At 34.9% G+C, this 57,671-nt stretch carries 58 protein-coding genes and 1 tRNA gene (2 of these 59 only partly in view); 40 read left to right on the forward strand and 19 right to left on the reverse strand.

Features of this window, described 5'->3' with window-relative positions; genetic code table 11:
• The 9 genes from OPU68_RS14395 to OPU68_RS14435 all read right to left on the reverse strand — a co-directional run.
• Positions 1 to 500 carry the 5' portion of a transporter gene (locus OPU68_RS14395; protein WP_498474659.1) on the reverse strand. Its footprint begins 451 nt before the window's first position, so only the first 500 of its 951 coding nucleotides appear in the window; it begins with the start codon at positions 498 to 500; its stop codon lies off the left edge, out of view.
• Complete coding sequence (locus OPU68_RS14400; protein ID WP_498474660.1) at positions 500 to 1,576, reverse strand: cytochrome-c peroxidase; 1,077 nt, start codon at positions 1,574 to 1,576, stop codon at positions 500 to 502. Before OPU68_RS14400 ends, OPU68_RS14395 begins: the two co-directional genes overlap by 1 nt.
• A complete protein-coding gene (locus OPU68_RS14405) occupies positions 1,569 to 2,396 on the reverse strand; it encodes an MbnP family protein (RefSeq protein WP_498474661.1) in 828 nt (275 codons plus the stop codon). The genes OPU68_RS14400 and OPU68_RS14405 overlap by 8 nt, the downstream gene beginning before the upstream one ends.
• A 438-nt stretch (positions 2,397 to 2,834) precedes the next feature.
• Positions 2,835 to 3,203, reverse strand: coding sequence for a hypothetical protein (locus OPU68_RS14410; RefSeq protein WP_498474662.1), 369 nt, complete (start codon positions 3,201 to 3,203; stop codon positions 2,835 to 2,837).
• A gap of 7 nt (positions 3,204 to 3,210) precedes the next feature.
• The gene (locus tag OPU68_RS14415; RefSeq protein ID WP_498474663.1) at positions 3,211 to 3,879 is read right to left on the reverse strand and encodes a superoxide dismutase; all 669 of its coding nucleotides are present in this window, start codon (positions 3,877 to 3,879) and stop codon (positions 3,211 to 3,213) included.
• Positions 3,880 to 3,903: 24 nt separating this feature from the next.
• A complete protein-coding gene (locus OPU68_RS14420) occupies positions 3,904 to 4,590 on the reverse strand; it encodes an SCO family protein (RefSeq protein ID WP_498474664.1) in 687 nt (228 codons plus the stop codon).
• Positions 4,580 to 4,855: a YHS domain-containing protein gene (locus tag OPU68_RS14425; RefSeq protein ID WP_498474665.1), complete on the reverse strand. Its 276-nt coding sequence runs from the start codon at positions 4,853 to 4,855 to the stop codon at positions 4,580 to 4,582. The genes OPU68_RS14420 and OPU68_RS14425 overlap by 11 nt, the downstream gene beginning before the upstream one ends.
• Positions 4,856 to 4,922: 67 nt before the next feature.
• Entirely contained in the window at positions 4,923 to 5,291 is a 369-nt protein-coding gene (locus OPU68_RS14430) for a hypothetical protein (RefSeq protein WP_498474666.1), read from the reverse strand.
• Positions 5,292 to 5,449: 158 nt separating this feature from the next.
• Complete coding sequence (locus OPU68_RS14435) at positions 5,450 to 5,620, reverse strand: lmo0937 family membrane protein (RefSeq protein ID WP_498474667.1); 171 nt, start codon at positions 5,618 to 5,620, stop codon at positions 5,450 to 5,452.
• Between the two features lie 171 nt (positions 5,621 to 5,791).
• On the opposite strand from OPU68_RS14435, the gene OPU68_RS14440 reads away from it, so the two are divergent.
• Positions 5,792 to 6,784, forward strand: coding sequence for an SDR family oxidoreductase (locus OPU68_RS14440; RefSeq protein ID WP_498474668.1), 993 nt, complete (start codon positions 5,792 to 5,794; stop codon positions 6,782 to 6,784).
• Positions 6,785 to 6,797: 13 nt separating this feature from the next.
• Here the strand turns inward: OPU68_RS14440 and OPU68_RS14445 are convergent, their stop codons facing one another.
• From OPU68_RS14445 to OPU68_RS14455, 3 genes are all read right to left on the reverse strand, one after another.
• A complete protein-coding gene (locus OPU68_RS14445; protein ID WP_034969772.1) occupies positions 6,798 to 7,508 on the reverse strand; it encodes a cell division ATP-binding protein FtsE in 711 nt (236 codons plus the stop codon).
• A gap of 136 nt (positions 7,509 to 7,644) precedes the next feature.
• Entirely contained in the window at positions 7,645 to 7,803 is a 159-nt protein-coding gene (gene rpmH / locus OPU68_RS14450) for a 50S ribosomal protein L34 (protein ID WP_007843334.1), read from the reverse strand.
• A gap of 158 nt (positions 7,804 to 7,961) precedes the next feature.
• Positions 7,962 to 8,087 (reverse strand): hypothetical protein, encoded by a 126-nt coding sequence (locus tag OPU68_RS14455; protein ID WP_498474669.1) that lies wholly within the window; start codon positions 8,085 to 8,087, stop codon positions 7,962 to 7,964.
• A gap of 101 nt (positions 8,088 to 8,188) precedes the next feature.
• Between OPU68_RS14455 and OPU68_RS14460 the strand changes: the two genes are divergently transcribed.
• Both OPU68_RS14460 and OPU68_RS14465 read left to right on the forward strand, forming a co-directional pair.
• Positions 8,189 to 8,530, forward strand: a complete 342-nt coding sequence (locus tag OPU68_RS14460) for a cupin domain-containing protein (RefSeq protein ID WP_498474670.1) — start codon at positions 8,189 to 8,191, stop codon at positions 8,528 to 8,530.
• 3 nt (positions 8,531 to 8,533) lie between these two features.
• On the forward strand, positions 8,534 to 9,793 hold the full coding sequence (locus OPU68_RS14465) for a 3-deoxy-D-manno-octulosonic acid transferase (RefSeq protein WP_498474671.1): 1,260 nt from the start codon (positions 8,534 to 8,536) through the stop codon (positions 9,791 to 9,793).
• A 101-nt stretch (positions 9,794 to 9,894) separates the two neighbouring features.
• Here the strand turns inward: OPU68_RS14465 and OPU68_RS14470 are convergent, their stop codons facing one another.
• Entirely contained in the window at positions 9,895 to 10,521 is a 627-nt protein-coding gene (locus tag OPU68_RS14470; RefSeq protein ID WP_498474672.1) for a deoxyuridine 5'-triphosphate nucleotidohydrolase, read from the reverse strand.
• Positions 10,521 to 11,273 carry a glycosyltransferase family 2 protein gene (locus tag OPU68_RS14475; protein ID WP_498474792.1) on the reverse strand — a complete coding sequence of 251 codons (753 nt, stop codon included), beginning with the start codon at positions 11,271 to 11,273 and terminating at the stop codon, positions 10,521 to 10,523. Before OPU68_RS14475 ends, OPU68_RS14470 begins: the two co-directional genes overlap by 1 nt.
• Before the next feature lie 614 nt (positions 11,274 to 11,887).
• On the opposite strand from OPU68_RS14475, the gene OPU68_RS14480 reads away from it, so the two are divergent.
• From OPU68_RS14480 to OPU68_RS14525, 10 genes are all read left to right on the forward strand, one after another.
• Complete coding sequence (locus tag OPU68_RS14480; protein WP_498474673.1) at positions 11,888 to 14,872, forward strand: leucine--tRNA ligase; 2,985 nt, start codon at positions 11,888 to 11,890, stop codon at positions 14,870 to 14,872.
• 294 nt (positions 14,873 to 15,166) lie between these two features.
• Entirely contained in the window at positions 15,167 to 16,030 is an 864-nt protein-coding gene (locus OPU68_RS14485) for a MotA/TolQ/ExbB proton channel family protein (protein ID WP_498474674.1), read from the forward strand.
• Positions 16,031 to 16,117: 87 nt separating this feature from the next.
• Positions 16,118 to 16,723 carry an ExbD/TolR family protein gene (locus tag OPU68_RS14490; RefSeq protein WP_498474675.1) on the forward strand — a complete coding sequence of 202 codons (606 nt, stop codon included), beginning with the start codon at positions 16,118 to 16,120 and terminating at the stop codon, positions 16,721 to 16,723.
• Positions 16,724 to 16,735: 12 nt separating this feature from the next.
• Positions 16,736 to 17,275 carry an ExbD/TolR family protein gene (locus tag OPU68_RS14495; RefSeq protein WP_498474676.1) on the forward strand — a complete coding sequence of 180 codons (540 nt, stop codon included), beginning with the start codon at positions 16,736 to 16,738 and terminating at the stop codon, positions 17,273 to 17,275.
• 33 nt (positions 17,276 to 17,308) lie between these two features.
• Complete coding sequence (locus OPU68_RS14500; protein ID WP_498474677.1) at positions 17,309 to 18,130, forward strand: energy transducer TonB; 822 nt, start codon at positions 17,309 to 17,311, stop codon at positions 18,128 to 18,130.
• 72 nt (positions 18,131 to 18,202) lie between these two features.
• Complete coding sequence (locus OPU68_RS14505; RefSeq protein WP_498474678.1) at positions 18,203 to 18,388, forward strand: C4-dicarboxylate ABC transporter; 186 nt, start codon at positions 18,203 to 18,205, stop codon at positions 18,386 to 18,388.
• Position 18,389: 1 nt separating this feature from the next.
• On the forward strand, positions 18,390 to 19,262 hold the full coding sequence (locus tag OPU68_RS14510; protein ID WP_498474679.1) for a PstS family phosphate ABC transporter substrate-binding protein: 873 nt from the start codon (positions 18,390 to 18,392) through the stop codon (positions 19,260 to 19,262).
• A 114-nt stretch (positions 19,263 to 19,376) separates the two neighbouring features.
• Positions 19,377 to 21,020 carry a tetratricopeptide repeat protein gene (locus OPU68_RS14515; protein WP_498474680.1) on the forward strand — a complete coding sequence of 548 codons (1,644 nt, stop codon included), beginning with the start codon at positions 19,377 to 19,379 and terminating at the stop codon, positions 21,018 to 21,020.
• 83 nt (positions 21,021 to 21,103) lie between these two features.
• Positions 21,104 to 21,826: a bacillithiol biosynthesis deacetylase BshB1 gene (bshB1, locus tag OPU68_RS14520; protein WP_498474681.1), complete on the forward strand. Its 723-nt coding sequence runs from the start codon at positions 21,104 to 21,106 to the stop codon at positions 21,824 to 21,826.
• A gap of 33 nt (positions 21,827 to 21,859) precedes the next feature.
• Positions 21,860 to 21,935, forward strand: a tRNA-His gene (locus OPU68_RS14525).
• A 230-nt stretch (positions 21,936 to 22,165) separates the two neighbouring features.
• Here the strand turns inward: OPU68_RS14525 and OPU68_RS14530 are convergent.
• The 3 genes from OPU68_RS14530 to OPU68_RS14540 form a co-directional block, all read right to left on the reverse strand.
• Entirely contained in the window at positions 22,166 to 23,614 is a 1,449-nt protein-coding gene (locus OPU68_RS14530) for a serine hydrolase (RefSeq protein ID WP_498474682.1), read from the reverse strand.
• Positions 23,615 to 23,904: 290 nt separating this feature from the next.
• A complete protein-coding gene (locus OPU68_RS14535; protein WP_498474683.1) occupies positions 23,905 to 24,294 on the reverse strand; it encodes a hypothetical protein in 390 nt (129 codons plus the stop codon).
• An 11-nt stretch (positions 24,295 to 24,305) separates the two neighbouring features.
• Positions 24,306 to 25,541, reverse strand: coding sequence for a dicarboxylate/amino acid:cation symporter (locus tag OPU68_RS14540; protein ID WP_498474684.1), 1,236 nt, complete (start codon positions 25,539 to 25,541; stop codon positions 24,306 to 24,308).
• Between the two features lie 341 nt (positions 25,542 to 25,882).
• Between OPU68_RS14540 and OPU68_RS14545 the strand changes: the two genes are divergently transcribed.
• Both OPU68_RS14545 and OPU68_RS14550 read left to right on the forward strand, forming a co-directional pair.
• A complete protein-coding gene (locus OPU68_RS14545; RefSeq protein ID WP_498474685.1) occupies positions 25,883 to 26,707 on the forward strand; it encodes a UDP-2,3-diacylglucosamine diphosphatase in 825 nt (274 codons plus the stop codon).
• 14 nt (positions 26,708 to 26,721) lie between these two features.
• On the forward strand, positions 26,722 to 27,690 hold the full coding sequence (locus OPU68_RS14550; RefSeq protein WP_498474686.1) for a glycosyltransferase family protein: 969 nt from the start codon (positions 26,722 to 26,724) through the stop codon (positions 27,688 to 27,690).
• Here OPU68_RS14550 and OPU68_RS14555 read toward each other — a convergent pair.
• The gene (locus tag OPU68_RS14555) at positions 27,687 to 30,398 is read right to left on the reverse strand and encodes an outer membrane beta-barrel protein (RefSeq protein WP_498474687.1); all 2,712 of its coding nucleotides are present in this window, start codon (positions 30,396 to 30,398) and stop codon (positions 27,687 to 27,689) included. The genes OPU68_RS14550 and OPU68_RS14555 overlap by 4 nt on opposite strands.
• A gap of 279 nt (positions 30,399 to 30,677) precedes the next feature.
• On the opposite strand from OPU68_RS14555, the gene OPU68_RS14560 reads away from it, so the two are divergent.
• On the forward strand, positions 30,678 to 31,565 hold the full coding sequence (locus tag OPU68_RS14560; RefSeq protein ID WP_498474688.1) for a DUF72 domain-containing protein: 888 nt from the start codon (positions 30,678 to 30,680) through the stop codon (positions 31,563 to 31,565).
• 93 nt (positions 31,566 to 31,658) lie between these two features.
• Complete coding sequence (locus OPU68_RS14565; protein WP_498474689.1) at positions 31,659 to 32,363, forward strand: T9SS type A sorting domain-containing protein; 705 nt, start codon at positions 31,659 to 31,661, stop codon at positions 32,361 to 32,363.
• 63 nt (positions 32,364 to 32,426) lie between these two features.
• Here the strand turns inward: OPU68_RS14565 and OPU68_RS14570 are convergent, their stop codons facing one another.
• On the reverse strand, positions 32,427 to 32,723 hold the full coding sequence (locus tag OPU68_RS14570; RefSeq protein WP_498474690.1) for a hypothetical protein: 297 nt from the start codon (positions 32,721 to 32,723) through the stop codon (positions 32,427 to 32,429).
• Between the two features lie 160 nt (positions 32,724 to 32,883).
• Here OPU68_RS14570 and glyA point away from each other — a divergent pair, with 160 nt between their 5' ends.
• From glyA to OPU68_RS14685, 23 genes are all read left to right on the forward strand, one after another.
• Positions 32,884 to 34,152 carry a serine hydroxymethyltransferase gene (gene glyA / locus OPU68_RS14575; protein ID WP_498474691.1) on the forward strand — a complete coding sequence of 423 codons (1,269 nt, stop codon included), beginning with the start codon at positions 32,884 to 32,886 and terminating at the stop codon, positions 34,150 to 34,152.
• A 63-nt stretch (positions 34,153 to 34,215) separates the two neighbouring features.
• Positions 34,216 to 34,698 carry a regulatory protein RecX gene (locus OPU68_RS14580; RefSeq protein ID WP_498474793.1) on the forward strand — a complete coding sequence of 161 codons (483 nt, stop codon included), beginning with the start codon at positions 34,216 to 34,218 and terminating at the stop codon, positions 34,696 to 34,698.
• Positions 34,699 to 34,792: 94 nt separating this feature from the next.
• Positions 34,793 to 35,410 (forward strand): outer membrane beta-barrel protein, encoded by a 618-nt coding sequence (locus tag OPU68_RS14585; RefSeq protein WP_498474692.1) that lies wholly within the window; start codon positions 34,793 to 34,795, stop codon positions 35,408 to 35,410.
• 46 nt (positions 35,411 to 35,456) lie between these two features.
• Complete coding sequence (locus tag OPU68_RS14590) at positions 35,457 to 36,239, forward strand: polysaccharide biosynthesis/export family protein (RefSeq protein WP_498474693.1); 783 nt, start codon at positions 35,457 to 35,459, stop codon at positions 36,237 to 36,239.
• A gap of 2 nt (positions 36,240 to 36,241) precedes the next feature.
• Positions 36,242 to 38,554 (forward strand): GumC family protein, encoded by a 2,313-nt coding sequence (locus tag OPU68_RS14595; protein ID WP_498474694.1) that lies wholly within the window; start codon positions 36,242 to 36,244, stop codon positions 38,552 to 38,554.
• 34 nt (positions 38,555 to 38,588) lie between these two features.
• Positions 38,589 to 39,776, forward strand: coding sequence for a UDP-N-acetylglucosamine 4,6-dehydratase (locus OPU68_RS14600; protein WP_498474695.1), 1,188 nt, complete (start codon positions 38,589 to 38,591; stop codon positions 39,774 to 39,776).
• Positions 39,777 to 39,778: 2 nt separating this feature from the next.
• Complete coding sequence (locus OPU68_RS14605; RefSeq protein WP_498474696.1) at positions 39,779 to 40,921, forward strand: LegC family aminotransferase; 1,143 nt, start codon at positions 39,779 to 39,781, stop codon at positions 40,919 to 40,921.
• A complete protein-coding gene (locus OPU68_RS14610) occupies positions 40,911 to 41,537 on the forward strand; it encodes an acetyltransferase (RefSeq protein ID WP_498474697.1) in 627 nt (208 codons plus the stop codon). Before OPU68_RS14605 ends, OPU68_RS14610 begins: the two co-directional genes overlap by 11 nt.
• 10 nt (positions 41,538 to 41,547) lie before the next feature.
• The gene (neuB, locus tag OPU68_RS14615) at positions 41,548 to 42,558 is read left to right on the forward strand and encodes an N-acetylneuraminate synthase (RefSeq protein WP_498474698.1); all 1,011 of its coding nucleotides are present in this window, start codon (positions 41,548 to 41,550) and stop codon (positions 42,556 to 42,558) included.
• Between the two features lies 1 nt (position 42,559).
• Positions 42,560 to 43,717, forward strand: a complete 1,158-nt coding sequence (gene neuC, locus OPU68_RS14620) for a UDP-N-acetylglucosamine 2-epimerase (RefSeq protein WP_498474699.1) — start codon at positions 42,560 to 42,562, stop codon at positions 43,715 to 43,717.
• Positions 43,718 to 43,719: 2 nt separating this feature from the next.
• Positions 43,720 to 44,769, forward strand: coding sequence for a nucleotidyltransferase family protein (locus OPU68_RS14625; RefSeq protein ID WP_498474700.1), 1,050 nt, complete (start codon positions 43,720 to 43,722; stop codon positions 44,767 to 44,769).
• Positions 44,770 to 44,771: 2 nt separating this feature from the next.
• Positions 44,772 to 45,503, forward strand: a complete 732-nt coding sequence (locus OPU68_RS14630) for an acylneuraminate cytidylyltransferase family protein (RefSeq protein WP_498474701.1) — start codon at positions 44,772 to 44,774, stop codon at positions 45,501 to 45,503.
• 6 nt (positions 45,504 to 45,509) lie between these two features.
• Entirely contained in the window at positions 45,510 to 46,427 is a 918-nt protein-coding gene (locus tag OPU68_RS14635) for a Gfo/Idh/MocA family protein (RefSeq protein ID WP_498474702.1), read from the forward strand.
• Positions 46,412 to 47,161 carry an SDR family oxidoreductase gene (locus OPU68_RS14640; protein ID WP_498474703.1) on the forward strand — a complete coding sequence of 250 codons (750 nt, stop codon included), beginning with the start codon at positions 46,412 to 46,414 and terminating at the stop codon, positions 47,159 to 47,161. The genes OPU68_RS14635 and OPU68_RS14640 overlap by 16 nt, the downstream gene beginning before the upstream one ends.
• 22 nt (positions 47,162 to 47,183) lie before the next feature.
• Positions 47,184 to 48,200 (forward strand): NAD-dependent epimerase/dehydratase family protein, encoded by a 1,017-nt coding sequence (locus tag OPU68_RS14645; protein ID WP_498474704.1) that lies wholly within the window; start codon positions 47,184 to 47,186, stop codon positions 48,198 to 48,200.
• A 44-nt stretch (positions 48,201 to 48,244) separates the two neighbouring features.
• Complete coding sequence (locus OPU68_RS14650; RefSeq protein WP_498474705.1) at positions 48,245 to 49,699, forward strand: MBOAT family O-acyltransferase; 1,455 nt, start codon at positions 48,245 to 48,247, stop codon at positions 49,697 to 49,699.
• Between the two features lie 10 nt (positions 49,700 to 49,709).
• Entirely contained in the window at positions 49,710 to 50,828 is a 1,119-nt protein-coding gene (locus OPU68_RS14655) for a hypothetical protein (RefSeq protein WP_498474706.1), read from the forward strand.
• Positions 50,828 to 52,273 (forward strand): lipopolysaccharide biosynthesis protein, encoded by a 1,446-nt coding sequence (locus tag OPU68_RS14660; RefSeq protein ID WP_498474707.1) that lies wholly within the window; start codon positions 50,828 to 50,830, stop codon positions 52,271 to 52,273. The genes OPU68_RS14655 and OPU68_RS14660 overlap by 1 nt, the downstream gene beginning before the upstream one ends.
• Positions 52,274 to 52,276: 3 nt before the next feature.
• Positions 52,277 to 53,638: a surface carbohydrate biosynthesis protein gene (locus tag OPU68_RS14665; RefSeq protein ID WP_498474708.1), complete on the forward strand. Its 1,362-nt coding sequence runs from the start codon at positions 52,277 to 52,279 to the stop codon at positions 53,636 to 53,638.
• Positions 53,635 to 54,549, forward strand: coding sequence for a glycosyltransferase family 2 protein (locus OPU68_RS14670; RefSeq protein ID WP_498474709.1), 915 nt, complete (start codon positions 53,635 to 53,637; stop codon positions 54,547 to 54,549). Before OPU68_RS14665 ends, OPU68_RS14670 begins: the two co-directional genes overlap by 4 nt.
• A 191-nt stretch (positions 54,550 to 54,740) precedes the next feature.
• Positions 54,741 to 55,823, forward strand: a complete 1,083-nt coding sequence (locus OPU68_RS14675; protein WP_498474710.1) for a glycosyltransferase — start codon at positions 54,741 to 54,743, stop codon at positions 55,821 to 55,823.
• A complete protein-coding gene (locus OPU68_RS14680) occupies positions 55,820 to 56,869 on the forward strand; it encodes a glycosyltransferase family 4 protein (protein WP_498474711.1) in 1,050 nt (349 codons plus the stop codon). Before OPU68_RS14675 ends, OPU68_RS14680 begins: the two co-directional genes overlap by 4 nt.
• A gap of 2 nt (positions 56,870 to 56,871) precedes the next feature.
• A protein-coding gene (locus OPU68_RS14685) for a hypothetical protein (protein ID WP_498474712.1) crosses the window boundary here: on the forward strand, positions 56,872 to 57,671 show its 5' portion. The gene runs 382 nt beyond the window's last position; 800 of the gene's 1,182 nt are visible here — the first part of the coding sequence; it begins with the start codon at positions 56,872 to 56,874; its stop codon lies off the right edge, out of view.

Here is a 57,671-nt window from a genome sequence, read left to right on the forward strand (position 1 = left end):
CCATCAAATTTCCCAATCGGAATTTTCACGCCGATACCACCATTCAGTTGATGAAACGTATTTTTAGAATTAAGGATTTGATAAATGCCCATCAAATTAGCATCACCAATTCCATTGATTCTAATGTCACCCTGCAAAGTCTTTTTCTCGTGAAACTGAAACGGAAGACTTCCATAAACACTCAGTTTCTCGGTAATCGGAATCTTTCCCCATATTTGAATGGTATTGAAATATTGGTCTTGAGTCAACTCATTCGTGAAGAGATTTTCTTTCGCTTTATAATGTTGCGAAAAATATTTAATGCCGATGAATTGCGGATTCAATAGAGATTCGAAGCCGGAAGAACCATTTCCTGCTGAGCAACCACAAGCATCACAAAAGAATTCCTGAGTCTTCAAAAGATTCTGAGTGTCATATTTTGGAATGTAAAGGCTATCTTTTTTCGTTGCTAAAATTGAAATATTTAGGATTGAAAATAGAATTAAAATAAACTTCTTCATTATTCTGCAAATTTTTTGTTTTTGATGAAATTCTGGTCTGTCAAAGTTTTCAGAAAAGCGATGATGTATTGTTTTTCCAAGTTTGTCATTGCAATTCCGATGTGACCGTTTTGTTTTAAAATTGGGTCGAGGTTTGGTTGGTTTTCAACATTGTCCGAATAGAAATTGAGAACGGCTTCCAAAGAATAAAATCGGCCGTCGTGCATATAAGGTGCCGTCAATTCTACATTTCTCAAGCTCGGAACCCGGAATTTCATATTGTCATTCCAATCCAAAGTCACACGATATCTTCCGCGGTCATCGTACTGTGAATTGTAATAAATTCCTGTGTTCCGGTAACTTTCATCCGTGAATAATTCACCTGAATGACAGCTTGAACATTTGTTTTGAAATAAAGTTTTTCCCTGAGATTCTTCAATCGTGAAACTCGCTTTTCCATTTTTGACCTGGTCGTATTTGGAATTTGCAGAAATCATTGTGACCATAAATTGCGATAAAGCTTTCAGGATTCTTTCGCCATTAATATTCTCATCGCCAAAAGCCGATTTGAACATTTTTTTATAATTCACATCTGCACTCAATTTCGAAATCACTTCCGGAATCGAGCTGTCCATTTCAAAATCTGTCGTGATTGGAACTAATGAACGCTCATCCAGATTATGACTCACGCCGTCCCAAGTATAATTTTTAAGCCAGGCCATATTTTGAATCGCGGGCGCATTTCGCATTCCCAATTTATCATCGATGCCGTGACTTACCGGATGTCCGTGATGCGTGAAAGCATATTCCTGAATGTGACAGAATCCACAGGAAATCGTATTGTTTCGTGATAATTTTCCTTCATAAAATAATTTCTTTCCCAACGCAACGCCGTTAACTGTAACCGGATTTTTATCTGTATCAAAAGCCAAAGCCGGAAAATATGTTGGGATTTCCAGATTGTAAGCTTTGTCTTCCTCGAAAACTTCACCTTCAATTTCGCTGGAACAAGACGTTAAAAGTCCTGAAGTGAAAACAAGAAAAATCCAGAGAGAACGCAATCGTCCCCTCTGGAATTGTTGAAATGGATTAATCATTATGAACGTGATCAACTTTGAACATTTGGATTAAGTTGTTGCTCACGCTCAAAAGATGCGGACTGCTTCCCATTGCCATATTATTTTCGGAATTCAAAGTTAAAGCTGTTTTTCCGCTTAAATATTGATTGAAGTCTGCCAAAATATGAATCGATGGTGTGATTTCTTTGCTGACTCTCGCCATTGTTGGCAAGTCTAAAACAACTTCTCTGTAAAGATTTGCCGTTCCGTTAGCTGTCGTGTCGCTCATATTTCCGGTGTGATTCATAAATTCTGTGTCGGCTGAAGTTGTACCGTATTTTCCTTCGAGCTTTGCGAAAATGTAGCCGGCTGACCACGACCAAGCCATTCCTTCTTGTTTTGCTTTTTCCCAGAAAATGCCTTGTCCATCTTGCCCAATCAAATAAGCCGTTGGACTGATTCCCAATCCGAGTTTGATTTTCTTGTAGTTTCCTTTTGGGATTTCTGTGAGGTTGGCGTAGACAATTCCACCTTTTGCTTCGGCTTGGCTGATGATGAAGGCGCCTTTGTCGGGATTGTTGTAATTGTATTTGAACTCGTTGCCGTTTTCATCGATGAGTGAAATATTGCTGATGACATATTTCAACGTGGAGAATTGGTGTTTTTGTCCGTTCGACGAGGTTTGCGTTGTTTGATTTAAAACAATATCGCCTAAATTATTAAATCCGTTTTCGAATTTGATTTGGATATTTCCTGGTTCTGTGTTTTGAACATCATCATTGTCGTTGTTGGAACAAGATGAAATGGTTATTAGTGTGAAGGCAATAAGGAGTAATGATAAAAATTTATAGATTTTCATATGATTTTTTTATGGTTGTCCGATAAAAAATATAAACAAATTGAAGAACTCAATGTTTATAAGATAAATTAACAGTTCGCTCCTATGGAGCTTTGTTTTGGGGACTTCTTTTTTTCTACTAACAGTACGTCCCGATTGGACTTTGCAAAGCTTCGTTAGAAGCGAACTGTTAATAGTAAATAGATATCGATAGAATTAAAGCTCTAGAAGAGTGATCTGATAATTGTATTTTAAGTTTATCTGACAATAATGATTTTTTTAGTTGAAACGTTGATTTATGATGTATCCCGCGATAGGGATGGTAGCGGATATCCTTTTTGTCTTTTGAGCAAACATTGTTTTATAGACTCAATGTGATAAGACAAAAAGATAGTAGTGGACAGCCCGACCCGAGGTGCTGGATTAGCGTCGGAGAGGGAATCGCCCAAATTAATATGTTCAACTAAAAATTGGAGGTCTGAAAATGTGTTTCAGAAAGAGGAATGTGTAACCTGTTTTATACGTGAAAGCCAGGTTTGGGAGGGAGAAATTGTTCTCTATTGAGGCTTTGAAAATCTCAGTCGGAATGTAAAAGTCCAATACTTTTTGGACTTGATTTTTACCTTTGGAAAGTGGCGAAGAATCGGATTCGCTGGATTTTGCCAGTTCTTTTCCGAGGTAGCATTTTCCGTTGCAATGGAGTTCCGGTCGCGCTTTGTTGACGCAGAGAACCTGGATTTGATTATAATTTACAACATATTCCGCCAGTGGAAATGCAGGTTTGCACACCAAATAAAGGATGAGGAATATGTTGCAAATTAATTTCATTAATGAATTATTTTGTAGCTTCTTCGAAACGTTTGCTCACTTCTTTCCAGTTGGCAACGTTCCAGAATGCGGTCAAATAATCGGCTCTTTTGTTTTGATATTTCAGGTAATACGCGTGTTCCCAAACATCGATTCCTAAGATTGGCGTTCCTTTGACTTCGGCAATATCCATCAATGGATTGTCCTGATTTCCGCTGGAAGTTACGGCTAATTTTTTGTCAACCGTCACGACCAACCAAGCCCAACCAGAACCGAAACGGTCTGCACCGGCTTTGCTCATTTTTTCTTTCAAAGCTTCTAAACTCCCGAAAGAATCGTTGATAGCTTTTGCCAATTTTGCAGAAGGCTGTGTGTTTTTCTCAGGCGTCAAAACAGTCCAGAACAATTCGTGGTTGTAATGTCCGCCAGCATTGTTTCTAACTGCTGGACTTTCTTTGGAAATGTGGGAAAGAATTTTGGTAATGCTTTCTTTTTCCAAAGGTGTTCCGGCGATGGCTTTGTTCAGGTTGGAAACGTAAGCTGCTGCGTGTTTTGTGTAATGAATTTCCATTGTCTGCGCATCAACATAAGGTTCTAATGCGTTATAAGCATACGGAAGCGGCGTTTGTTTGAATTGTGCCATTGCAAAAGTGGCTGCAGAAAGCGCACTTGCCAGGAATATTTTCTTGATTTTCATAATAATTTTGATTTAGATTAATATTTATTGTTTTAATAATTTCTGAATGTCTTCTATCAATTTTTCACGGTCGGGATGATATTTTCCGACAAGTGAAGTTGTTTTACCTTCTTTATCTTCATAATTCAAGCCAGAGTAGTATAAAATCGGACTGTTATTCTCATCAAATCTGGAACGGAGATTTCCTTTCTGGTCTACGAGTGCAATCATTCCGCTGTGATTAAGGCTTTCCGCTTTGTCTTCCTTATCGCCGACATATATGTTGAACTGGTCTGCTAAGTTATCAATGAAATCTCGGTTTCCTGTTAGGAAATGCCAGTTAGGCGATTTGGTTCCAAGCATTCTGGCGTGGTTTTTCAAAACTTCCGGCGTATCATTTGTCGGGTCGATGCTGATTGAGATGATTCCAAAATTTTTATCATTGATGGTTTCCTCGATATATTTCATATTGGAATTCATCACGGGACAAATCGTCGGACATTTGCTGTAAAAAAACTCCACCAGATAGACTTTTCCAAGCATATCTTTGTTGCTGATTTTTTTGCTGTTTTGGTCTGTAAGTTCAAAATCTGGAACTTTCATTACCGTGAAAAGACTCTTTTTAAAATAACTCATTCCGGCACCAATCGTTACAAAAATCAAAGCCAAAACAATAATCGGAATGATGATTTTGCTTTTGGGATTTTGCTTTGTTTTTTTGTTATTTGGCATTTTGCGCATATTTCTCAGGATTCTTTTTGAATTCAGTTTTACAGTGGTCACTGCAAAAACCGTACTTTTTTCCTTTGTAGTCTGCTGTATCTTTCAGAAAGTCTGCAGTTTTCATTTTGCAAACGGGATCTTCTGAGTTGACGACTTTGATATTTTTGAGGTCAGCAGCAGGTTTCATCTTGGAAACGTGTTTTACCTTTGGTGTTTCCTGAGCGCAGGAAAATGCAGATACAGAAAGGAGTATCATTAAAATGAATATTTTCATTAGTGTTGATTTTAATTTTAATAAAATTTAAAAATTACTCTTCTAGCAGAGAATTATCGTATTAAAATCAAACCAACGGCGGATGAAAAATATTTGAGAATAAATTGAATTTATAAGAAAAATTAAGTTCAGAATTAAAATTTGAACTTTGAGAATAATCATTAATTATTTTAATGAATGCGAAGTTTTCATTAATGATAAAAGTATCGGTAAAACCGGAAATGCTGATTCGGGAATCATTCTTGGACTGGTCTGTTGAGGTCTTTGCAATTTCTTTTTTAAGATAACATTTTCCGTTACACAAAAGCTGAGGTTTGCTTCTGTTCTCGCAAAGATTCTTGGTGATGAAATCATAATTTACCGCATAATCCACCAACGGCATCAGCGGACGTAATGCGAATGTTAAAATAATTATAAGGGTAAATATGCTTTTCAAGGATTAATATTAATACAAATATAAAGCTTTATATTTTGTCTGGTCAATGATTAAAATCAGAACTTATATTAAGATTAAGGCAATAAAAAACCCACAAAAAGTGGGTTTTAAGTTTTTTCATTTACAGAAGAGAATTCTGTAATGTAATTGGTATTGATTTAATCAAGCGGTCTTCTGCCTGAAATTAGATTGTAAAGAACTACAATAATTGCGATTACTAATAAAACGTGTACCAAATATCCTGTACTCATTCCTGGCACAACGCCTAACATTCCTAATAGCCAGATCACGATACAAATCACTGCTACTAACCATAATAGATTTCTCATAATTTTAAATTTTGTTTATTTTCATTTCACTATACACATACTGTGCCTTTTTTGAATTTATTATATTTCTAATAATAATTATTTATAGCAAATCCAATCATAATTATATTGGTATTAGAATTGAATGGTAAGATGTTAAGTACTAATTTTAAAAATCATTAAATCTCAAATATGGACTCTAATCATAATTTAACAAGAAGTTTAGCCGGCAAAACAGTAGTCATAACAGGGGGAAGTAGTGGAGTTGGTAGAGCGACAGCTGAGGCTTTTGCTTTGGAAGGGTGTAATGTCGTAATTGCTGCGAGAGGAAAAGAGGCACTGGATGAAACTGTAAGTCTTTGTCGGGATTTGGGTGCAATAGCCCTTGGAATTCCCACTGATGTTTCAGTTGCAGAAGACGTTCAAAAATTAGCTGAAGAAGCTTTGCAATTCAATGGACGAATTGATATTTGGGTGAATAACGCCGGTGTGATGTCGAGCGGAAAATTCGAGGAAATCCCAATGGAAATCAATGAGCAGGTTATCAAAACTAATCTTTTCGGTTATATGCACGGTGCTTACAGTGTTATTCCGATTTTCAAAAAACAAGAGGAAGGAATCCTTATCAATAATGTTTCAATTGGCGGCTTTATGCCTGCACCATATAGCGCAGTTTATTCCTCAACAAAATTCGGAATCCGTGGAATGATGGAAGGTTTGCAAGGGGAAATTTCAGATTTCGCCAATGTTCATATTTGTAATTTATTTCCTCAAATTCAAAGATCGACAGGAAATGCACATTCAGCAAAATTCTCGGGCTTGGATTTCAAAGTACCGCCATTTGCAGCAGATCCAAGAGATACAGCCTCAAAAATAGTAGATCTGGCAAAAAATCCAAGGAAAGGTTTGTTCCCCGATGTCCAGTCTTTGATCATCAAAAATCTGTATGGTATATTTCCAAAGACAATTATGAACACCGCATCAGCAGGAATGCGAATGATGATGAAAATAAAAAAAGCAGATCCTACACCTGGTAATATTATGTGGCCATCACCAAAACCACATAGAATATATGGAGAAACGAGTTTGCCAGTTCCTACACGCAAAACTAAATTGGCTTTGCTAGCCGGAATCGGATTGGGATTGTCTTATATGATAATAAAATCGAGGTCTAATAAAAATTAGACCTCGATTTTTTTTATTCAAAAAGTTCCGCCGTATCCAAAACAGAAACCTGTCCGTTCTCGCAACGAATCGCTTCACCAGGATAATTCTGAATCATATGATAATCGTGCGTCGCCATCACAACAGCGCAATGGTTTTCCTCCGCAAGGTTCTTCAGAAGCGTCATAATATCGTTTGAAGTCTCTGGGTCAAGATTCCCAGTCGGCTCATCCGCAAGGATTAATTCTGGATGATTCAGAAGCGCTCTGGCAATCGCAGCACGCTGTTGTTCACCTCCGGAAAGTTGATGTGGCATTTTGTGCTTTTTGGTTTTCATTCCAACACTGGACAGAACTTCATCAATTCTTGCTTCCATTTTCAATTTGTCTTTCCAGCCAGTAGCTTGTAAAACAAAAAGAAGATTTTTCTCAATATTTCTGTCCGGCAAAAGCTGAAAATCCTGGAAAACGATTCCCAATTTTCTTCTCAGGTTTGGAACTTCAGATTGCTTCAATTTCTTCAAATCGAAACCGGCAACCTGTCCGCTTCCACCTTGTAGAGGCAATTGTCCGTAAAGCACTTTCAAAAGAGAGCTCTTTCCAGAGCCAGTTTTTCCGATAAGGTAGCAGAATTTTCCTTTCTTGATATGAAGGTCAACATCATTCAGGACTGTGAAGTTTTTCTGAACAATCTTTGCGTTGCTCAAATCTATAATATCTACTCCCGGGTCGTTTCTGTGCGGCATAATTTCAAGTTGAAGGTTGTGAAAATCAAAAATAGCAAAAACTTATTTTTTGGCTATACTTTTGGGAAATTTTAACAACAAAAAATGTCTGAAACAACGTTCAGACACTTTTTGTATATGATAATTTTTGAAGAAATTATCTCTTAGCGCGAGATGCACTAACAGTTAAGCTCTTTCTGCCTTTCGCTCTTCTAGCTGCCAACACTCTTCTTCCGTTTGGTGTAGACATTCTTTCACGGAAACCGTGTTTGTTTCTTCTTTTTCTCTCAGATGGTTGGAATGTTCTTTTACTCATCACTAATATATTTAGTTCGTAATTACTATTAAATTTTCAGATTGCAAATATACAGCTTTTATTTTGCTCCACAAGTATTTGAAAACTTTTTTACAATAATTTTCAACAAGTTAGAATTTGGCAGATTTCAATTAATGAGAATGACGATTTGGGCAGCTTTATCCGCCTTCCGTTCCCGCTTTTTTGCCAAGCCTTTCCCAATCCAAAAAAGAGATCCACTCAAGTCGGGCTGCGGGTTTCAACTTCGAATCAACATTCGACATAGAAACACAATATTTTGTCATTCTGAAAGAATCTATACTGTTGAGATTCTTTCAGAATGACAAAAATACGTATTAGTAATTTCTAATTTTTAAATTTGTCTAAATCAAAAAACAAACACTGGATGAATTCAAAAGAAAATTCCGAGCATTACATTTGGGGAAACAATTGTGACAGCTGGGTTTTATTGAACTCAGAAAACCTTTCTGTAAAACAGGAAATGATGCCTCCAAAAACAAAAGAACAATTACATTTTCATAAAAACGCACAACAATTCTTCTTTATTCTCAAAGGAAAAGCAAAATTTCACAAAGACGGAAATATTTTTGAAGTGTCTGAAAATTCGGGGTTTCACATTTTGCCAAATCAAATTCATCTGATAGAAAATGATACAGAAAATGATTTGGAATTCTTGGTCATATCCAATCCTTCCACAAATAATGATAGATTTGCAGTAGAAAAATAAAAGATGAAATCTCTATACAATCTTTTCGTCCGCCTGATGATTTTCGGGATGAAGGTCTTTTCAATCGTCAATTCCAAAACCAAAAAAGGAATCCGAGGCAGGAAACAATCTGTGGAAATCGTGCGAAATGCTTTTATTCCCGAGGATAAAGTGCTTTGGATGCACGCGTCCAGCTTAGGCGAGTACGAGCAAGGTCTGCCAGTTCTCGAAAAACTAAAAGAACAATTCCCGGATAATAAAGTTTTAATCACATTCTTCTCGCCATCTGGTTACGAAAATGTGAAGAAGAAAAAACATATAGCGGATGCGATTTGTTATTTGCCTTTCGATAAAAAGAAGGACGTTCAGGAATTTGTCTCCAGCTTCGATTGTCAGATTTTCTTCACCGTAAAATACGATTATTGGTACAATCTGCTAAACGAACTGAAAAATAGAAGGACAAAAATCTACGTCATTTCGGCTTTATTTTACGAACATCAAATCTTTTTTGAAAACTACGGAAAATGGTTTGCGAAACAATTGAAAAATAACATCGATTGGTTTTTTCATCAAACAATTAAATCTTCGGCTTTGGCAAAAAATATTGGATTGACAAATTCCTCAGTTTCCGGTGACACAAGATTTGACCGCGTGAAACAATTTTTGGACAGAGACAATCATCTGGATTTCATAGAAGATTTCAAAGACAGTCAGAAATTGATTGTTTTTGGAAGTTCGTGGCAAACCGAGGAAGATATCGCCCAACTTTTGGTCAAAAAACTTCCCGAAATCAAGTTTGCCATCGCACCTCACGATTTGCAACGTGTTCCACATTTGTTAAAATTATTTCCAAATGCGATTCTTTACAGTTCACTTTCCAATTCTCAAACGCTTCAAACTTCGAATTATCAAATTTTAATCATCGACAGCATCGGGAAACTTTCCAAATTGTATTCTTATGCAGATTTGGCGGTTGTTGGCGGTGGATTTCATTCGGCTGGATTGCACAATATTCTGGAAGCGGCGGTTTATTCTGTTCCCGTAATTTTCGGAAATCAATATCAGAAAAATCCGGAGGCAGATGATTTGGTTACAGCAAAAGGCGGGAAGCATTTTGACGATTTTGTGACTGCGGCCGCATTCATCGAGGAAGTGATGAAAAAAGATTTGTCAGCCGAAGAAGGCATAGTTTCCTACCTCAAAGAAATGTCGAAAAATGCAGGGGATTTTGTGAAGTCTCAGCCAAATTCTACGGAGATTATTTTGAGGAAAATTATGTCTTAAACACAAGGTTCACAAAGTTTTTGTACAAGGCTCGCTATTTTGATTCTAAAAAGCTTAATTGTGTTCCTTGTGGAAAGCTTGGTGTCTTTGTGGTTAAAAGATTACCTCAAAAATCCTTCACTCTTAATTCCTTTCACAATCAATTCAAAATGGTCAGGAATATTCTCACATTTCAGCCAATTGAAATCTAAGCCGTTGTTGGTGCAAAGTTTCTGAAAATAAATATTCCCATCGATTTTCTCATTCAGATTTTCCAAGAATTCATCGATTTCCATCCAGTAATCTTCATCCAGTTTTTTGGTTAAGGTCAAGGCTTTGAAGATTTTATTGATGAGATAAATGTAAAGTTTGTAAACGTTGTCAAATCTTTGAGTTCCAAGTTTCTCGTTGTATTCCAAGATTTCATTGATTAAAAATAAATTCAAAGAAACATCACCGAATTTGTCCGTCGTGATTTTCACGTGCTCTGTGATTTCCGCACTTATTTTCCTGATGAGGACAAGGAAATATTTTTGATTCGCAATGTATTTTGAAGCCAACGAAACTTTCTCACGGATGTTTTCTTCCATCGCATCTCGTTTTTCATCAACCTTTTCAAGGTCAATTAATTCGAAATAGAGTTTCTTGGAAAGCAATTTGTCTTTCTTCAACAATCGGAAAATCAATTTGTCTTTTTCGGCCGGCAAAAACTCGCTCAAAGCCTGCTTGAATTCTTTTGAATATTCCATTAATTGAAGATTTTTGAATATTTGATAAAACCGTTAAACGCCCAATTCGCCGTGTAATACAACGATTTTACAGTCGAGAATTTCATATAATCTTTGTAAACTAAATATTGGTCTTTCATAATATTCGTTTTTTTACGGGAAACGCTGTTTGGCAACATTCTGTATTTTGATAAGGTTTTTTTCAAAGGTTTTCCTTGCGGTATTTTTTTCAAAAGTTCCAGCCACATTACGTGGTCTTCTCGTTTTGTACCTTCCGGAAAGTAGAATTTCCCCACTCTTTTGGAATCATACATCGACGCCAATAAAGACAATCTGCAGGTTTTCAAAAGATTATTAAAATTAACAATTGTGTCCGCTTCGAAATCACCAATTGTAGGATTCAGATTTTCGTCGCAACGTGAATAAGTTGAATAGGCTAATTCTGCATTTTCAGATTTCATAAAGCTAACCATTTCTTCGAGGAAATTCGGTTCCCAAAAATCATCAGCGTCCAAAAAAGTGATAAATCTTCCGGTAGAATTTTCCAAAGAGATATTCCTTGCGTGACCCGCACCGCCATTTTTCTCCGCTTTGAAAACTTTGATTCTCGGGTCGTTTTGCCTTTGTAGGATTTCTACAGAATTGTCAGTCGAGCAATCATCAGTAATCAGCCATTCCCAATCCTGAAAAGTTTGATTGAGGACAGAAGCAATGGTTTCATCCAGATATTTTGAAGAATTGTAACTCGGTGTGATGATTGAGATTTCCGGCACTTGCGATTTTTTACAAAGATAAATAATTTGCATTGCCTGTGAAATTCCGCAACTAACTGAATTTTGGATTTAAATTGGTTATGAGAGATTGAACTCCTACGGAGCTCTGATGTATGGTAGTATATTATCTTACTACAAACATTTTGCTCCTACGGAGTAAATATTTCCTTACTCATTAAACTTGAGGATTTTATATTAAACAATGCTTTAGTTCAATCTGTATTATGTAGTCTTAATAAATGTATGCTCCAGAGGAGCGAGATGTTTGTAGAAATTTAGAGTAAAATGGCATTGAGCTCCGTAGAAGCGATACTTTTCTACACATCATTTATATGCAAAAATGATTTCTTTCGGAATTAAATTTTCATTCTTACAACAACTGTTGATTCGAAGATTGAATCTGCGCCCCGGCCTGAGTGGAGCTCTTTTTATTTTTTTTGCTTTGGCAAAGGCTTGGAAAAAATAAAAAAGTGGGAACGGAGGACGGATAAAGGCGCCCAAATAATTATTATTGTTGAAAGTGAACGTAAAAATTTAAAATTGTCTATTTATTCCAAAATCTTAACTTTGTGAATCTTAAAAAAATTATTCATTACTAATTCTTACTTTATAGAATGTTTTACGACCATCAGCAGATAGAAAAAAAGTGGCAGAAATACTGGGAAGACAACCAAACTTACAAGACTTCCGACTCAACCGACAAACCGAAATTCTACGTCCTCGATATGTTTCCGTACCCATCCGGAGCTGGACTTCACGTGGGTCATCCGCTGGGATATATCGCGTCGGATATCTATGCGAGATTCAAAAGGCATCAGGGTTTTAATGTTTTGCATCCGGTTGGTTATGACAGTTTTGGACTTCCTGCTGAGCAATATGCGATTCAGACCGGAACGCATCCGGCGATTACAACTGAGCAAAATATTACGAGATACGAAGAGCAATTAAGAAAAATTGGTTTTTCATTTGACTGGAGCAGGGAAGTGAGAACTTCGGACGCTTCTTATTATAAATGGACACAGTGGATTTTCATTCAGTTGTTTCATTCTTGGTACAATAAAGATACGGACAAGGCGGAATCTATCGAAACCTTAATCAAACATTTTGAGGAAAAAGGAACGGAAGGTTTGAATGCCAATCAAAATGAGGAATTAGCTTTCACTTCAGAAGAATGGAAAAATAAAACTGAAATTGAAAAAGAAGAAATATTATTAAATTACCGTCTCGCTTTCCGTGCGGAAACAACTGTAAACTGGTGTCCGGCATTGGGAACTGTTTTAGCGAACGACGAAATAAAAGACGGAAAATCCGAAAGAGGTGGTTATCCAGTTTTTCAAAAGAAAATGATGCAGTGGAGTATGAGGATTTCTGCTTACTCGGAAAGATTGTTGCAAGGGTTGAAAACTTTGGACTGGCCACAACCGTTGAAAGACGCTCAGGAATATTGGATTGGGAAATCTCAGGGTGCGCAGGTAAGATTCGCAACTGAAAATGGAGAAACCATTGAAGTTTTCACCACAAGACCTGACACTATTTTCGGAGCAACCTTTATGGTTTTGGCGCCGGAAAATCCTTTGGTTCAGAATTTAACAACTCCGGAACAAAAAGCTGAGGTTGACCAATATATAGAAGAAACTTCCAAAAAAACAGAACGTGATAGAATGGCTGACGTGAAAAACGTGAGTGGTGCGTTCACGGGAAGTTACGCTATCAATCCGTTTACTGGGAAGAATATTCCGGTTTATATTTCGGATTATGTGTTGATGGGTTACGGAACTGGCGCTGTGATGGCGGTTCCTGCGCACGATGAGCGCGACCATAGATTTGCGAAGAAATTCAATTTGGAAATCATCAAGGTTGTAGAATCTGATGTGGATGTTCAGGAAGAAGCGTACGATTCTAAGGATTCGGTTTGCGTGAATTCTGATTTTCTAAATGGTCTAAATTACAATGATGCGAAAGCAAGAATAATTACTGAAATCGAAAACAAAGGAATCGGTCACGGCACAACGAATTACAGACAGCGTGATGCGATTTTCTCAAGACAAAGATATTGGGGAGAACCTGTTCCTATATATTATAAGGATGGAATGCCTTACACTTTGCCAAATTCCGCTTTGCCTTTGGAACTTCCTGAAGTTGAAAAATATCTACCGACAGAAGACGGCGACCCGCCACTAGGAAATGCAAAAACATTTGCTTGGGACGAGGCGAATCAGAAAGTGGTTGATACAGATTTGATTGATGATAAGTCAGTTTTCCCATTAGAATTATCAACAATGCCAGGTTGGGCAGGAAGTTCTTGGTATTTCCTTAGATATATGGATCCAAATGATGACGAAGTTTTTGCTAAAAAAGAACTGACCGATTATTGGGGACAAGTGGATTTGTATATCGGAGGAAGCGAGCACGCAACAGGACATTTGTTATATTCCCGTTTTTGGAATATGTTTTTGAAAGACAGAGGATATATTGAGCAAAACGAGCCTTTCCAAAAGTTGATTAATCAAGGGATGATTTTGGGGATGAGTGCGTTTGTAAATGAAATCAAGTTTGATGGTAAAATTTCAATAGGGAATATAAATCTTACAGGACTTAATGAGGAGGATTTTGTAATTGATGATGGAGTTGTATATTTAAGTAAAGGATTTGAAAAAGAATCAGAAGAAGAATTAAAAAAGGTTGTTGAACATTATATTATTGAAAAGTTTTGTTCTGCAAGAGGGATAATTTATTCTGAAAATGATAAGTTCATTTTTGATTGTTTTGAAATAAGAAAAATTCACGTCGATGTCTCTTTATTAAAAGGAACAACCGACGAATTAGATACTGAAGCTTTTAAAACTTGGAGGCCAGATTATGCGGATGCAGAATTTATTCTGGAAGATGGAAAATATATCACAGACCGTGAAGTCGAAAAAATGTCCAAATCAAAATACAATGTCGTCAATCCAGATGATATTTGTAATGAATATGGAGCCGATGGACTAAGATTATATGAAATGTTCCTTGGTCCATTAGAACAATCCAAACCTTGGAACACGCAAGGTCTTAGCGGCGTTTACGGTTTCCTGAAGAAATTCTGGAACTTGTATTTCAACGGTGATACTTTTGAAGTTTCTGATGAAGAGCCAACGAAAGCGGAATTCAAGATTCTCCATACATTAATCAAGAAAGTGCTTTTTGATATTGAGAATTTTTCTTTCAATACTTCGGTGTCATCATTTATGATAGCAGTCAATGAGTTACAGAAATTAAAATGTAATAAAAGAGCGATTCTTGAGCCATTAGCAATAATAATTTCGCCTTATGCGCCACACATCTGCGAAGAGGTATGGAATTTGCTGGGAAATAACTCGTCTATCGAATTCGAGAAGTTTCCAATTCTTGATGAAATTTATCTTGTAGAAGATGAGATAGATTACCCTGTAAGTTTTAACGGAAAGATGAAATTCAAGATAAAATTGGCCGCTAACCTTGGAAAAGATGAGGTGGAGAGAATTATTTTGGAAAATGAGGATGCAAAAAGACACTTGGATGGAAAAACGGTTAAGAATTTCATCTTTGTTCCCAAGAAAATCATTAATATTGTCTCATAAGTAAGCAATGAAAAGGGGGATTTTAAAAATTTAACAAAAATTTATTATATATTACTTTGGTTATTATTAAATCAATTAAAATAAAAATAAAGCTTAAATTTTATGTTTATTTTCTATTGATTGGAAGAATTGATAATAAATTCATAAAATATCAGTTTAATTTTAATAATATATGAATGCGGTCTCGATTGCATTGTCAAAAAAAACAAAAAGTAAGATTATTTAGTTTGCATTTTTAAATAATTTGACTTTATTTTACAAAATAAAATTTAACAATTATAATTTAGTTTTAATATGGAAATGAATGTTTCAAACACGGATGAGCAAGTGATTGCTAAGAAAAAAGGAGGTCTTAATCCTGCGGTAATTATTCCTATTTTATTATTAATAGGTATTGCCATTTATTTATTTGTTTGTGGTAACCCATCAAACTTTACTGCTGATCCACGTATTGATGGTGTGCCTTCTGTTGCTTTCGCAGATATCGAAAGTAAGGAATTGCATCCTCATGGTCTGGGAATGGTATATATGGGAGGATTTATCGTTCCTATCCTTATTACATTCATGATCACAGTGATTGTTTTTGCTATCGAGAGAGCATTTGTTTTAAGCAAAGCAGCTGGAAATGGTAGCGTTGATAATTTTGTTTTGAAAATTAGAAGTTTGCTAAACCAAAACAAAGTTGACGAAGCTTTAGAAGAGTGTGACAGACAACAGGGATCTGTAGGTAATGTTGTAAAAGAAGGTCTTACGACTTACAAAGCATTAGCTAAAGATACTACACTGGACAAAGAACAAAAAATGGCTGCGCTTACAAAAGCAATCGAAGAAGCTACTACGCTTGAAATGCCAATGTTGGAGAAAAACATGATGATCCTTTCTACACTAGGTACAGTTGCAACTTTGGTAGCACTACTTGGAACGGTAATCGGGATGATCAGAGCATTTGCTGCCTTAGGTGGTGGAGGTGGAACTCCTGATGCTGCTGCATTATCAATCGGTATCTCCGAGGCTTTGATGAATACAGCTTTAGGTATTGGTACTTCTGCAATCGCAATTATCCTTTATAACTTCTTTACGTCTAAAATTGACGGATTGACTTACAAGATCGATGAGATCTCTATGAGCATCCAACAGTCTTTTGCTGAATTTCACTAAGAAATTCTTACAAGACAAATTTTCGAAAATATAATTTTAAACTATATTTTCAAATTCATAAATTAGTTAACAAAGACATTTATAATAATGGCGAGAATTAAACCAAAAAGACATGGAGTAGTTACGGACATGACCGCAATGTGTGATGTTGCGTTCCTACTACTTACATTCTTTATATTAACCACACAGTTCAAGAAACCGGATGTGGAGTCAATAAAACCGCCTTCTTCTATATCAGAGAAATTACTTCCTGATGCAAGTCTTATGACGATAAATGTTACACCAGCTGGTACATTCTATTTCCAACCTGTAGAAAACGGGACAGAAAGAATTCAGCTTCTTGATAAAATGGCTGCGAAGTACAGACTTCCTGCATTTTCAAATCAGGAAAAAGTAGCATTTACAAAAGTACAGGCGATAGGAGTACCAATTGGACAGCTTAAAAGTTATTTGAATCTTCCAGAAGATAAACAAAAATCTTTCAAAGCCAAAGAAGGTATTCCAATGGATAGTACAAACAAACAATTAATCGATTGGGTACAGCAGAGTTTAGCCGTTAATCCTAACTATAAGTTAGCAATTAAAGGAGATGTAACTACAAAGTATCCAAAAGTAAAAGGTTTGTTTGAAGGTTTAAGAGATATTGATTTTCTTAAATTCTGGTTGATCACATCACAAGAAAAATCTAATTAATTCTATTTAGAAATGGCAGAAGTTCAAGTAAAAGACGAAGGCGGGAAAGGCGGCAAGGTCCGTTCGAAGAAGCAGAACACCCGCGTAGATATGACGCCCATGGTAGATTTAGGTTTTCTTTTGATTACATTCTTTATGTTTACCACAACCTTTAGTAAACCTAATGTAATGGATCTTGGTCTTCCGGCAAAACCGAAGGAAAACCAGAAACCACCAGATACAGAGATCAAATTGAATAATTCAATTTCACTTATCATTGGTAAAGACAATAAGATATTCTATCATCAGCAGGATCAGGCTGGTCTTAATGATCAGACACTTATTGAGACTAACTTTGATAGAGAAGGGATTACGAAAGTAATAGAGAGAGCAAAAGCCGGAGCATCTGATAAAGAAAAATTTACAGTAATTATCAAGCCGACGGACGATGCAGTATATAAAAACTTTGTAGATATTCTTGATGAGATGGCTATTACCAAAAACGAAAGATATGGGGTTACCGATATCAAACCTTGGGAAGAGGCTATTTACAAAAAGAAAGTAGGAGAATAATCCTCTACAAGTAACATATTTAATAATATAAAAATGGCAGAAGATAATTTGAAATATAATCCAACTCTTGATGAGATTGTATTTGAAAATAGAAATAAAGAGTATGGAGCTTATGACCTAAGATCTGCATATTCCAGGATGCTTACTAAGTCTTTTTTGATTGGAACAGCTTTTTTTCTTCTTCTTGCAGTTTCCCCGCTTATTTATCTTAAGATTCAGCAAATGAATGCTGCAGATAAAGTGGAGGTAGATGCAAACTTAGTTGAAATTTTAGAAGACGAACCGATTATAGAGCAACCAAAAGAAGAAGAACCACCTCCACCACCTCCACCAAAAGAAGAGGAAAAACAGGAAGTAATTCAGAATGTTGTTCCGGAACCTAAGAAGGCTCCAAAGATTGAAACTCCACCGCCGCCAATTACAAAACAATTGGAGACGACAACAGGATTGAATAATCAGGAAGGTGTAAAGACTCCGGTTTATGCACCACCTCCACCACCTGTAACAGGTAAAGGAGTTGCAGCAGAAGTAAAACCTGTAACTAATGAGGTTTATGAATCTGTAGATCAAAATGCAGAATTCCCTGGAGGAACTAACTCTTTTAGAACCAAGTTCAGTAACAATTTTGATTCTGGAAGTTTGGAAGGAGAAGGTACTTTGAAAACTGAAATTACATTCGTTGTTGAGAAAGATGGGTCTTTGACTCAAGTAAAAGCAACCGGTCCTAACTCAGATTTCAACAGAGAAGCTGAATCTACAGTAAAAGGTATCAAAACAAAATGGACTCCAGGTAAAGTTAATGGACAGCCTGTAAGATCTAGATTTAGATTCCCGGTTACAATGAATTTCCAATAAGGATTTAATTTGTAACATATTATATAAAAGAGAAGTTATTACAACTTCTCTTTTTTTTATTAAATTTGTGATATGTTTAATTGGCTTTCTTTGATAACCGGACTTTTCTACATTGTTTTAGGAATTGTCGTTATCGTATATAAATTCTTCATCGTCATTTTAGAACCTAATGTGGCTTATCCGTTAGGTGGATTATTAATAGCTTATGGTATTTTCCGTATTGTAAGGGCTATTATGTCACTTAAAAATAATAATTAAAATGAAAAAAATCCTTTTTCTATTTATAGCAGCTTTTGCTATTGCTTTCTCGTGTTCCAAAGAAAAGCCAAAAGAAATTGATACTCCCAGCAAAGGAGAAATAACAATCGAGACAGATGAATCGTTCAAGAGTGTTATAGAAGCTTTAGCAGAAAGATATACCGCTCTCAATCCGGATACAAAAATCAATGTTGTCATCAAGAAAGAAGATCTTGGATTATTGGATCTGCTGGACAGAAAAGCAAGAGTTGTCGTGATGTCCAGAGAACTTTCTACGAAAGAAAAAGAAGCTTACGACAAAAAAATAGATTTGCCTTGGCTCCCGGGGAAATTTGCGGCAGATGCTGTTCTATTTGTAGTTCCAAAGGATTCTCCCTTAGAATCAATTTCGATGGAAGAGATTTATAGTGAATTGAATTCGGATAAAAAAAGATTAATTTTTGACGGAACCAACTCCAGTAATCTTAATTTCATTGCACAAAAATTTAAAAAGGATCCGTCAGAATTAAAATTTTCTATCATTAATGGTAATGAAAATGTAGCTGAACAGCTTAAAAATTATCCTGATAAGATCGGCGTTATAAGTTATAATACGATTAGCAGACCATTCGGAACGGAAGCAGAAAAGCTTAGAAGCGAGTTGAAGGTCCTTAAAGTAGTCAAGAATAATAAAATCTATGACGTTTCCAACGAAAATTTGAAGGATATGACGTATCCATTTACCAGAGTTTTGTATTTCCTTTCAAATGAGGCATACTACGGTTTGGGGAATGGTTTCATTAGGTTTTCTTGCCAGCAACTGGGTCAGATCGTTGTTGAAAAAGAAGGTCTTCAGCCTTACAATATTTTCAAGAGAGAAGTTCGCATGAAATAATTGAATTTTTAATATATATTTAACAGAAGATTTAAAGTTTAATTTATATTTTGGTCTAAATATTGTCGATAAAACCAAAATTTATCAGTTAAGAAAATGAAAAAAGAGAATAGAATGAATTTATCAAAAAAAATTGTTGTTACAGCTGCGGTAGGCTTTTTTACTAGTTTTAGTTTTGCACAATCTGTACAAGATGGGATCAACTTTGTAGACAGCCAAAAATATGCGAAGGCAAAACAAAATTACACAGACCTTATTAATCAAAATCCTAAAGAAGCAAGCAATTATTTCTACTTAGGTAATACATATTTAACACAATTCGACCCGAACTTTGATCTTGCAACAGAGAGTTTTAACAAAGGTCTTGCTGCTGATCCTAAAAGTTATTTGAACAAGTTAGGTTTGGCTGCTGTCAAATTAGGAAAAGGAGATAAAGCTGCAATTACAGAAATCCAGCAAATCGTAAAAGATTCAAGAGAGAAAGATGCAGAGGTACTTTTCAGAGCTGGAGAGGCTTTGACATTATTCGAAAAGAACAGTTCTCCTGATCTTGCGATCACCTACCTGAATAAAGCGGTTGAGAAATCTCAAAAAGCAGGAGTTCCAGCTAATTACTATTATGCTTTAGGGGATGCTTACAGAATCAAAAAAGATCCGGGTAATGCAATGACTGCATACGATAAAGCAGAAGCTGTAGCAAAAAATAAAGCTTCCGTTTATACAAGAAAAGGAACACTTTGGATTGCTGCTCAACAATGGCAACAAGCGAAAACAAACATCGATAAAGCAATTGCTGTAGATCCAACTTATGCTCCGGCTTACAAAGCTTTGGCAGGTTTCAATATCAAATATCAGAAGAATGCTGAAGCAACTCAGAATTTGATCAACTATACAAAGTATGCGGATGAAGATCCTTACACTCAGTTAGAAATTGCAAAACTTTATTTTACTAATGAAGATTATGCTAATGCAAAAACAACTTTAGATTCTGTTTTTGACAAAGTAAACGATCCTATTAAGCACAAATTAAGAGCTTACATTTTATACGGAGAAGCGAAATATGCGGAAGCTAAGCAAAGTATGGATACTTTCTTATCTCAGGCAGATAAATCCAGAGTACAAGCTTCAGACGAGGGTTTACAAGGTTTGATTGCAGCCGGACTTGCTAAAGACGAAAAAGATGCAGCTAAAAAAGCGGAATTGGAAGCTATTTCTAAACAAAAAGTAGCATTTGCAAAAACTGCTAAAGATGAAACTCTAAACTGGGACGAAGAATTAGCAAAAATTAAAGGCGGACTAGTTGGTATTTCAGCCGATGCAGCCGGAACATCTCCGGAAATTGAAGCTTTGAAAGCTAAAGTAGCTGCAAATGCGCAGGATACAGATGCACTTTATAAATTGGCTCAGGCTTATCAGGATATCAAAAACTGGAATGGTGCAATTTTAACTTGGCAAAAAATGATTACGCTTCTTCCAACTTGGGAGCCGGCTTATTATAGCCAGGGTTATGCTTATCAGCAATCGGGAAGTCAGGAATTAGCTTCAGCGGCTTACCAGAAGTATATTGACACTTTGATGGCAAAACCAGCAGCCGATCAGGAAGCTAATAAAGAGACTATGTCTTATGCTTACTTTGCTATTGCTTTTATAGCAAAAGACAGCGATAAAGAAAAGGCTAAAGCTAATATTGCAAAATCATTGGCACTTAATCCAACTTATGCTGATGCACTTGCATTACAAAAGACACTTAATCAATAATCTAAAATATTGAACAACTGAAACTTCCCAATCCATAAAATTGGGAAGTTTTGTTTTATTAATTTTGTATAAATATTTTGAATATGAAATGTGATATATTGGCTATTGGTGCGCATCCGGATGATGTAGAGTTAGGCTGTGGCGGAACTATCATCAAATTAATTTCTGAGGGAAAAAAAATTGGAATTATAGATCTTACCGAGGGCGAGCTGGGAACCAGAGGTACTGCCGAAACCAGAGCTCAGGAGGCTACAGATGCAGCAAAAATAATGGGAATAAGTGTAAGGGAAAACCTAAAACTCAAAGACGGTTTCTTGAACAATTCCGAACTTTATCAACTGAAAATTGTAGAAAAAATAAGAAAGTACAAGCCGGAAATTGTTTTAGCTAATGCAATAGATGACCGACATCCAGATCACGCCAAAGCAGCAAAACTGATTTCTGATGCATGTTTTCTTGCCGGACTAAAGAAAGTTGAAACTTTTGATAATAAAGAATTGCAGGGCGTCTGGAGACCTAAACATATCTTCCATTATATCCAGTGGAAAAATGTTGTGCCAGATTTTGTAATGGATATTACAGGATTTCTTGATCAGAAAATAGAAGCATGTTTGGCTTACAAAACACAGTTTTATAATCCGGAATCTAAAGAACCAATAACACCTATTGCAACAAAAGATTTCTTAGAAAGCCTGACCTACAGAGCACAGGATTTGGGTAGGTTGTCTGGGGTCGAATTTGCAGAAGGTTTCACGACAGAAAAATTGATAGCAATCAAAAATTTTGAAGGAATTATTTGCAATTAAACGATAAAGTACTATATTTGCACACGCAAAAACGGTGATTGTAGCTCAGTTGGTTAGAGCGCCGGATTGTGGTTCCGGAGGTCGGGGGTTCGAGACCCCTCATTCACCCACAGAGTAAAAGCATTTCATTATTTTATGAGATGCTTTTTTGTTTTTAAGTCCTATCCTAATATGGAATTATGAAGAGTGAAGACTTATTAATGAAATAAGAATAAGTCTAAAGTAAATTTTATGACAATAAAAATTGTAATTATTTAATTTTCCCAACGCTAACTGTCCTTCCTACTTACTCATTACCAACGTTACCAAAGCATCGGAGTCAAAGTTAAAAAATTGCTTTTAATCAACTTTGATTGTCAGATTATTATCATTAGGATTTCCATTGGTATTGAGTGCGCTGTAAGGCGTGGAGAGCCAGCCATTTTTGTTCATCACAAATCGGAACTCATACGTTTTTCCTTTCTCGAATTGAGATTTTGGCAAAACCAATTCAAACGTATTCTTGTCCTTTAAAACCATTTGATAAGCTGTATTCCCAGAATTCCAATCATTAAATGAACCAGCAACAGCCATCTTTGTTATCGCTTTGGCGTTTAAATCTTTAGGAATTTTGTACGTGAAAATCACTTTATCTTTCTCAATGTGATAACCATAAATTTCCTTTTTGACATCAAGCTTTTTTATAATATCTGAAGAAACTGATTCTTCTCTTGACCAATACGGATTAGCTAATTGTTTATCAATCAATCCTGCAATGTGGTTGACGATAAAATACAGAGGCGGGAAAGCATTGTATTTGTAACCGTTTGACATAAAAATGATAGACAAATCATTATCAGGAAATAGACTGTAAGCACTTACATTTCCGCCGGAAAAACCGTAAGACATTATGTTTCCTGTTTTGGTGATTTCCCAGCCGTGTGCAAAAACATCTTGTTTATTGGTGTAATCAAACGGTTTCCACATCAGCTTTTTCATCTCGTCTTTCAGGAATTGATTTTTATCCAAATGGATGCTCCATTGCAGAAAATCGGGAAGGGAAATTGCCAGTCCATTCGCAGGGTGAGCTCTCAAACCTCCAACGTGCGTGGATTTTTTATACTGTTTCAGAGAATCATTATATCTGTAAAACTGAATGCGATTCGGGATTTCTTCAAGAGAATTGGAATTGAATATGATTCTATTCGTAGCATCAGAAAACTGATTTTTCAAAACATAATCTTCAAATTTTTGTCCAGTAATTTTTTCGATAGTCATCGCCAAAAGCAGATAATTGGTCTGATTATAACTATACTGATTTCCCGTCTCGAATTCCATTTTTTCTTTGGATAGTCGTTCAAAAACTTCAGCATTGGAAAGATTGGTGGGTAGGTTGTTTCGTTCAAAATCCGGAATGCCAGATGAATGCGACAGCAGATTCTTGATTTTCACATCTTGCCATTCTTTTGGAAGATTGTCAACATACTTCGAAATTTTGTCTTCTAAAGAAAGTTGTCCTTTTTCAATCAGTTGGAAAACAGCAACATTGGTAATCAGTTTTGTGGTAGAATAAACTCTGAAAAGAGAGTTTGAATCCACTTTTTTATCAGATTCCAAGTTTTCTCTGCCGTAATATTTTTGAAAAATGATTTTATCATTTTTTACAACGCCAACCGCCAAACCCGGAATCTCGTAAGTTTTCATCACTTCGGTCAGGTAATTGTCGATTGATTTTGTTTGTTCTGTTTTTTGGCAAAATCCTGAAAATGAAAGACTTAAAAAGAATAGAATTAAGAAAGATTGTTTCATTAGTTATCGGTTTACGACATAAGGACAATTCTGACCTTGGATTTATTACATCTAATTTCGAAAAATTTAAGATTTGAATTTTCAGGAGCCGGGAACCTGCTGTCCGTTACAATTCCTCGCGCCTTGCTTTTCCCATAGCTTGCTGTGGGATTTCCACTACCATCAGGGCTAGGGATTTCCACTTCTATTTAGTTAAAGAACCTAAATTAGAATTTATCTATGAATATTAAATTTAAAATCAAAATCACTGCAGTTTCCTTTTGGAATAAAAACCAAAGAATTACTATCTTTTACAAACTTAGTATCGTCGAATTTCCTAAAAAATTTTTTGATGTTTTTGGCCGACAATTTATGATTGTAGTTTCTATAAAAGGTTTTACCAAAATTGCTTGTTCGTCATTACAACTTTGTAAAAAATTGTTGACATACAAACACTCGTTCGGAAAAACAGAATTTAAAATCAAAGTATCTTCTCGAATTTCCCATTTCCCATTGGAATTACTATTTGAAAAGTCATTTTTTTCAACATATTCAAAAGTGTGATTTTTAGAGAAAGTGATTTTAGCTTTAGAATATGGTATTCCATCTATAATCCAAGTTCCAACGAATTCATCAGGCTCAATATTTTTCTGACAACCGAATAATAACATTAAAATGAAAAAAGATAAGATTGTTTTCATCTAATTGATGCTTAATTCTCCAACTGCCCTTCCCACTTACTCACAGCAGAAGTAGCCAAAGCATTACCCAAAACATTCGTTATACTTCTTCCCATATCACAGAAATGGTCGATTGGTAAAATCAACGCGATTCCTTCTACTGGAATATCAAACATTCCACAAGCAGCGACGATGATTACCAAACTTGCTCTCGGAACGCCTGCAATTCCTTTACTGGTCAACATCAAAACCAAAAGCATTATGATTTGTTGTCCTAATGGCATATCGATGCCGTAAATCTGTGCAATGAAAATCGAGGCGAAGGTCATATACATCATACTTCCGTCCAGATTGAAGGAATATCCCAAAGGCAAAATAAAAGAAACAATCCTGCTGTTGCAACCAAATCTCTCCAATTCTTCTACCAATTTCGGAAAAACAGCCTCTGAACTCGTAGTGGAAAATGCAATCAACAAAGGCTCTTTGATTCTTCTCAATAATTCAAAAAGTCTGTTGCCAAGTATCATATATCCAACTAATAGAAGTACCAGCCAAAGAATGGCGAGCGCAAAAAAGAAATCTCTCAAATAAATGGCGTAAACTTTGAAAATCTCAAAACCATTCGTTGCCACCACCGCAGAAATAGCTCCGAAAACACCCAACGGCGCCACCCACATAATGTAGCCTACCATTTTCAAAATGGCGTGGGCAATAATATCCAAACCTTTGATAACTGGTTTCACATAATCTTCGCCCATCGCAGAAAGCGCAATCCCGAACATCACGGAGAAAACCACGATTTGCAGAACTTCATTAGTAGCAAAAGCCTCGAATAAACTTTTCGGAATGATGTGCGTCACAAAGTCTTCCGCAGAAAATCCTTTGCTGTTTTTCACAATGTCAGAAGCGGACGACACATCCTGAATTGGAAGTTGTGTCACGTGACCAGGTTCCAGCCAATTCACCAAAACCAAGCCAATTGACAAGGAAACTAATGAAGCTGTTATAAACCAAAGCATCGCCTTCGTCCCAACACGTCCGACCATTTTGATGTCGCCCATTTTTGCAATTCCTACAACCAAAGTTGAGAAAACCAACGGTGCGATAATCATCTGAATCAATCGGATAAAAACCGTTCCCAGCAATTTGATATTCTTAGCGAATTCCTCTTTTGATTCGGGGTAACTGGTGTGGACAATTCCTCCTAAAGTGACGCCCAAAACCAATCCAATGATAATTGCGATAAACAGTTTATTCTGACCTTTCATAACTTTTTATATAATTTTTAAATATTTTGAGTACAAAGTTCATGGCGATTTAAATCTTTTTAGCGAAGCGACTTTGTGACCCTAAAGCAGTTTCAATTTCAAAAAATCCTTGTGTGCTTAGTGTTTAAATTCCAACATCGAAAGACTCAATGTAAATTGTAACTGAACAAAACTAATATTTTTGAGAGAATATCCGCTTATTTTTTAAATTAATATTAAGACAATCAGAAAATTCATCCGTTTCGCACCATCAAATATAAAATAGCATTCACGCACAGTTCAAATTAGAAATCGTTCTTTGTATAAATCTGATTGTGAATGAAATTGCCCTTAATCTAAATATGAAAAGAGATGTTGAAATTGTCATTATTTCTGATGTCCATCTTGGAACTTACGGTTGCAAGGCGAAGGAATTGCTGCGTTATCTCAATTCCATCCGTCCGAAAACTTTGATTCTGAATGGGGACATCATCGATATCTGGCAGTTCAAGAAATCTTATTTCCCGAAGTCTCATCTCAAGGTTGTCAAAAAACTGATTTCATTTGCGACCAAAGAATCGGAAGTTTTTTACATCACAGGCAATCACGATGAAGCATTCCGGAATTTCACCGATTTTGAATTGGGAAAACTGAAGTTGTGTAACAAACACGTTCTGAAATTGGGCGACAAGAAAGCATGGATTTTTCACGGTGATGTTTTCGATGCGTCGGTTCAACATTCCAAATGGATTGCAAAGTTGGGCGGACAAGGTTACGATTTGCTTATTGCCATCAACAATCTCGTGAATTGGTTTCTTGAGAAAATTGGTAGAGAGAAATATTCATTCTCAAAAAAGATTAAAAATAATGTCAAAAAAGCCGTGAAATATATCGGCGATTTTGAACTGACGGCTTCGGAACTGGCAATAGAAAATAACTTCGATTATGTTATTTGCGGCCACATTCATCAACCTCAAATCCGAGAAGTGATTGGCAAAAAAGGAAAATGTACTTATCTGAATTCCGGCGATTGGGTGGAAAATCTATCCGCTTTGGAATATCAAAATGGTGAATGGAAACTCTTTGTCTATGAAAATGAAAAACATACTCTAACTGATGAGGAACCAGAAGAATTAAAAGAAATGAATAGTGAGGAACTGATGAAAATCGTGACTCAAATTATATAAAAAAACACAAATTAATGAAAGTATTATACGCCTTCCAAGGCACTGGAAACGGACATCTCGCAAGAGCTCAGGAAATCATTCCAATCCTCAAAAAACACGCATTGGTAGACACTTTGATTAGCGGACATCAGACGCAATTGAAGTCAGATTTTGATATCGATTACCGTTTCAAAGGCGTGTCTTTACTTTATAATAAAACAGGCGGATTGTCTTATAAAAAGACGTTTCTGGAAAACAATTTTTGCAAAGCGGCGAAGGTTATCAAAGATTTGGATTTGTCTGCTTATGATTTGATTATCAATGATTTTGAACCATTGACAGGTTGGGCGGCGAAACTGAAGAATCTTCCAATTGTGGAACTCAGTCATCAGGCTTCTTTGACTTTTAAAGAGACACCGAAACCTGAGAAGAAAGATTGGTTGGGAAGTTTGATTTTGAATAGTTATGTGCCGTGCAAAAAGAAAATCGGTTTCCATTTTGAGAACTATAATTCACACATCAAAAAGCCTGTTATCAGGCAAAAAATCCGCAATCTGAATCCAACAAATCAAGGACATTATCTGGTTTATCTTCCAAGTTTTTCGGATGAAGTGATTACTAATTTCCTAACGAGAATTGATGTTCAGTGGAAGGTTTTTTCCAAATATGCGAAACAAATTCAGAAGTTCAATAATGTGGAGATTTTCCCGATTGATGAGAAGAAGTATCTTGAAATGTTTGAATCTTGCGAAGGAATCCTTTGTAACGCCGGCTTCGAAACACCTGCGGAAGCCATGTTTATGGATAAAAAACTATACGTAATCCCAATAGAAAATCAGTACGAACAGGAATGTAATGCTTTTGCGCTCGACAAAATGGGCGTTGCCAATTCGGCCAAGTTGGATTCGACAAAAATCAGAAACTGGATTAATTCTGAGAATTTGATTGAGGTCAATTATCCGGATAATATTGAAAGTATTTTGACGAAAGAGGTTTTGTATTAAGATTTACTGCCACCAATTTTATTGAATTTAAAAATCAAAGTCAGCATAAAATAACGTCTCAAAATCAATTCTTCCTTATCTTCCACATAATTGTCGCCAATCGTTCGTGTGATATTTTGACGCTGATTCAGCAAATCATAAACTTTGAATTTCAGCATCATCTGCTTCTTATAAAACTGATAAGTCAGACTTGAATTCCAGAAATAAGAAGCTCGGTTGAATCCTGCAGAAATGTTCGAATTGTTCGCGTACCGGAAGTCATTTTCCCAGAAAAGGTCTTTCTTCAGGAAATAATTGGTTGTTCCAATATTGACCGTTTGGTTGGCAATTTTCGTTTTATCAAGACTGTAATTGGTGTAATGCGAATAGGAATAATTGATTCCGAATGACGAACGAACATCCATAATATCTTTCCAATTGAGCGTCACATTCAATCTCGGAAAAACGGTGTAAACATCATTTGTAAACATTGTTCCATCTACGAACCCTTTTCTATAGCTGTAACTTGTGGAGAAAGTTGGCGCAATTCTCAAACGGTTCCCGTTCCATTTGTAGCTTTTTGAAAACGACGTGTTGAAGTTTGCACGCTTGTTTCCACTGATATTTACGAATGTGCTAAACTGTTTTCCAGACGCAACATCAAAATTAGAAAAATCTACAATATCATTATTAGTATAACTGAAATTCATCGTAGCGAAAAAGTTAATTCCTCTCGCAACGTCATTAGAATTATAATTAATATTTGTAGAGTTTTGCCAAGTACTTTTCAAATTTTCATTTCCTTGGACGATACTTAATGGATTTGAAATGTCAATAAACGGATTTAGTTCCATTGCCGCCGGAATTATGTAATTGGCGTTGTTCGTAATTCTCAGGCTCTTGCTTTTCGTGAATTTATATTGAAAAATCAAACTATATTCGGGAAGCACAAAATTCTTTTTGAGCGGAATATTTTCGTGATTGTAAATGGAATTAAGGTCAAGCTTTGAATAATTAAGATTCGCACCAGCACGGAAAGTCAGTTTTTCTTTATTGAGGTTATAATTGATTTCAGTATTCAGGAAATCATTATTTTGATTTAATGTATTAGATAATAGTGAATTATAATTTGAATATTGATTTGAATCGGTATCAAAATCATTCACGATTCTTTCATTACTCAAATCTTGGTGGTCAAAATTCATTTCCAAAGAAACCGTCGCTGAGTCAGAAATCGGTTCAAAATATTTAAAATCGGCTCCAAACGTATTTCTGGAATTTTTGGTTTGAGAAAACTGATTTCTATAATCATTATCTTCCGGCGTTTGGAAAAATAAAGTTTCCTGAAGATTGTAATTCCGGTTCACACTTTGCGCAAATGTATTATTGATGGACGCCGAAAGTGACCGTCTTTCATTTTTGAATCGCCTCGTCAAACCAATCGTCGGACTGAAGTTGTTATTCTCAGAATTTCCTCTCACAGAACTTTTGCTGCTGTTAAGATTCTCGTCATCTCTCAACGTAAAAGTATTACTGTCGCTAACATTATCAACCGAAGTATTTGCAAAATTGGCAGAAATCGTAACGTCTGTCAGCGAATCAATTTTAATATTGGCGTCCGAACTCGCATTGAATTTCCGCGTGTCAGAATTCCCATTTCGTTCCGAGTTTTTATCTAATTTATAATCCGGCAGAAAAGTGGTCCTCGAGGTTTTGGAATACGTTTCCAGGTTGCTGTCATTGTATTGCAGACTGAGTTTTTCCAAGTCCAGTTTGTCACCGATTTTATCTGCATAATTAATTCCAATAATCGAAGTTCGCATAATTCCCGTGTTGACGGCACGACCATTCACAGCAGAATTTTTACTCTTGGTTCCGCTGTCAAAAAAACTATCGACGGAAAATCCTGTTGTGTTGATATTGTTGGAAGCCGCAATCAAAGCGATATTTCTGTCCTTTTGGAATCTCGTCATAAAAAGATTGCCTTCATAACGTTTGTTGCTTCCGTAGCCGAGACTCAGATTGTTGAGATTTCCTTTGTTATTTTTTTCATCAATGTTGAAGTTGACTGTCATACTATCGGATTTCGGCGTTCTTCCGGTGAATTCTTCTTCCTTGGTTTTCGACGTTGTGAATTGGATTTTCTTGATGATATCTGCCGGAAAAGTCTGTAAAGCGATTGTTCCGTCCTTATTGAAAAATGGTTTTCCGTTGATGAGAATTTTGTTGACAGGTTTCCCATTGATGGTAATTTTTCCGTCTTCATCAGTTTCTACACCTGGAATTTCTTTTAGTAATTCATCAATTTTCGCATCAGGTTTTACTTTCAGATAAGATGCTGTGTATTCAACAGTGTCTTTTTTGATTTTGACAGGCGAAACTGTAATCTGAACTTCTTCGATATTCGTCACCAGATCTTTTATCAATTTAATATTCCCAAGATTTTCATCTTTATTAATGATATCGAATTTTTTAGAATAAGTTCTGAGTTTATCGCCTGAGATTTGAAGAAAAGAAGGTTCTTTTTGTTGAGGAATTTTGATTTCGAAACTTCCGTTTTTATTGGTTCCGGTAAAGTTGATGATGGAGGAATCTTTTTGTTTGATGAGAGAAACTGTTGCGTTTTCTATCGGATTATTAGTGTCATCATTTACTTTCCCACTGATGCTGTAGGTTTGGGCGTTCAGTCTTAAAATTATAAAAATAAAAAGGAAACAAAATTTCTTCATTCAGGTAGTTTAGTGAAAGTTATATGATAATTAGTTGTTGGGAGTTAGATCGAAAATACAAGAATTGTTAAATCCTAAAATAATATTTTTTCCAACTGGCAAATATAATGTTAGATTTTTAAGGATCTGGACTTTCATTGCCAATACATTTCAGAAAATACATTTTTCAAGTTGGAATAGTACACTTCAAAGTTTAATTGTCTTCTTTTAATAATATCAATCGTGATTTCAGAAAACTTTCCATAACTTTAAGCTTCCAATCAAAAACTTTGAACTCCAATGAAATTCGGACAAGTTGCAGATCCTTCGCAGATAGATTTTACATTGCCAAAAGACCATCCTCAGACCAAATTTATTCTCGAGCAGAATAAAAAAGGGCTTGATAATATCTCCATCGGCTGTGCAAAGTGGAACAAGACGGATCTCAAAGGTTTTTATCCAAAAGGAACAAAAGATGAGTTGACTTATTATTCCACGCAGTTCAATTCGATTGAGTTGAATGCCACATTTTACGGAATGCCAACTGCGGAACAAGTTCAAACCTGGAAGGAGAAAACGCCGAAAGATTTCAAATTCTTTCCGAAAATTACCAACACTGTTTCCCATTTCCGGAGATTATTAAATATCACAGATGTTGTCACGCAATTCGCTTCGGCAGTTCTTAATTTCGATGAAAAGTTGGGAATGGTTTTTCTTCAGCTTCACGATAATTTTAAACCGAAAGATTATGAGCGATTGGAGAAATTTGTAAAAGATTGGCCAAAAGAAGTTCCATTAGCAATTGAACTCAGAAATACGAAATGGTTTACGGACGAAGAAGTTTTCAACACCGTTTGTGAATTATTCGAAATGAATCAAATCACCAATATCATTGTTGATACTGCTGGAAGACGAGATATGCTCCATATGAGACTCACCACACCAAATGCTTTTATCCGATACGTTGGTGCCAACGCAGACAGCGATTATGAAAGATTGGAAGACTGGCTGAAACGATTGACCAAATGGAAGAAAGAAGGACTTCAAAACCTGTATTTCTTCGTGCATCAAAATATTGAGAAAGCTTCGCCACTTTTATCAGCACATTTGATTGAGAAAATGAATGAAGAATGGAAAACGGATATTCACGTTCCTACAATGGCAGACGGTCAGCCTACTTTATTTTAAATAAAATCAAATAATAACCTATTATTTTTAAAAATTGTTTTAACATATTTCTTTTTTCGTCGCATATAGTTTGAGTATTGCTTGAAAAATAAAATGAAACATTTCTACACTTTGATCCTGGCTTTCGTAAGTCTATTCCATTATGCTCAAATTACTGATCCGCAAATCCTTGTTGGCAGAGATTGGCGTTTATTCAAAATTACTTCAGGCTCAACCGAATATCTGCCACCGACAACTGTGCCCATTCTACAATCCCAAATGCTTTATAGTAATGAGAAATATTATTTCTATCCAAGATATTACAATGCAGGAACCTGCTATATGACTTTCACGAGCAATGAAAATTCTTTTACTTATCAATACAGCCAGTTTCCGTTCATCTATGACGGCGAAAACAGTGAAGCTGTGAATGCTTATGATGTCAGAATGTTAGATTTCTATAGACTTTATGTAGGGCAAAAATACAGCTACGACTATTCAAAAAGTAATAATATAGAATATTTGACCATTACAAATCCAGCGGGAGACAAAATGTATTTTAGAAATACAAATCTGCTGTCTACATCGGAAATTGGAAAACAAACTTATCAAGTATATCCAAATCCGGTACAAAATATCCTGAATATTCAAGGGCAGGAAAAGATTAATTCAGTTACCATTATTGATGTTTCAGGAAAGATTGTCAAGGAGCAGAAATCTAATAATGATACAGATAAAATCAATCTTGAAAATCTAACATCAGGAACTTACTATCTCAAAATTAATGATAATAAAGCGCAGAAGATTATTAAACAATAATAAAAGCAAAAGCCGGAACGATTAAGAGTCCGGCTTTTTTTATTGTTAAAATTGACTTTGTTCTTAAGCCAAAAACTTCAGCTCTTTATCCTTAAAATTATTTTTTTCAACCAACTTATGCATCGCTTTCATCGTTTTCTTACGAAGTTTTGCAAGGATGCGGACGTTTTTGTCCTCGCTGTAATCAAAGATATTGTCTTCGAAGGAAAAGACATCACCTTTTTTGAAACTGATGTTGTTTTCTTTCAGCTCTTTCAGAAGCATCAGGTTGGTCATTACTTTCAGAGAAGTGCTTTCGGCAGCTTCCATATATTTCAAAGATTTAAGGAGTTCTTTTTTATATTTTTTCTTAGAATTCATATTGTAGATATTTATTATTTTTCAAAGGTCAATGTTATCGCTTGATACTAATTGGGGGTTTAACTTCCAATACAAAGCGATTTTATTATATAAATGTTAATTGGCGAAAGTTATAAAAATATCTTCAGAATTTCTTATTTTTGGCAAAAATAAATCTAAAATGCAAGATCCGATTTTCGACCTTATTGAAAAAGAAAGACAAAGACAAACCCACGGAATAGAACTCATTGCTTCGGAAAATTTTGTTTCCGAAAATGTGATGAAAGCGATGGGAAGTGTACTCACAAACAAATATGCAGAAGGCTATCCGGGCAAACGTTATTATGGCGGTTGCGAAGTGGTAGATGAGGTAGAAAATCTGGCGATCGACAGAGCAAAAGAACTTTTCGGGGTAGATTATGTGAATGTGCAACCACATTCCGGTTCTCAGGCGAATGCTGCTATTTACCTTTCTATCCTGAAACCGGGTGACAAAGTGATGGGAATGGATTTGTCTATGGGCGGACATCTCACGCACGGTTCTGCGGTTAACTTTTCTGGAATCCAGTATCAGGTTTGTTCTTACGGCGTGCAGAGAGAAACCGGTTTGATTGATTATGATCAAATGAGAGAAGTAGCTCTTCGTGAAAAGCCAAAAATGCTTATTGCAGGGTTTTCAGCTTACTCCAGAGATTTGGATTATGCAAAATTCCGTGAAGTGGCAGATGAGATTGGCGCCACACTTTGGGCGGATATTGCACATCCGGCCGGTTTGGTTGCAAAAGGTTTGCTTAATGATCCTTTCGCACATTGCCACGTTGTTACAACTACTACTCACAAGACTTTGAGAGGTCCAAGAGGCGGAATGATTATGATGGGTAAGGATTTTGAAAATACTTATGGACATAAAACACCAAAAGGCGAAACAAAATTAATGAGCGCAGTTCTGGACAGCGCAGTTTTCCCAGGAATTCAGGGTGGTCCTTTGGAACATGTGATTGGAGCGAAAGCGGTTGCATTTGCAGAAGCAATTGATTCGAAATTCGAGGTTTATGCTAAGCAAGTTAAAGCTAACGCTCAAGCTTTGTCTAAAGCAATGGTAGATAATGGTTTCGAAATCGTAAGTGGAGGAACGGATAATCACTTGATGCTGATTGATCTTCGTAATAAAAACGTAAACGGAAAAGAAACTGAGAAAGCATTGGTAAAAGCAGATATCACTTGCAATAAGAATATGGTTCCGTTTGATGACAAATCGCCATTTACAACTTCCGGGATTCGTCTCGGGACTGCTGCCATCACGACAAGAGGTTTGAAGGAAAACGATATGGAAACTATTGCAAATCTTATTTCTGAAGTTGTTGACAATATTCAAAATGAGGAGGTTTTGGGTTCTGTTAAAAAGAAAGTTAACCAATTAATGGAAGGTCACGCTCTTTTCAATTATTAATAAAATCAAACTATAATAATGTAAAGAATGGACAATTCGTTCATTCTTTTTTATTTGAATCCGATGGAGAAAAAATCTTATACTTTTGATGAGATCAAGCAAAAAATGGTAAACTATTGCGTTTACCAAGACAGATGTCACGCTGAAGTGGAGCAGAAGATGAGAGATTTTCTGTTGATTCCGGAAGCGAAGGATGAGATTTTTTTGTATTTGATTAAGGAAAATTATCTTAATGAAGAGCGTTTTACGAGAAGTTACATCCGAGGGAAATTCTATATCAAACATTGGGGAAGGAATAAAATCAAGATGAATCTGAAGCAAAAAGGCATCAATGAAAAACTGATTGCGAGTAGTATGGATGAAATTGACGATTCTGACTATGAAAAAGCGCTTATCAAACTTTATCAAAATTATTTTTCTACTCAAAAAGGGCTGAAAGATTACCAGAAAAAAAGCAAAACAATAAGGCATCTTTTGTCTAAAGGTTATGAGTATGACGTTGTTGTAGAGATTTTAAAAGATGAATTAAATCCAACATTAAATTAAATTAATATAAAATATACATAGTGATATTGAAAATAATTTCTTAAAATAAATAAAAAATTCTTAATTTCGTCCCAAATTTGAAGAACTACATTTCATGAAAAAACTAATTATTATATATTCTCTTTTGATATTTGGAGTAGCAAATGCACAGTTTATTAAATATGGTATTACAGGAAATTTCCATAAGACCTCTATTGTGGGAATCCACGATCGGTCAAAAGGGATATTTGGCGCTAACATAGGTATTTTTGCAGATATAGCATTGGTGCCGAATGATATTTATGATTCTGCCTGGCTTTATTTTACGCCGCAGTTAGAGTTTGCTATGCAAGGAGAAAATGCAGAGATCCCTAAAATGGAAAAACAGCAATTTCATAATAATTATATTGGATTGCCTTTATATATAAAATATTTCATGAGAAACCAAGGTTACAAAGGTGATATATACTTTATGGCTGGTCCAAGATTAGAATTTTTGATGTCAGATAAAAGATCTGGTCCACCCTCATACACAGAACTTCAGGAACAAAAAATTGAAAGTTTCGGTTATGGTGTCTCTGTGGGAGTTGGAGTTAAAGTTGAAGAAAAGTGGGATGTGTTTATCCGATTTGACAGAGGTTTTTCAAAAATTTATCCGGATTATACAAAATATACAACTTATAACAGAATGTTAGGTATTGGTATTAGTTATTATATCGGTAGCATAGATTAATATTTTATAAACTGTAATAGATATTGATTATCTTTGCAGGATTCCAATGAAAAAACCATTATTTTTTTTGCTTATCATATTGTTAGCTTTTTCTTGTAAGCCAAAACAAAATATGATATATATGAGCAACGATAACTTTGAAAAAGAAGTATCACAGGCGCGTTATGAAGGTCTCCGCATTCAGGAGGGTGATGTATTGGAAATAGTGGTGACTGCTTTAGACGATTTGGCTGTTAAGCCTTTTAATAAAACTACAATGCTGAAAACCGGGGACGAAAGTAGTTCAGGAAGTGTTGTTTTAGGTAATAACGAGTATCAGGTTACGTCCGATGGTTATATTTCCTTTCCCGTAGTAGGAAATATTTTCTGCAAAGGAATGACAAAGCAGCAATTGAAGGCTGATCTTGATACGCGCCTTAAACAATATTTGACAGATCCTGTTCTAACTATTCGATTGGTTAATTTTAATATCAGCGTTTTAGGTGATGTAAGGACACCAGGACAGAAAACAAGCAGTACGGAGCGTTTAAATGTCTTTCAAGCCTTAGCTCTTGCTGGTGATATGAATGATTCTGCTAACCGTACTAAGGTTAAGTTGATTCGTTATTCCGAAGAAACAGGTAAGGATATTACCTATGCTTTGGATCTCTCCGAAGCTTCAGTCATTAATTCACAATATTATTATCTGCAGCAAAATGATATTTTATACGTAGAGCCTGATAATAATAAACAAATTGCGGCTAATGCAAATCCGAACCGCGTACTTATGTTACAAGTACTGGGGTCGGCTATAGCTGTAGTTACCCTTATAATTGCAATATCCAAATAAATATGGAGGTTATGGATAGCCAAATGGCTGTTAAAAAAACAAAACTGAATCTTAAGAAAGAGATTCTGAAATACCTGCGTTATTGGTATTGGATTCTGCTAAGCATTGTGGTATTCTTCATTGGTGCAAAAATTTATCTTCGTTATGCTACACCTCAATACCTCTCAAAAACAACATTGCAGTTTCCTCAGACAAATACAAAAGGAAACATTCCGCTCACAGATCTCGCTACATTAGGTAATGGACTTTCAGAAGGTAGTGAATTGCAAGGAGAAACAACTGCCATTCTTTCCAAACCTATTCTTTCAAAGGTAGTTGGTGTTCTTAATTTGAATGTGAGTTTTTTCGGTGTTGGAGCGATAAAAGAAAATGAATTATATACATCATCGCCTTTAGTTGGCAAAATAGTTTCCATTTCTGATGCTCATTTTTCTTCAGCATCTTACACAGTAACATATACTGGTAATGGTATGTATCAATTATCAGAAGGGCCGTTATTAAATGGGAAAAGCACATTTCGCCTTGGAGAGGTTGCAGACCTTCCATTAGGTAAGGTTATATTGAACATCCGACCAGGTAGGAAATCATTTGAAGCCGTAAAGGTGGTTTTTGAAAGTACAAGAAGTATAGTCTCATATCTTGAGAAATCAGTAATAGTCGTATTACCACCAAACAAAGGGCTTTTAATGGAATTAAGTTTGACAGGTGAAGTTCCTGGAAAATCAGAAGATATTCTAAACGTTCTCACAGCACAATATAACGTAGAAGGCGTAAAGGATAGAAATTTAGAGGCTCAGAACACTCAGGATTTTATCAATGGAAGATTAGAAATTATTTCTAATGATCTTTCAGGGATTGAGGGAACAAAAGAAAATTTCAAACGCAGTAATGAGATCACTGATCTTGATACGCAAGCCACTATGGCGCTCACAAATTCCAATGATAATATCAAGCAACTTATAACCTATTCTACACAGTTAGATTTAGTCAATTCTATTTTTGATCTTAGCAATACAGACCGGCTATTACCTTCTAACATGGGTTTGACAAGTGCTACAGAAGGTTATATTGCCCGTTACAACGATATGTTGCTAACGAGGAACAAAACACTTAAGCAGGCGACAGGCCAAAATCCATCGGTAATAATTTTAAATAAAGATATTTCAGAGATTCGTGGATTAATACGCCAAAATTTAATGGAGTCTAAAACTACCTTACAGCTCCAGATTGCACAGCTTCAAGGCCAGCTTAATGCGGATCGTTCAAGGATTTATAAATATCCAACACAAGAGAAAATTTTCCGTGGTATAGAACGTCAGCAAAATCTAAAAGAACAATTATATCTTTATTTGTTGCAGAAAAGAGAGGAGAATGCCATTACCTTGGCAGTTACAGCACCAAAAGCCAAAATCCTTAATCCCGCTTACACAGTTGGTATTGTAAAACCAGATAGACAGCAGATTATTTTAGGTGCACTGCTTGTAGGTTTGCTTTTGCCGTTGGTTATCATATTTGTAAAAAATGCATCAGATACCAAAGTACACACTAGAGAGCAGATCCAGTCACATATTGCAAATGCAACGGTTATAGCAGAAATCCCGGTAAAAGAAGATGACGACTTGGCACTGTTAACGCCAAATGATTTTACAGTTTTTGCAGAGTCATTTAGGATTCTGACCTCTAATCTTAAATTTTTGTTTAGATCCAAAGAAAAACCTCGCTCAGGAGGTGTAATTCTCATAACTTCTTCCATCAAGGGAGAAGGCAAAACAACGATTGCTATGAATACGGCACTTACCTTGGCTGGATCTTCTAAAGTGCTCATTATTGGTGCAGATATTCGTAATCCACAATTGCATCGTTTTGTTAAAGAAAATAAAAGAGGACTGACAGACTATTTGATATCAGATGATGTATCACTGGATTCTTATATTGTAGCATCTGGGTATCATAATAATTTGGATGTCTTATTTAGTGGAGCTATAGCACCAAATCCAAACGACCTATTAGATATGCAGAAATTTGATGATATGATCATTATGCTTAGGGAGACTTATGATTATATTATCTTAGATTCAGCACCAGTAATGTTGGTAAGTGATACATTGCATTTAATGAAAAATTCTGATATCATTCTTTATATTATAAAGTCGAATTATACGGATTACAGAATGTTGGATTTTGCGGAAGAATTCCAAATGTCGCACGAGGTTGATAATATTTCTTTTGTACTCAATAATGTAATGCCTGAAGATAGCCGTTATGGCAATAAATATGGATATGGATATTATTCAGACCCAAAGGGAAGAAAGTAATTTTATCAGTTTTTATCGTTGTTGAAAAGTTAATATGAATATTTTAAATCTTATAGGAAGACAAAAAGAATTGTTTCAAAGTGATATAGAATCTAATGAAAAAGAACTCCGTACAATTGTTTCAAATTCTAAATTTTTAGTAATAGGTGGCGCAGGCTCTATAGGATCTGCCACAACAAAGGAGATATTTAAGCGTCATCCAAAAAAACTTCATATTGTAGACATCAGTGAAAACAATATGGTTGAATTGGTACGTGATATCCGAAGTTCTTTTGGGTACATTGACGGAGATTTCCAAACTTTTGCACTAGATATCGGTTCTATTGAATATGATGCATTTTGGCAAGCAGACGGCGATTATGACTATGTTTTAAACCTTTCTGCATTAAAACATGTAAGAAGCGAAAAAGATCCTTATACTTTAATGAGAATGATTGACGTGAATGTTTTTAATACAGATAAAACGTTGCAACAATCTATAGATAAAGGAGTTAAAAAATATTTCTGCGTCTCAACAGATAAGGCCGCCAATCCAGTGAATATGATGGGCGCATCAAAGCGTATTATGGAAATGTTTTTAATGCGAAAAAGCAAAGAAATAACAATCTCCACTGCACGTTTTGCTAATGTAGCATTTTCCGATGGTTCACTATTACACGGATTTAATAAAAGAATAGAAAAAAAACAACCAATCGTTGCTCCAAATGATATCAAACGTTATTTCGTAATTCCAAAAGAATCTGGCGAACTTTGCTTAATGTCTTGTATCTTCGGTGAGAACAGAGATATTTTCTTTCCAAAACTTAGTGAAAACTTACATTTAATTACTTTTGCTGAAATCGCTGTTAAATATCTTAATGAAATTGGCTACGAACCATATTTATGTAAAGATGAAGATGAAGCCAGGGTTTTAGTTGAAACATTACCCCAAGAAGGAAAATGGCCTTGTTTGTTTACATCAAGCGATACGACGGGAGAAAAAGATTTTGAAGAATTCTTTACCGATAAAGAAACTTTGGATATGGATCGTTTCGAAAATCTAGGTGTGATAAAGAACGAACTGAACATAGAGGAAGATAAACTCAATGCATTCGAAGAAACGATTAAAGAATTAAAGGATGCACGAAAATGGAATAAAGAAGAGATCGTGGATTTATTCTTTAAAATGATTCCTGATTTCGGTCACAAAGAAACAGGGAAATATTTAGATTCTAAAATGTAATCATGGATAACATTCAAAATATGGTCTCTTTTGTAAGAGATCATTTTAATACAGATAAGTTCATTCCGCTTCATGAACCACGTTTCAGAGGCAACGAAAAAAAATATGTGACAGATACAATTGATTCTACATTTGTATCTTCAGTAGGAGCATTTGTCGATCAATTTGAAAACATGATGCAGGATATTACTGGTGCAGAAAAAGCAATTGCAGTAGTAAATGGTTCGGCATCTCTTCAGGTTGCTTTAAGACTCGCAGGTGTCAAGAAAAATGAAGAGGTAATTACACAAGCACTTACATTTATTGCGACTGCCAATGCAATCGCTTATAATAATGCAATTCCTGTTTTCATTGATGTAGATTTGGATACGATGGGACTTTCTTCTAAAGCACTTGAAGATTTTTTGGAGGAGTTTGGTGAATTACGAGAAGATGGCTGTTATAATAAATCTACCGGAAGGCGTATTGCTGCTTGTATGCCAATGCACACCTTCGGATTTCCGGTTCATTTAGATGAATTAATGGTTGTTTGTGACAAATGGCAAATTCCGTTAGTAGAAGACGCTGCCGAATCTCTGGGAAGTTTTTATAAAGGCAAACACACTGGAACCATTGGATTGATCAGTGGATTTTCATTCAACGGAAACAAAGTCGTAACCAGCGGAGGAGGCGGAGCAATTATTACCAATAATATTGAATTGGGAACCCAAGCAAAATATCTTACCACAACTGCAAAAAGACCTCATCCTTATGAATTCTTTCACGATGAGCTGGGATATAATTTCAGAATGCCTAATTTGAATGCGGCTCTGGTTTGTGCTCAACTAGAATCATTAAATGGATTTCTTGCAGATAAAAGAATTTTGGCGGATAAATATGCTGAACTTTTTAAAGCGTCAGGAATCAAATTCAGACAGGAAACACCTGATACCAAAGCAAATTACTGGTTGATGTGTGTCGAACTTAATAATAAAGCAGAAAGAGAAGATTTTTTAAAAAACACAAACGATCAAGGCGTGATGACGCGTCCGATTTGGAACTTGATGTACCGCTTGCCAATGTATGTACATTGTCAGCGTGATTCACAAAAAAATGCCGAATTTTTAGAAGAAAGAATCGTAAATATACCAAGTAGTGCGAGATAAAAATTCTATAGCAGTAATTGGCTATTCCGGGCATTCTTTTGTTGTTTTAGATGCAGCAAAACAAATGGGTTTGGATATACAATATTATTGTGAAAGGAAGCAATCTCTATACAATCCTTTTGAGATCAGTTATTTGGGAGATGAAGGAAGTGATTCTTTTGACTGGGACTCGGTTAATGAATTTGTTTTAGGAATAGGAGATAACAAAATTCGTCAGAAAGTAGCAGATTTAATTTTATCTAAAAAAAAGACGTTATTAAATATTATTCATCCAAAGTCAATATTAAGTGATTATGCGACATTTGGGACAGGGAACTTCATTGGTGCAAATGTTACCGTTAATGCTTTTGCAAAAATTGCGGACAATTGCATTTTAAATACCGGATGTATCGTTGAACACGAATGCATTATTGAAGGGGGAGTACACATTGCTCCAGGTGCAGTTTTAACAGGAAATGTGTCTGTAGGTGAGAATTCTTTTATAGGAGCTAATTCTGTTGTAAAACAAAGAATTAATATTGGAAGAGGGGTGACAATTGGAGCCGGAAGTGTTGTGATTAATGATATTCCTGACAATGAAATTTGGGCAGGAAATCCCTCAAAAAAACTAAAGTAAATTAAAAGAAATGGAAAAAGTTTTAATCATTGCCGAAGCTGGTGTTAATCATAATGGAAGTTTGGATAATGCTTTTAAACTGATTGATGCAGCAGTGGATGCCGGTGTGGATTATGTAAAATTTCAAACATTTAAATCTGAAAATTTAGTTGCTAAATCTGCCAAAAAAGCAGATTATCAAATTCAAAATACCGGAAATTCAACAGATTCTCAATATGAAATGTTGAAGAAACTAGAACTTTCTCACGAGAATCACGAATTATTAATTGACTACTGCCAACAGAAAAATATAAAATTCTTTTCAACCGCTTTTGATTTAGAATCTTTACAATATTTAAAAGAAATAGGTTTGGATTTGGTGAAAATTCCTTCGGGAGAAATTACCAATCTTCCCTATTTGAGAAAAGCGGCACTGCTGTTTAGAAAAGTTATTCTTTCTACCGGAATGTGTACGATGGAAGATATAGAGGCGGCAATCAATGTTTTTTTAGCGGAAGGCATCTCAAAAGAGGACATCACCATTCTTCATTGCAATACAGAATATCCAACGCCGATGATTGATGTGAATCTTAAAGCGATGCTTTCTATCCAGCAGGAATTCGGGACAGAAATTGGATACTCGGATCATACATTAGGGATAGAAGTTCCTGTTGCTGCAGTTGCTTTAGGTGCTTCTGTCATAGAAAAACATTTTACTTTAGATAATTCTATGGAGGGTCCGGATCATGCAGCATCTTTGGAACCAGATCAGTTAAAAGAAATGGTAAAAGCCATTCGTAATATTGAACAGGCAATTTCCGGCGATGGAATTAAAAAGCCAAGTGCTTCGGAAATGAAAAATATAGAAATTGCACGCAAGAGCATCGTAGCTTCAAAGTCAATTGGAAAGGGAGAAATATTCACGGATGAAAATCTCACAATCAAAAGACCCGGAACTGGAATTTCTCCAATGAGATGGGATGAGGTGATTGGAAAGCAGGCAGACAGAGAATATAAAGGAGATGAATTAATTCAATTGTAAAATGAAAATTTGTGTAGCAACAGGAACGCGGGCTGAATATGGTTTATTAAAACCACTAATGACCGCGATAAAGAACGAACCAGATTGGCAGTTACAGATCCTGGTAACTGGAGCGCATCTTTCACCTGAATTTGGATTAACATATGCTGAAATCGAAAAAGATGGATTCGGTATTGATAGAAAAGTCGAAATGCTTTTATCATCAGATACAGCTTCTTCAATTGTAAAATCAATGGGATTAGGAATGATTGGGTTTTCTGATGCTTTGCAGGATTTAAATCCGGATCTTTTGGTTATCCTAGGTGATCGTTACGAAATGCTTGCGTTAGCTTCTTCAGCTTTGATTTTTACAATTCCAATGGTGCATATTCATGGTGGTGAAATTACTGAAGGCGCTTATGATGATGCCATTCGTCATTCAATTACGAAAATGAGCAATCTTCATTTTGCTTCAACCGAAGAATATAAAAACAGGATAGTACAACTAGGAGAAAATCCGGAATTTGTACATAATGTAGGCGCAATTGGGTTGGATAGTGTAAAGAATTTACCTTTACTGAATAAAGATGAACTTGAAAAACAATTAGAATTTAAATTCCGGAAATATAATTATCAGGTAACTTTTCATCCTACAACTTTAGATAAAGATTCACCGGAAAACCAGTTTCAGATTCTGTTGAATGCAATAGACAAACAGACTGATAGTTTTTTTATTTTTACAAAAGCTAATGCAGATACAGGTGGTCGGATTATTAATAAAATGATTGATGATTATGTCTCGAAAAATCCCGACAAAGCAAAAGCTTTTTCGTCATTAGGAAATTTGAGATTTTTATCCTTAGTTAAATATTGCGATGCGGCTATTGGAAACAGTTCCAGCGGAATTTTAGAAGTTCCTTCACTTAAAACAGCGACCATTAATATCGGTGACAGGCAAAAAGGACGAATCCAGGCAGAAAGTATTATTAATACAAATGTATCCGAGATAGAAATTTTAAACGCTCTTGATAATGTAAAATCGGGGGAATTCAAAAGCATTCTTGAACATTCGGTAAACCCTTATGGAACGGGCGAAACTACACAGAAAATAATGAATGAATTAAGAAAAATAAATTTAGAAGATTTCAGTACAAAACAATTTCATGATTCAAACAACTAAATATGGATTCATTTAAAGAACATCTAATTCTAAAAAGCCAAAGCGTCCGCGATGCCCTTATTCATCTTGATAAGCTCGCTTCCGACGCCATTTTATTTGTTGTAGATGAAGAAAACAGGCTTTTGGGTTCTCTTACAGACGGTGATTTGAGAAGAGGTTTTATTCGGGGTTTAGGTTTTGAGGATTCTATTACGGATTTCATTCAGCCTGATCCAAAATTTATTTATGAAAAAGATTTTAATCAGGAAAAACTAAAGAGTTTTAAAGAAAACCTGATCAAAATTATTCCAATTCTGAATATTGATAAGCAGATCGTAGATGTTTTGAATTTTAGATTCAGAACCACGCTGCTTCCTTTGGATGCCGTGCTTATGGCAGGTGGAGAAGGAAAAAGACTGCGCCCATTAACAGAAAATACACCGAAACCTCTACTTAAAGTTGGAGAAAAACCTATTATTGAATATAATATTGATAGACTTGCTAATGTAGGAATCGAAAATATGTACTTAAGTATCAATTATTTAGGTGAGCAATTGGAAGCGTATTTCGGGGATGGGAGTTCAAAGAATATTAAGATTGATTATCTTCGAGAGCAAAAGCCCTTAGGAACAATTGGTTCGGTTTTATTGGTAGAAGAATTTCAACACGACGACATTCTTGTAATGAATAGCGATTTGCTTACAAACATCGATTTTGCTGATTTTTATAAAACCTTTAAAGATTCAAATGCAGATATGGCAGTTGCAGCAACTTCTTATCACGTTGATGTACCATACGCTGTATTGGAAACGGATGATAACCAAAATGTAAAGACACTTAAAGAGAAGCCAAGATATACCTATTTTTCAAATGCAGGGATTTACATTATAAAGAAAAAGCTCTTGAGTATGATTCCAGAAGGAGAGTTCTATGACATCACGGATTTGATGGAAAAAGTAATTGAAATGGACCAGAAGCTTGTGACATATCCTATTAATGGCTATTGGCTGGATATTGGAAAACACGAGGATTTCAAAAAAGCACAGGAAGATATTAAACATATTAAATTGTAATAATGAGGAATATATTAATTACAATCTGCGCTAGAGGAGGATCAAAAGGAATACCAGGCAAGAATATAAAAATATTGAATGGTCAACCATTAATTTACTATTCAATAAAAGTTGCGGAAGCGTTTTCAAAAGAAACGGGTAATACAGATATTGTTCTGTCGACAGACGATCTGGAAATAAAAAAAACAGTTGAAGGAATTTCTACAGAAATTGATGCCGACTATGTTCGCCCGGATTTTTTGGCCAATGATACTGCAGGCAAATTAGATGCTATTGTTGATGCGAAAATTTACGCAGAAAAAAAGAACAATATACTTTATGATTACGTCATCGATTTGGATGTAACATCACCCTTGCGGGACCTGAAAGACTTACAAAACGCAATGCAGTTAATAGAACAAAATCAGGATGCTCTTAATCTGTTTTCGGTAAGTCCGGCTAATAGGAATCCGTATTTCAATATGGTAGAAGAGAATCAAAGCGGTTTCTATGAATTATGTAAGAAAGGAGAATTCTTGACTCGGCAATCAGCTCCAAGAGTTTTTGATATGAATGCATCATTTTACATATTCAAAAATAAATTCTTTGCCGAGAACTATAAGACAGTAATCACAGATAAAAGTTTGATTTATGAGGTTCCTCATCTTTGTTTTGACTTAGACCACCAGATTGATTTTGAGTTTATGTCTTTTTTGTTAGAAAACGACAAATTGAATTTTGATTTCAATTACTAATACTGGATGAAGATAGTTATAATAGGATTAGGATCCATCGCAAAAAAACACATTGATGCTATTTATCAATTAAACAAATCTGCCCGGATTTATGCTTTGCGGAGTAATCCTAATAGTAAAAGTGAGATGGAAGGCGTCATTGATATCTATAATCTGAATGAGATCAATATGTCTGAAATAGATTTTGTATTAATATCAAACCCAACAGCTAAACATTTTAAAACAATAAAGCAATTATCTGATTATAATAAGCCTTTATTTATAGAAAAACCATTGTTTTCTGAAATAAATGAAGAAACAGAAATGCTGGTAAACGAAATTGAAAGAAGACAATTTTCAACTTATGTGGCCTGCAATTTAAGGTTTTTGGAATCTTTAAATGAGCTGAAAAATCTACTAAAAAACAAGAGGATAAACGAAGTAAATGTTTACTGCGGATCCTACCTTCCAGATTGGAGACCCAAAGTAAATTTCAGAAAAGTTTACAGTGCAAACAAAGAAATGGGTGGTGGAGTTCATATTGATTTGATCCATGAGCTGGATTATGTGTATTGGCTTTTTGGAAATCCAAATGAAACGCATTCATTTTTCTCGAACAATTCTTCTTTGGAGATTTCTGCCTATGACTATGCAAATTACTTGTGGAATTATGAAGAATTTTCCGCGTCGATCATTTTAAATTATTATAGAAAAGAGAAGAAACGATCAATAGAGGTAGTAACAGATTCAGGGATCTATTTGGTAGACCTTTTGAAAAACGCAATTGAACTTGATAATAAATGTATCTTTGCTTCTGAACAGAAAATTGCTGATACTTATTACAATCAGATGGCGTTTTTTGTTGAAAATATTTTAAAAAATAACGAAAAATTTAATACAATCGGAGATGCAAATACGGTTTTGAGACTATGTATGAAAGATTAAAAGATAGAGTAATTATTCTTACCGGAGCAGGTGGTTTAATTGGAAGAGAATCATTACAGCACCTAGTAAAAAATGGTGCTAAAGTAGTTGCGGTAGATGTGAAAAGTTTCGATTGTGAAGCTGCTGTGTTCTTAACAAACGATGTTACCAAAAAACACGAAATAGACCAACTCTTGACAACTGTTCTGGAGAACTTTGGCAGAATAGACGGTCTTGTCAATTTGGCATATCCCAGAACTGCAGACTGGGGAACTAAGTTTGAAGATATTCCTTATGAATCTTGGGCAAAAAATGTAGATATGCAGCTAAATGCAGTTTTTTACATTTGCCAGAAAACAATAGAAATCATGAAGAAACAAAACTCAGGATCTATAGTAAACATTGCATCAATATATGGTGTTGTAGGAAATGATTTCACTTTGTATGAAGAGTACGGAGGAACATCGCCGGCAGCATATTCTGCAATCAAAGGAGGCGTTATCAATTTTTCCCGTTACTTGGCGTCTTATAACGGCAAATATAATATTAGAGTAAATTGCGTGTCTCCTGGTGGAGTTTTGGATGAAAAAAATCAAAATCCTTCATTTATTAAAAAATATAGTGAAAAATCACCGATGAAAAGATTAGGAAATCCGGAAGAAATAGCACCTGCCATTTCTTTCTTGCTTTCAGACGATGCTTCTTTTATTACAGGTCACAATCTAATGGTCGATGGAGGCTGGACAGCAATATAAAAATTAATAAATTCTATTTTCAATGAAAATTTTAGTAACAGGTGCAGCGGGTTTTATAGGTTATCATCTTTGTCTTGACTTAATCAGCAAAGGTCATACGGTAGTTGGTTTGGATAGTATAAACAGTTATTACGATGTAACGTTAAAATATGCAAGATTAAACAATTTAGGAATAAAAGACGGAGCTGATTTACAAATCAATAAAAGCTATCAAAGCACTTCTTTTCCTTCATTTACCTTTTATAAATCTGATATTACAGACCGGGAATTTCTGAATGAGCTTTTCAGTAATCAGAAGTTTGATGTTGTCTGTAATCTGGCAGCACAAGCAGGAGTTCGATATTCACTAGAAAACCCTTTTGAATATATAAACAGCAATATCCTTGGATTTACAGTAATTCTTGAGTGTTGCAGACATCATAATGTGAACAAATTGGTATATGCAAGCAGTTCAAGTGTTTATGGTCAAAATTCCGAAATACCTTATAATGTTAATCAGAAAGTCGACAGTCCAGTAAGTCTTTATGCAGCTTCTAAAACCAGCAACGAACTCATGGCACATACCTACAGCCATCTTTTCGGGATAAAAACAATTGGTCTTCGGTTTTTCACAGTTTATGGCCCGTGGGGACGACCGGATATGGCCATCTTTCTATTTACCGACGCAATCCTGAAAGGACAACCTCTGAAAGTTTTTAATCAAGGTAAGCTGTCTCGTGATTTTACCTTTATTGATGATATTATTGAAGGTGTACAACGGGTAGTTTTGCAGGAAGCTACAAATGATACTAATCTTTACCAGCTTTATAATATTGGAAATTCTAAACCAGTACAGCTAATGGAATTCATCCAAGCGATTGAAGAAAAAACCGGAAAAATTGCAGAGAAACTAATGCTGCCAATGCAGCCTGGCGATGTATATCAGACCTGGGCAGATATTAAGAGCTTGGAAGATAATTTTGATTATAAACCTAAGACATCTGTAGAGCAGGGAATTGACGAATATGTAAACTGGTTTGAATCATATTACGAAATATAAGATGGAAGGAATAATCATTAACAATCTAAATAATTGCGGCTCATATGTTATTTAATTCACTTTCGTATGCCATATTTTTACCAATAGTATTTACAGTTTACTGGCTGATAGGCAGGAAAAATAATTTGAGGCTTCAGAATATTTTTTTACTACTCTGTTCTTACTTTTTCTATGCATCGTGGGACTGGCGTTTTCTTTTCCTTTTAATTTTTTCTACTGCATTAGATTATTTCTCCGGAATTATTATAGACAGATCTGAGAGTAATAAAATCAGAAAACTTTGGCTTACCATAAGTGTTGGGATTAATTTAGGGTTTCTTGCATATTTTAAATATTTTAATTTTTTCATAGATTCTTTTGCCAACCTACTGCAGAATTTCGGTTTTGAGGCTCATTATAATACGCTTAACATTATATTACCTATTGGAATTTCGTTTTATACTTTCCACGAGTTATCCTATGTTTTTGATATTTATAATAGAAAAACCAAACCTACTTATAATGCTGTAGATTACGCATTGTTTGTAACCTATTTTCCATTGTTGGTAGCAGGTCCTATTGAAAGAGCAACCCACCTATTACCGCAATTAAAAAAACCGCGGGAATTCAGATACGCACAAATAACAGATGGTTTACGACAAATTTTGTGGGGACTGTTTAAAAAGATAGTAATTGCCGACAATTGCGCACAATTTGCAAATATAATCTTTGAAAATCCTGATGCTTATTCAGGAAGTACTTTGCTACTAGGAGCTATATTTTTCACGTTTCAGATCTATGGGGATTTTTCTGGTTATTCAGATATAGCGTTGGGAAGTTCGCGTTTATTAGGTATAGAATTACTAAAAAACTTCAATTTTCCTTATTTCTCAAGAAGTATAGCCGAATTTTGGAGAAGATGGCATATATCATTATCAAGCTGGTTTAAGGATTATCTTTATTTTCCTCTTGGAGGCAGCAGAGGTGGCAATTGGATGAGAATCCGAAATACGATCATTATTTTTCTTGTGAGCGGGTTTTGGCATGGCGCCAATTGGACTTTTATTGTCTGGGGCGGCTTAAACGCTTTATTTATATTACCTTCCATAATTTTTAAAACCAATAGAAAGCATCTTGAAACTGTTGCACAAGGAAAGCTATTTCCCACTTTTAGGGAAATATTACAAATGACAGTCACGTTTTTGGCAACTGTATTTTGTTGGATTTTTTTCCGTTCGCCAACAATTGGTTATGCGGTTGATTATTGCCGGAAAATATTCTCGAAAGATTTCTTCAAACCTTTTTTTCAATATACCGAACTCAGAGACGGAGTTTATATTCTGATGATTGTTTGCTTTTTTATGCTGATAGAATGGATAGGAAGGGAGCGTAATTTTGCCATCGAAAAAATGTTTTTTAAATCACCTTCGTTTATAAGGATTTCATTTTATTATCTTATTATTATTGTGATTTTAATGTATTCCGGTCGTGACGAAGCATTTATTTATTTTCAATTTTAGAAGTGTAGAGATGAAAAAATTATTAATAAAACTACTTATATTTACTCTTCCTTTTATTTTGGCGCTTTCCGTACCATTAGCGACGCTATATAATTATAAAGAAAATTTTGTAGACATAAATCCGGTTCTTAAAGAAAATAAAAAATATCTCATAGGATATGCATATAATGAAAAGAATTATAAATATCTGAAATACAAAGTTTTAGAAAATAGAGAGAAAACAAAGATTTGGGCGTTAGGTTCTTCACGGATTTTGCAGTTCCGCAAAGAAATGTTCCGTGAAAATTTTTATAACGCAGGTTATACGATTACAAACATTAAAGATTATAAAGAATTTTTCAAAACAATTCCGAAAGAGAAGTATCCTGAAGTTTTGCTGATTAATTTGGATCAATGGATGTTTAACAAAAATTTTGATCAGCTCAAAGCGACTCCCAATAAGACACAATGGACTGATGCTTTTACAGAATATCCAAAATATTCTGTTATAGTAGATGTATGGAAAGATGTATTTAACAAAAAATACTCTGTTTTCAATTCCGAAAAAAATGACTTAAAATATGGACTTAATGCCTATGTCAACAATAAAGGATTCAGGAACGATGGAAGTATGTTTTATGGTAAGCAGATAGAAAAGCTTGATAATAAAGATACTTCAGCAGATGATTATGAATATAAAGATACTTTCAAACGAATTGCAAATGGTACGAACCGATTTGAGTATGGGAGTAAATTTAATGATAATACGCTTCAGATATTAGAAGAATTCTTGATCTTTTGCAAAAAAAACAAGATCACTCTTATTGCATTTTTGCCTCCATTTGCGCCTGATGTATTAGATAAGATGGAAAAATCCGGAAACTATAAATATGTTGACCAGATTCAGCCCTCTATCAAGCCATTATTTGAAAAATATGATTCACAGCTATATGATTTTACTAATCCAAAGACTATCGGTATTTCAAACGATGAGTTTCTGGATGGTTTCCATGCCGGGGAAAAAGCATATGGTAAAATTTTAATAGAAATGATAAATCGCAATTCTGCTATTCAAAAGTATATTAATGTTGTACCATTGGAAAATGAGTTGCACAAGACTGGTAATAATTTTCAACTCTTTCCTTACTGATGAGTCTTAAACAAAAAACAATATCGAATGTAAAATGGTCTTTTGTAGAGTCCATGAGCCTTAAAGCAATAGGATTTGTTTTAGGAATTATCCTTGCAAGACTTTTGACTCCTGCTGATTTTGGTTTACTTGCAGTTGTGAATGTATTTTATCTTTTAGTAACCCTTTTTATAGACGGAGGTCTAAAGGAGGCATTAATTCAGAAAAAAGATGCAACGGATACTGATTATTCTACAGTATTCTGGCTTAATCTTTTTATGGGGACTGCTTTATATGCTGTTTTATTTGTAGCAGCTCCATATATTCAAGAATTTTATAAATATGACAACCTTGCATTTTACATACGATTGCAGTCAGTAACTTTAATAATAGAGTCATTTGGTGTTGTTCAAATTGCAAAGGCTACCAAACAATTAGATCTAAAAAAAATTACAAAAGCAAGGATTCCGTCCTCTTTAATTAGTTTTGGTGTTGGGATTTTTTTAGCCTATCATGGTTATGGTATTCTTTCTTTAATTGTTCAGCAGTTGATAAATGCAGGTCTTTATGTGGTTTTTTTGTCGTTGACCGTAAGATATAGGCCTATCTTTGTGTTTGATTTACAAGCTGCTAAACCTTTATATAAATTTGGACTTAAAATTCTAGGTATGTCACTTTTATCACGGTTTTATGTACAAGGACTTAATTTGATATATGCAAAATTCTATAGCCCCCAATTATTAGGTTTAAACAGCAAATCTACTAGTATGCAAGGGATACCGATAGAGATTATTAATACCACTCTAATGAGAGGTGTTTATCCCACTTTCGTAGCATTACAAAACAATGTGCAGAAACTTCGAGAATTATTTTTACTTAATGTTAAATTACTCACGTACTTGATGCTTACAATAAATGGGATATTCTTTTTTAAGGCGTTACAAATTATAAAATTGTTATTAGGTGACAATTGGTTGGAAAGTGTAGTTTACTTAAAAATTGTAGCAGTAGGAAGTCTTATCTCACCTATTACTGTCCAATCACTGAATATTTTTAAAGTAAGGAATCTGTTAAATCGATTTTTGAAAATTGATTTTGCTAATAAAATATTCACATTGAGTTTTGTATTTATACTGGTAAAATATTTGTCTTTTTCTCAACTCCTAATAATTGTGTTGTCCATCAATATACTTTTTTCAATGATTTATTTCAATCTTGTGAGTATTAATTTGAAATTTTCCTTTTTTAAACAAATTTTCTCACTATTTTTTAAGGTAATACTATTTGGAATTGGTGGATTTATTATTGATGTTTTTCTAAAGAATTTTATGATTGATGCAAATATAATCTTCGACCTGATATTATTTATTTTGTGTTACTTAACATTAGCAGCTCTTATCATATTCATCTTTGATAGAAAAAGTCTTCTTCTAATTAAAAGTAAAATTTTGAAATCCAAAGCGTAAATTATGAATATATTACTTCCTATCGAGACGATTAACAGAGAATTTGATTTTAAAATAGTACTATCTTCATTGCTGGCAGGTAATGGTAATCGTGTTTACATTGGACAACACGATTTTTTAATGAAAATCTTACCAAAATTAAGAAATGGTCTTTACATTGGGAAGAATATTTTCCATAAAAGATCAGATATTGAAGACGGAAAAATATATAAGGATTTGAAATCCAAAGGATTTAATATTATTTATCTGCACGAAGAGGGAGCCGTATTTAAAGGGGGCCAGGAGATTTGGAGAAAGACTTTATCAAGACAATACAATTTGGATTTTTTTGATAATAATGATGTTATATGTGACTGGGGAAGTTTCCAAAAAAAATACGACGAAAGCCGATCTAGCACTTTAAAAATAGAGGTAACAGGTCATCCAAGATTTGATTTGTATAAAAAGCAATGGCGGTCATATTTTCAAAAAGAAGTTGAAGAAATTCAAAAAGTACATTCAAAATATGTACTGATCAACGGGAATTATGGTTTGTACAACCACGGTTTGGGATTAGAGTTTGTTTTTTCTGCCAAGGCCGGTTATAATCCTGACGACTGTGCAAACAGAATGGATAAGGTGGATTTTATAACATACTCTGGAAGCCAATGTCTATCGATGGTACAGATCACGCATAGATTATCTATTGAGTACCCAGAAACTAATTTTGTATATAGACCGCATCCATCAGAAAATCAATCTTTTTATAATACAGTTTTTAGAGGAGTTAAAAATATATCTGTTGATCATAAGGGCTCAGTTTCTGCTTGGATCCTAGGGTCGCAAGCAATTATTCATGACGGTTGTACTACAGCTTTAGAAGCTTCTTTAGCAGGGAAGCCAGTAATTAATTATAAACCAGTAGAGAATATTGAAAACGATATTTGGTTACCAAATCAACTGGGGATTCGTTGTGTGTCTTTTCAAGACGTGAAAAATGTCCTTGATAATATTAATCAATATACATTTGATATTGATAAACTGGAAAGCAAAGACCAAGTTAAAGCTTTAATTGACAATTTTGAAAGTAACAGTTACGAAAAGCTTTTATCAATCATTGATAAGAAAATATTGGATAATAAAAATATAAAATCAGATTATCCAACCGATTCCTTTATTGCTATTCAGTATTCAAAGATGAAATCTAAGCAGTATATTTTCAAATTAAAAGATGCCAAATCAAAAAAAGCTTCAGCATACCACAGCCGCAAATTTTATGGATTTGATAAAGTTTATTTAGAAGAGAAAATCAAAACCTTAGAAAAAATGTTGGACAAAAAAGTTGACCTGAAATACCATAACCCATACTTAATAGAAATTAAATGAAAACCCAACCCCTAGTAAGTGTTGTAATTCCAACTTTTCAACGTTCTGAATTTTTAATTCGGGCAATAGATAGTGTTTTGAATCAGTCTTATAAAAATATTGAAGTTATAGTAGTAGATGACAACGACGGTGAGAATGAATATAGAAAATCCAATCAAGAAAACCTAAGCAGATATATTCAGTCAGATAAGATCATATATCTGAAACATAGTCAAAATAAAGGCTTACCTGCTGCAAGAAACACGGGTATCAAGGAATCAAAAGGCAAATTTGTTGCATTTTTGGATGATGATGATGAATGGTTGGAGAAAAAATTGGAAAAACAGATAATGTTATTCGACAAATTGGATGAGAGTTATGGTGTCGTAGGCTCCTTTTGGAAAGTTATTAATGAGTTTGATCATAATGAAAGAATTAGAACAATAAAATACAGGGGTGATTTGTCAAAAATTCTTGCATTGAATCATTTTTGCCCACCAAGCATGGTTATAGTTAAAAGAAAGTATCTAGAAGAGGTAAACTTATTTGACGAAAACTTTAGATGGAGACAGGATGTAGAATTATACTACAGATTGTCCTTTGTTTGTAAATTTGATTTTGTGGAAGAAGTTTTGGTAAACTACTATCAGCACCCAAATGCAATGTCAACCAATTTTGAAAAAAAATTAGATGCTGTCATTAAATATATAGATAAACACGGACTTTCGATTAAACAAAATAAATTACCGTGGAGTGAAATCAATGGATATTTAGGAGAATTATATATGATTAATGGTGCAAAATCAAAAGCCTTAAAGTGTTTGTCTATCTCAATAATGAATCGACCTTTTCATTTATCCAATTACGGAAAACTTATTTATGCAATTTTTTTGAATAAAGATCAATATAAGGAAAAGCGTAATTTTAAATAATGATTCCTAAAAATTGGTAATGTTAGATTTCAAGTGAATTTTGCACATTTTACGTGCAAAATAGAATACTGCAGTAAGTGTTATTAAAATTTATACAGGAAATGAAGTAAATTATTCTGGAAATCTTCAAGAATATTTATAATTTAAAAGTTAAGAGATAGTATGATAATAGCTGAAAATTTTTTTTTATAATGATTGTCTTTTTTTTACCAGACCTAAGAGGGGGCGGAGCAGAAAGAGTAATGCTAAATTTGCTGGAATGTTTTTTAAAACAAGATCAAAATGTAGTTTTGCTATTAGGCAAAAAAAAGGGAGATCTTGTAAATCAAATTCCGGAAAATGTGAAAGTTTATGAACTGAATTCAGGATCTGCACTTAAATCAGTGATTCCGTTTATAAAATTTTGTAAAGTACACCAACCCCAAAAAGTATTTGCATCTTTGGGTTCCAGCTTGGCTACAGCTTTGGCAAAACCTTTTATATCAAAAAAAATACAGATCATAAACAGGCTAGGAAATACCATTGGCGCAGAAAAAAAACTGTTAACATCTGAAATAAAAAAAATGCTATACATTGGCGCTAATAAAATGATAGCAACCTTTTCCGATAAATTAATCTTCCAATGTCACTATATGGCAAAAGATTTTATTAAGGAAACCGGCGTTACACCTAAATCTTATAAAGTAATTTATAATCCCGTAAACACAGTTAAAGTCCAGAAACTTAGTTCAGATAAAATTCTTAAAGATTTTGATTTTGTAGCAGTAGGAAGATTATCACCTCAGAAAGATTACAGTACTTTAATAAAAGCATTTAAAATCCTGAAAGATGCGAATGAAAAATTGCCTGTTCTTAATATTTTAGGAGAAGGCAAATTAAGAGAAGTGCTGGAAAAAGAAATTTTGAATGCGGGTTTAGAAAATAATATTAAAATTTCCGGATTTGTCAGAAATCCTTATAACCTTATGAAACAGGCAGATGCAATTGTCTCTACTTCATTGTTCGAGGGCTTCTCTAATGTTATAGTAGAAGGCTTGTGTTTGGGAACACCTGTTATCGCCTCTGATTGCCCTGGCGCAAATAGCGAAGTAATTACTGAAGGTGTAAATGGGTTTTTGTTTGAAACCGGAGATGCTGAAAGTCTGGCAAAAGTAATTGAAACAAAATGGCAGGAAATTAAAAACCTGAATAGGGATCAGATTGCACAAGATGCTAAAGGAAAATATAATGTTGACCTTATCTTTAATAACTATTCCGAATATATTAATCAATGAAAATTCTTTATCTAACCAAGTACACAAGAATGGCGGGTAGCAGCAGAATGAGAAGCTACCAGTATTTTCCGTATTTGCAAAAAGCGGGATTCCGGATTACAGTCAAACCGTTTTTTGACGATGCCTATCTCAAAGATTTTTATGCTGGCAAAAAGAATATAACCACTGTACTGAAATCATACATCCGTAGGTCTTTTGTATTGCTTTCTTTCGCAAAATATGACAAAATAGTAATTGAAAAAGAAATTTTCCCCTTTTTTCCTGCTATTGCAGAAAAGTTACTGAATATATTAAAGGTTAAATATATTGTTGATTATGATGATGCCATTTTTCATAATTACGACCTTAGTTCCAATCCATTAATTAAGAAATTTCTGGGAAATAAAATTGCAAAAGTGATGCGATACAGCGGAACTGTTGTAGCTGGAAACGAATATCTAGCAGAATATGCTCTTAGGTCCGGAGCGAAAAATGTACAAATTATCCCAACCGTAATTGATTTGGATCGTTATCCAATGAAAGTGAATATTAACACAGAAAAATTTGTTGTAGGTTGGATTGGTACTAAAACTACTTTTGAGAAGCATCTTTTACCTTGCAGGGAATGGATAATGAAATTACAACAAGAAGAGAACATTCATTTCCACATCATTGGCATTACAGAAGAAATGAACTTAGGTCCAAATGTAAAATATGTAAAATGGACGGAAGAGACAGAAGTTTCGGAAATTCTTAAAATGGATATAGGTATCATGCCACTTCAGAATTCTGAATGGGAAAAAGGAAAATGTGCATACAAATTAATTCAGTATGCCGCTTGTGGAATTCCCGGAGTTGCATCTGATGTTGGAATGAACAAAGATGTTTGTATCGATAACGAAACAGGATTCATTGCAACAGATGATAACGAATGGATTGAAAAAATTCTTTTCTTGAAAAACATTGTATATGAAAAAAAAATTATGGGAAGTAATGCAAGAAAATTAGTAGAAAATAAATTTTGTATTCAGGTAACTGCTGAGAAATGGATTAAATTTTTACTTTAACAATGATTTTAGATATCCTATATATTCCCCTGTTTATACTGTTGGCCTTGCAGTTTCCCAAATTATTACTAGATGATAAAGAGTATGAATCTTATCCTGTTCTCAAAAAATTAGTACTTTTTCATTTCCTTTTGGGTATTGCTTATTTCTTTACCACCAACAACGGAGGCGGTGATGCCTGGGGGCATTGGAAAATTGCAAAATCTATGACATACCCAGAATTTGTTATGAGTTTAACAGGTGGGGAGGGAACAGAATTCATGAGGGCTTTTAATTACATTCCGGCTAACATGTTGGGAATGTCTTTCTTTTCGAATACTATGTTTTATAGTATGCTGGGTTCTTTTGGAATTACTTATTTTTTTCTGATTGCTCTCCGTACGATTCCATATAATACGGTCATCAACGGCTATGTCTTATTTCCTTTAATATTTTTCCTGCCAAATCTTCATTTCTGGAGTGCTGGGGTAGGCAAGGACACCGTTTTGTTTCTGTGTATTGGAATGTTTACTTACGCTTTGATGAAGCCTTTTCAAAGAATACCTTTAATAATAATACCAATGTTTTTGTCTATGGCAATCCGGCCTCATATTACATTGTTTTTATTGGTCGGATTCGGATTGGCTTATATCCTGGGAGGGAAAGTTTCTCCTTTTCAGAGGTTTTTATTTTCAGCCTTGATGATTGGCGTGGGTATTGCAATTTTACCAAGCGTAATGGAATTTGCAAAAATTGAAGAGGCTTCTACTGAAAGTTTTGATAAGTTTGCCGAAAGTAAAGCAGCTGTTCTTAGCCGTGCCAA

The sequence above is a fragment of the Chryseobacterium sp. TB1-D10 genome (genome assembly GCF_059803555.1).

What these genes read in the sequence shown, in the direction of transcription:
- OPU68_RS14400 (WP_498474660.1), bottom strand. Translation starts at nt 1,576, where the DNA reads ATGATTAATCCATTTCAACAATTCCAGAGGGGACGATTGCGTTCTCTC.
- OPU68_RS14405 (WP_498474661.1), bottom strand. Translation starts at nt 2,396, where the DNA reads ATGAAAATCTATAAATTTTTATCATTACTCCTTATTGCCTTCACACTA.
- OPU68_RS14410 (WP_498474662.1), bottom strand. Translation starts at nt 3,203, where the DNA reads ATGAAATTAATTTGCAACATATTCCTCATCCTTTATTTGGTGTGCAAA.
- OPU68_RS14415 (WP_498474663.1), bottom strand. Translation starts at nt 3,879, where the DNA reads ATGAAAATCAAGAAAATATTCCTGGCAAGTGCGCTTTCTGCAGCCACT.
- OPU68_RS14420 (WP_498474664.1), bottom strand. Translation starts at nt 4,590, where the DNA reads ATGCCAAATAACAAAAAAACAAAGCAAAATCCCAAAAGCAAAATCATC.
- OPU68_RS14425 (WP_498474665.1), bottom strand. Translation starts at nt 4,855, where the DNA reads ATGAAAATATTCATTTTAATGATACTCCTTTCTGTATCTGCATTTTCC.
- OPU68_RS14435 (WP_498474667.1), bottom strand. Translation starts at nt 5,620, where the DNA reads ATGAGAAATCTATTATGGTTAGTAGCAGTGATTTGTATCGTGATCTGG.
- OPU68_RS14440 (WP_498474668.1), top strand. Translation starts at nt 5,792, where the DNA reads ATGGACTCTAATCATAATTTAACAAGAAGTTTAGCCGGCAAAACAGTA.
- OPU68_RS14445 (WP_034969772.1), bottom strand. Translation starts at nt 7,508, where the DNA reads ATGCCGCACAGAAACGACCCGGGAGTAGATATTATAGATTTGAGCAAC.
- rpmH (WP_007843334.1), bottom strand. Translation starts at nt 7,803, where the DNA reads ATGAGTAAAAGAACATTCCAACCATCTGAGAGAAAAAGAAGAAACAAA.
- OPU68_RS14455 (WP_498474669.1), bottom strand. Translation starts at nt 8,087, where the DNA reads ATGACAAAATATTGTGTTTCTATGTCGAATGTTGATTCGAAGTTGAAA.
- OPU68_RS14460 (WP_498474670.1), top strand. Translation starts at nt 8,189, where the DNA reads ATGAATTCAAAAGAAAATTCCGAGCATTACATTTGGGGAAACAATTGT.
- OPU68_RS14465 (WP_498474671.1), top strand. Translation starts at nt 8,534, where the DNA reads ATGAAATCTCTATACAATCTTTTCGTCCGCCTGATGATTTTCGGGATG.
- OPU68_RS14470 (WP_498474672.1), bottom strand. Translation starts at nt 10,521, where the DNA reads ATGGAATATTCAAAAGAATTCAAGCAGGCTTTGAGCGAGTTTTTGCCG.
- OPU68_RS14480 (WP_498474673.1), top strand. Translation starts at nt 11,888, where the DNA reads ATGTTTTACGACCATCAGCAGATAGAAAAAAAGTGGCAGAAATACTGG.
- OPU68_RS14485 (WP_498474674.1), top strand. Translation starts at nt 15,167, where the DNA reads ATGGAAATGAATGTTTCAAACACGGATGAGCAAGTGATTGCTAAGAAA.
- OPU68_RS14490 (WP_498474675.1), top strand. Translation starts at nt 16,118, where the DNA reads ATGGCGAGAATTAAACCAAAAAGACATGGAGTAGTTACGGACATGACC.
- OPU68_RS14495 (WP_498474676.1), top strand. Translation starts at nt 16,736, where the DNA reads ATGGCAGAAGTTCAAGTAAAAGACGAAGGCGGGAAAGGCGGCAAGGTC.
- OPU68_RS14500 (WP_498474677.1), top strand. Translation starts at nt 17,309, where the DNA reads ATGGCAGAAGATAATTTGAAATATAATCCAACTCTTGATGAGATTGTA.
- OPU68_RS14505 (WP_498474678.1), top strand. Translation starts at nt 18,203, where the DNA reads ATGTTTAATTGGCTTTCTTTGATAACCGGACTTTTCTACATTGTTTTA.
- OPU68_RS14510 (WP_498474679.1), top strand. Translation starts at nt 18,390, where the DNA reads ATGAAAAAAATCCTTTTTCTATTTATAGCAGCTTTTGCTATTGCTTTC.
- OPU68_RS14515 (WP_498474680.1), top strand. Translation starts at nt 19,377, where the DNA reads ATGAATTTATCAAAAAAAATTGTTGTTACAGCTGCGGTAGGCTTTTTT.
- bshB1 (WP_498474681.1), top strand. Translation starts at nt 21,104, where the DNA reads ATGAAATGTGATATATTGGCTATTGGTGCGCATCCGGATGATGTAGAG.
- OPU68_RS14530 (WP_498474682.1), bottom strand. Translation starts at nt 23,614, where the DNA reads ATGAAACAATCTTTCTTAATTCTATTCTTTTTAAGTCTTTCATTTTCA.
- OPU68_RS14535 (WP_498474683.1), bottom strand. Translation starts at nt 24,294, where the DNA reads ATGAAAACAATCTTATCTTTTTTCATTTTAATGTTATTATTCGGTTGT.
- OPU68_RS14540 (WP_498474684.1), bottom strand. Translation starts at nt 25,541, where the DNA reads ATGAAAGGTCAGAATAAACTGTTTATCGCAATTATCATTGGATTGGTT.
- OPU68_RS14545 (WP_498474685.1), top strand. Translation starts at nt 25,883, where the DNA reads ATGAAAAGAGATGTTGAAATTGTCATTATTTCTGATGTCCATCTTGGA.
- OPU68_RS14550 (WP_498474686.1), top strand. Translation starts at nt 26,722, where the DNA reads ATGAAAGTATTATACGCCTTCCAAGGCACTGGAAACGGACATCTCGCA.
- OPU68_RS14555 (WP_498474687.1), bottom strand. Translation starts at nt 30,398, where the DNA reads ATGAAGAAATTTTGTTTCCTTTTTATTTTTATAATTTTAAGACTGAAC.
- OPU68_RS14560 (WP_498474688.1), top strand. Translation starts at nt 30,678, where the DNA reads ATGAAATTCGGACAAGTTGCAGATCCTTCGCAGATAGATTTTACATTG.
- OPU68_RS14565 (WP_498474689.1), top strand. Translation starts at nt 31,659, where the DNA reads ATGAAACATTTCTACACTTTGATCCTGGCTTTCGTAAGTCTATTCCAT.
- OPU68_RS14570 (WP_498474690.1), bottom strand. Translation starts at nt 32,723, where the DNA reads ATGAATTCTAAGAAAAAATATAAAAAAGAACTCCTTAAATCTTTGAAA.
- glyA (WP_498474691.1), top strand. Translation starts at nt 32,884, where the DNA reads ATGCAAGATCCGATTTTCGACCTTATTGAAAAAGAAAGACAAAGACAA.
- OPU68_RS14580 (WP_498474793.1), top strand. Translation starts at nt 34,216, where the DNA reads ATGGAGAAAAAATCTTATACTTTTGATGAGATCAAGCAAAAAATGGTA.
- OPU68_RS14585 (WP_498474692.1), top strand. Translation starts at nt 34,793, where the DNA reads ATGAAAAAACTAATTATTATATATTCTCTTTTGATATTTGGAGTAGCA.
- OPU68_RS14590 (WP_498474693.1), top strand. Translation starts at nt 35,457, where the DNA reads ATGAAAAAACCATTATTTTTTTTGCTTATCATATTGTTAGCTTTTTCT.
- OPU68_RS14595 (WP_498474694.1), top strand. Translation starts at nt 36,242, where the DNA reads ATGGAGGTTATGGATAGCCAAATGGCTGTTAAAAAAACAAAACTGAAT.
- OPU68_RS14600 (WP_498474695.1), top strand. Translation starts at nt 38,589, where the DNA reads ATGAATATTTTAAATCTTATAGGAAGACAAAAAGAATTGTTTCAAAGT.
- OPU68_RS14605 (WP_498474696.1), top strand. Translation starts at nt 39,779, where the DNA reads ATGGATAACATTCAAAATATGGTCTCTTTTGTAAGAGATCATTTTAAT.
- neuB (WP_498474698.1), top strand. Translation starts at nt 41,548, where the DNA reads ATGGAAAAAGTTTTAATCATTGCCGAAGCTGGTGTTAATCATAATGGA.
- neuC (WP_498474699.1), top strand. Translation starts at nt 42,560, where the DNA reads ATGAAAATTTGTGTAGCAACAGGAACGCGGGCTGAATATGGTTTATTA.
- OPU68_RS14625 (WP_498474700.1), top strand. Translation starts at nt 43,720, where the DNA reads ATGGATTCATTTAAAGAACATCTAATTCTAAAAAGCCAAAGCGTCCGC.
- OPU68_RS14630 (WP_498474701.1), top strand. Translation starts at nt 44,772, where the DNA reads ATGAGGAATATATTAATTACAATCTGCGCTAGAGGAGGATCAAAAGGA.
- OPU68_RS14635 (WP_498474702.1), top strand. Translation starts at nt 45,510, where the DNA reads ATGAAGATAGTTATAATAGGATTAGGATCCATCGCAAAAAAACACATT.
- OPU68_RS14640 (WP_498474703.1), top strand. Translation starts at nt 46,412, where the DNA reads ATGTATGAAAGATTAAAAGATAGAGTAATTATTCTTACCGGAGCAGGT.
- OPU68_RS14645 (WP_498474704.1), top strand. Translation starts at nt 47,184, where the DNA reads ATGAAAATTTTAGTAACAGGTGCAGCGGGTTTTATAGGTTATCATCTT.
- OPU68_RS14650 (WP_498474705.1), top strand. Translation starts at nt 48,245, where the DNA reads ATGTTATTTAATTCACTTTCGTATGCCATATTTTTACCAATAGTATTT.
- OPU68_RS14655 (WP_498474706.1), top strand. Translation starts at nt 49,710, where the DNA reads ATGAAAAAATTATTAATAAAACTACTTATATTTACTCTTCCTTTTATT.
- OPU68_RS14660 (WP_498474707.1), top strand. Translation starts at nt 50,828, where the DNA reads ATGAGTCTTAAACAAAAAACAATATCGAATGTAAAATGGTCTTTTGTA.
- OPU68_RS14665 (WP_498474708.1), top strand. Translation starts at nt 52,277, where the DNA reads ATGAATATATTACTTCCTATCGAGACGATTAACAGAGAATTTGATTTT.
- OPU68_RS14670 (WP_498474709.1), top strand. Translation starts at nt 53,635, where the DNA reads ATGAAAACCCAACCCCTAGTAAGTGTTGTAATTCCAACTTTTCAACGT.
- OPU68_RS14675 (WP_498474710.1), top strand. Translation starts at nt 54,741, where the DNA reads ATGATTGTCTTTTTTTTACCAGACCTAAGAGGGGGCGGAGCAGAAAGA.
- OPU68_RS14680 (WP_498474711.1), top strand. Translation starts at nt 55,820, where the DNA reads ATGAAAATTCTTTATCTAACCAAGTACACAAGAATGGCGGGTAGCAGC.